This is a genomic window from Tateyamaria sp. ANG-S1 (assembly GCF_000814025.1).
In the GTDB taxonomy this organism is placed as follows: domain Bacteria; phylum Pseudomonadota; class Alphaproteobacteria; order Rhodobacterales; family Rhodobacteraceae; genus Tateyamaria.
On record NZ_JWLL01000006.1, the window covers coordinates 505,067 to 558,463 of the forward strand.

Genomic DNA, 53,397 nt, shown 5'->3' on the forward strand with positions numbered 1-53,397 from the left:
CGGCGGTCTGCGTGCAGCCATGGGCTACACCGGTTGCGCCACAGTGGATGAGATGCGCAGCAATTGCAGTTTTGTGAAGATCACCGGGGCGGGCCTCAAGGAAAGCCATGTGCATGACGTGCAAATCACGCGCGAGTCTCCGAACTATCGAATTATGTGACTTTGCATGAGGTTGCGTGGCATTTTTAAAGTCTTGTTAGTGCCATGAAACCCGGTGCGCGCGTGGCTGCAGCTATTGAAATACTGGATGCAATTGCCGATGGCCAGGCCGCAGAACAAGCCCTGAGCCGGTGGGCGCGGGCCAGTAGGTTTGCCGGATCCAAGGACCGGGCGGCGGTGCGCGATCATGTCTTTGACGTCTTGCGCCACTGGCGGAGCGATGCAGCACGTGGCGGGGCGCAGACAGGTCGTGCGCGCATGATTGGCCGGTTGCGGGCGCAGGAGATTGATCCTGACAAGGTTTTTGACGGTCAAGGCCACGCACCGGCCCCTCTTTCGGACACCGAACGCGCCATGGGGGAGGCACCGAGCACACGCGGCGAGGCATGGGATCTGCCCGATTGGCTGGCTCCCGTTTTTGAAGAGAGCCTGGGCGCTGCGGCAGAGGAAACGGCCCTGGCCTTGACAGGCCGCGCGCCTGTGACACTGCGTATCAATACTGCGACGTCAGCGCCGGATGCCGTGCGTTCCGAGCTGCTGCAAGACGACATCGAGGTCGTTGCCAATCCACGCGCTGACACGGCCCTGACGGTCGTTGAGGGGGCGAGGCGTGTAAGGAACAGCAGTGCGTATCGAGAGGGGCGTATCGAAATCCAGGACGCCGCAAGTCAGGCTGCGGTGTTGGGGCTCGGGCGCGTCGGGCGCGCGCTGGATTTGTGCGCTGGCGGTGGGGGCAAGGCTCTTGCACTGGCCGCGCAGGGTTGGTCTGTGACTGCGAGTGACATTGATGCCAAACGGATGAAAGACCTGCCCGCCCGTGCCGAACGCGGGCAGCACGAGATCGAGATATGCCCGGCAGATCAGGTGGAGACCGTTGCGCCTTTTGATCTAGTATTCGTCGATGCGCCGTGTTCCGGATCGGGCACCTGGCGGCGCACGCCGGAAGCGAAATGGGCGCTGACGTCTGAACGGCTTGCAGAATTGGTCAGGATACAGCGAGAAGTTGTTGCCAAGGCTGCGCGGCTGGTCGCCCCGGGTGGGACGCTGGTTTACGCGACGTGCTCTGTTTTTGATTGCGAAAATAGCGATCAAGTACAGTGGTTTGTCGGACAAAATTCAAGCTTTGATATGTGCTCTGAAACGTCATGGCCTGTGGATGGCTGGGGTGATGGCTTTTACAGGGCGCTCTTGACGCATGCCGGTTGAACGGGCTTAACTCAACCTCAGGTTTATTAATGCGTGGTTTTTGCGCATCTCTGGTAGCATTCGGAGTGCATGCAAGACGCCGATTAAGAGCCGATTAACCGTTATCCGCGCAAATGGGCGGAACGAATCGTTACAGGTGAGGTGTCTGGTGCCGGACAGCGTGCAACCATCCTTCAGCTTGATCCGCCCGAGGCAGAACGGGGCGCACCGGTCTGTCAGCCTTTTGGCTGCGTCCGCCCTTTTGGGTGTCATGGGCGTGTTGGCGCCCGAGCGTCTGATCCAGTTGGGCCTGTTGGCGGCGGCGTTCACTTTCCTTGTCTTTGGTGTGTTCATACTGGTATCGGCACGTCGGAAAGAAACGCAGAAGGGCGCGGCCCTATCGAATATCGGTGCATTTATCGAAAAAGACGCCTCGCCAAGCTTTGTCTGTACCACGGATGGAGAGGTCTTGCGGGCCAATGCAGCGGCGCGGCAGGCCTATGCCACGCGGCGCGGCGAAACGCTGGCGGGCACGCTGCGCAATACGTTTGCGAATCCGGGCGGGATCCTGTTTCGCCTCAAGAACCAGGCGGCCGTTGAGGGCGCCGCGCGCGAAGATATCGTGACCCGCAGGGGACATATGCGCCTTGCGGTGCACCACATGGACGATGACACGCTTTTGTGGCGGCTTGAGGCGGCACCGGATACCGGACAGGGGCGCGGTGCCGATGGCCCGGGCTTGCCGATGCTGATGGTCGGTCGAACAGGTGCAATCCTGTACATGAACGAAGGTGCGCGCAAACTGATTGGCGCACGTGTCAAAACGCTGGAAGCGGTTTTTGACAGGCCGCAGGTGGCGTCAGGTGCTATCAGCGCTGTGTCCACCAGTGAGGGCAGTATAGACGTGCTCGTCACAAAGATCGACGCAGGCGCGGGCCGGCAGGCCTATTACCTGCTGCCACCACCGGAAGAAACGCCGCAAGCGACCGGCAGTTGGGCCTCTTTCGAGGATTTGCCCGTGCCGCTGGTCCGTTTTTCACCGGATGGTGATGTGCGCAGCTTCAACCGCAGTGCGGCTGATCTGATCGGTCCGGCACTGGCGACGGGTGAACATATTTCCGATCTTATGGCCGGTCTGGGACGTCCCATTGCCGATTGGCTTGAGGAAACGGTATCCGACCGAGCGGTGCAACAGTCGGAATTCCTGCGGCTGACACGCGGTGACAAGGAAATGTTCGTGCAGGTGGCGCTGAACCGGATGCAGGACGATGGAGAGACATCTGTCATTGCGGTGTTTGCCGACGCCACCGAACTCAAGACGCTGGAAGCCCAGTTTGTGCAAAGTCAAAAAATGCAGGCAATCGGGCAGCTTGCGGGTGGTGTTGCACATGATTTCAACAACTTGCTCACCGCTATTTCGGGCCATTGTGACCTGCTGTTGTTGCGTCATGACCAAGGTGACCCGGACTACAGCGATCTTGTCCAGATCAACCAGAACGCCAACCGCGCGGCGGCGCTGGTCGGGCAGTTGCTTGCCTTTTCCCGCAAACAGACCCTGCGCCCCGAAGAGCTTGATCTGCGGGATACGATGTCTGACCTGACGCATTTGCTGAACAGGCTTGTGGGCGAAAAGGTGACGTTGACGCTCTCGCACGATCCGATCCTGAAGCCGATCCGGGCCGACAAGCGCCAGCTGGAACAGGTGCTGATGAACCTTGTGGTGAACGCACGGGATGCCATGCCCGATGGCGGCGAAATCCAGATCCAGACCGAAAGCATGACCCTGACCGAACCGCTTGAGCGGGATCGGGTGAACGTGCCTGCGGGCGAATACATCTGCCTGCGTGTCGTGGATCAGGGTGTCGGCATTTCCTCGGATAAGCTGCAAAAAGTGTTTGAGCCGTTTTACACCACCAAGAAGACCGGTGAAGGGACGGGACTGGGCCTCTCCACCGCTTACGGTATCGTCAAGCAGACGGGCGGTTTCATCTTTGTCGACAGTACTTTGGGGCAGGGGACGTGCTTTTCCATCATCTTCCCTGTGCTCGAAGTGCCTGCGCCCAAGGTTCATGCGCCAAAAGTGCCAGAAAAACGTGCCGAACCCAAACATGGCGACGGTGTGATCCTGCTTGTTGAGGATGAGGCACCGGTGCGCGCCTTTGCGAGCCGCGCGTTGCGCCTGCGAGGGTATACGGTTCTTGAGGCGGATTCGGCAGAGGCCGCGCTCAAGACGCTTGAGGATGCGACGCTGAATGTGGACCTGTTCGTGACGGATGTGGTGATGCCGGGCAAGGATGGTCCGTCTTGGGTGCGCGAAGCGCTGCAGGACCGTCCGGATGTCCGTGTGGTTTTCGTGTCAGGCTACGCCGAAGACCGGTTGAGCGATCAGCAGCGCGAAATCCCCAACTCCGTGTTCCTGCCCAAACCGTTCTCCCTGAACGATCTGGCTGAGACTGTGCATCAGCAACTGCACTGAACGCTGCCGTCAGTCGGTCGGAATACTGTCGTACAGAGCGAATTCGTCAGAGAATTTGCGGCGGAAGCGTCGTTCGACATCCGCGGATAACTCGACCGACCGTGTGGGCGAGACGTTTTCCCGACCGAGATTGAATGTCACACCCAGACGTTCGGTCAGGAAAGATTGGAGCCGGTCCTGGTCCTCGTAGCGGAACAGGTGCGTGACGCCGGTGCCATTGGGTTGGCGCTCAAGAAACTTGAGTTGGCTGCCCACATTGGCAAAGCCCGGTCGCTGCCCTTTCATATAAGCCAGTACAAAATCATCGAAACTGATGTCGTGGGTGGCGTTTGGTTTTCCCTCCATGAAGGGCCGCTGACGATACCGCCACCAGCTGCCCAGCCAACTGATCGGCTCACGCATCACGGCCATCACCTCAAGCTCGATATTGCAGACTTTTTCGAACATCGGTCGGATGAAGCGGTTGTAGCGATAGACTGGCGCGTGTTTGAGGTCCGGCGGCTCTGAAATAACGAGATCCGCGTGCGGACGCAGGGCCGTTTCATAGGCCGACGTGCCGGTTTTGGGCACCGACAGGAAGGCCAGCCTGGCCTTGTAGAAAACCATCATATCCTGCCCCGATCATTTTTTTGTCGTGCCATTGGCGCGTAAACTACTCCTTAACCCCTCACGGCAAAAGGTGGGCGTGTAGAAATTTATTGAAATGTTCCCGATTTGATCTCATAAGGAACGTAAGGGGAACATCGACGCAGCTGCGGCAGTGATTGCCGCCCCCCGGCGGGTATGACACAAAGGACCAAAGCAATGGCAACGGCAGACCTTTTGACCATGACAGACAAGAAATCGGCAGACAAACAAAAGGCGCTCGACAGCGCGCTGGCCCAGATCGAACGGCAGTTCGGCAAAGGCTCGATCATGAAGCTGGGCGATGAGAACGCCATTCAGGATATCAAGGCCAGCTCGACCGGGTCGCTGGGTCTGGATATCGCGCTTGGCATTGGCGGGCTGCCGATGGGCCGGATCGTGGAGATCTATGGTCCTGAATCTTCTGGTAAAACCACGCTGACCCTGCATTGCGTGGCTGAACAGCAGAAGGCGGGAGGGGTGTGCGCCTTTGTCGATGCAGAACACGCGCTTGATCCGCAATATGCACGCAAGCTGGGCGTGAACCTGGATGAGTTGCTGATTTCGCAGCCCGACACCGGTGAGCAGGCCCTTGAGATTACGGACACGCTCGTGCGGTCCGGTGCGGTGAACATGGTCATCGTCGACTCGGTTGCGGCGCTCACGCCGAAATCCGAGCTTGAGGGCGACATGGGTGATTCCAGCGTGGGCGTGCAGGCTCGTCTGATGAGCCAGGCGATGCGCAAGCTGACCGGTTCGATCAGCCGTTCGAACTGCATGGTGATCTTCATCAACCAGATCCGGATGAAGATCGGCGTCATGTTTGGCTCGCCCGAGACGACCACCGGTGGCAACGCGCTGAAGTTTTATTCCTCCGTCCGCCTCGACATCCGCCGCATCGGTGCGCTGAAAGACCGTGACGAGGTTGTCGGCAACGCCACGCGCGTGAAGGTCGTGAAGAACAAGGTGGCACCGCCGTTCAAGCAGGTGGAATTCGACATCATGTATGGCGAAGGCATCTCGAAAATGGGCGAGCTGCTGGATCTGGGTGTCAAGGCGGGCGTCGTTGAAAAGTCTGGGTCTTGGTTCAGCTATGGCGATGAACGGATCGGGCAGGGACGTGAGAATGCCAAGACCTTCCTGAAGGAAAACAGCCGCATCGCACTGGATATCGAGGACAAGATCCGCGCCGCGCACGGACTTGATTTCGACATGCCCAAACATGAACAGACCGAAGATGACGATATCCTCGAGGCCTGACCGGTCGGGCACGGGGGACTAGGCCCAAAACGTCCCTGGCGCATCAGACGTGATGCGGACATATCCGGGACGGGGTGTCGCGACGGCGGCGCCCCGTTTCGTTTGTGGACACCGCCGCGGCGCAGCGCTATGTCAGTGCGACCAATCAGACGCCCGGACCCAAGCTCATGCAATCGCTCAACGACATCCGCTCCACCTTTCTGAATTACTTTGAAAAACAAGGGCATGCGGTTGTGCCCTCCAGCCCGCTGGTGCCGCGCAACGACCCGACGCTGATGTTCGTCAACTCAGGGATGGTGCAGTTCAAGAACCTGTTCACAGGCCTTGAGAAACGCGACTACACCCGCGCAACCACGGCGCAGAAATGTGTACGGGCAGGCGGCAAACACAATGACCTCGACAATGTGGGCTACACAGCGCGTCACCACACGTTTTTCGAGATGCTGGGGAATTTCAGCTTTGGCGACTACTTCAAGCATGAGGCGATCCCCTTTGCGTGGAACCTGATCACCGGTGAGTTCGGTATTCCGAAGGATCGGCTGTATGTCACCGTCTACCACACGGATGACGAGGCGTTCGAGATTTGGAAGAAGGTTGGCGTGCCGGAGGATCGGATCATCCGCATCGCGACGTCCGACAACTTCTGGCAGATGGGACCGACAGGGCCCTGCGGTCCGTGCACCGAGATTTTCTATGACCATGGCGATCATATCTGGGGCGGCCCTCCGGGATCGCCCGAAGAGGATGGCGACCGGTTCATCGAGATCTGGAACATCGTTTTCATGCAGAACGAGCAGTTCGAGGACGGCTCGATGGTCGACCTGGATATGCAGTCCATCGACACTGGCATGGGGCTGGAGCGGATCGGCGCGCTGCTACAGGGCAGCCACGACAACTATGACACTGATCTTTTCAAGTCGCTGATCGAGGCGTCAGCAGATGCGACGGGCGTCGATCCTTACGGTGATCAAAATGTGCATCACCGGGTGATTGCGGATCACCTGCGCTCGACCTCGTTTCTAATTGCGGATGGGGTGATGCCGTCGAATGACGGGCGTGGGTATGTGCTGCGCCGGATTATGCGACGGGCCATGCGTCATGCGCATTTGCTGGGGGCGAAGGATCCGGTCATGTACCGGCTGGTTCCTGCGCTGGTGCAGCAGATGGGCGCGGCTTACCCGGAATTGGGGCAGGCACAGGCGCTGATCACGGAGACGCTGCAGGCCGAGGAAACCCGGTTCAAACAAACGCTGGACCGAGGTCTGAAGCTGCTTGATGACGAGGTGGCCGGGCTGGGTGATGGCGCGGATTTGCCCGGTGAGGCGGCGTTCAAGCTTTATGACACTTACGGTTTCCCGCTGGATCTGACGCAGGATGCGTTGCGTGAGAAGGGACTTGGCGTCGATAGGGACGGGTTCGACGCGGCGATGGCCGAGCAGAAGGCGAAGGCGCGCGCGGCGTGGTCAGGCTCCGGCGAAGCGGCGGATGCGACCGTGTGGTTTGATGTGGCTGAGGCCAATGGCACAACCGAGTTTCTGGGCTATAACAGCGAAACGGCTGAAGGCCAGATCGTGGCGCTTATAGTCGAAGGGGCGCAGGCTGACAGCGCGGGTGAAGGCGCGAAGGTTCAGATTGCGCTGAACCAGACGCCCTTCTACGCCGAAAGCGGTGGTCAGGTAGGCGATACCGGCATCATCCGCACCGAGAGTGGTGAAGCGCGGGTGACCGATACGCGCAAGACGGCGGATGTATTTGTACACGTCGCTGAAGTCACAAAGGGAAGTATTTTCAAAGGAGAAGCGGCTGTTCTTGAAGTTGATCACGCGCGCCGCACAAACATCCGGGCGAACCACTCGGCGACGCACTTGTTGCACGAAGCGCTGCGCGAGGCGTTGGGGGATCACGTCGCCCAACGCGGGTCGTTCAATGCACCGGATCGGCTGCGCTTTGACTTCAGCCATGGCAAGGCGTTGAGCCTTGAGGAACTGAATATGATTGAGGCCGAAGTGAACGCCTATATTCGCCAGAACGCGCCGGTGGATACACGGATCATGACCCCGGACGATGCGCGCGCGCTTGGTGCGCAGGCGCTGTTTGGTGAGAAATACGGTGATGAGGTGCGCGTGGTGTCCATGGGCACCCAGGCAGGTTCGGGCAAGGGCACGGGTGGCGATACCTACTCGCTGGAACTGTGCGGTGGCACACATGTGCGGCAGACGGGCGATATTGGAGCCTTTGTCACGCTGGGCGACAGCGCATCGAGCGCCGGTGTGCGCCGGATTGAGGCGCTGACCGGACAGGCGGCAATGGACTATCTGCGCGGACAGGATTACCTGCTGGCCGAGACGGCGACAGAGCTGAAGGCGCAGGCGCAAGACGTACCGGCCCGCGTTAAGGCGCTGATGGATGAACGCAAGGCGTTGGCGGCAGAGGTGGCGCAGCTGCGGCGCGATCTGGCGATGGCGGGCGGCGGTCAGGCCGCGCCCGAGGCTGAGGACGTAAACGGCACGCCCTTCCTTGCCCAAGTGCTGAACGGCGTGACGGGCAAGGACCTGCCCGCGCTTATTGACGAGCACAAGGGGCGCATGGGCTCTGGCGCGATCCTTTTGATCGCCGATGCGGACGGCAAGGTCGCCGTGGCAGCAGGTGTCACGCAAGACAAGACCGACAGCGTCAATGCGGTTGATCTGGTCAAGGCCGCCGTGGTCGAGTTGGGTGGCAAGGGGGGCGGTGGTCGCCCGGACATGGCGCAGGGTGGCGCCAAGGATGCAAGCAACGCGGACGCCGCCATCGCTGCGGCCAAAGCCGCTATGGGAGGATAAGATGCCAGCACTCTGGATTGCGCATGTCACGGTAACGGACGAAGAGGCATACAAAAAATACGCCGCCGGTGCGACAGTCGCCATAGCTGATCATGGCGGCACGTTCATTGCCCGAGGCGGGCGTTACGTCCAGCTTGAGGGCAAGGACCGTCCGCGCAACGTCGTGGCCCGGTTTCCGGACGTAGAAACGGCAGAGCGTTGCTACCATTCGGACGCATATCAGGCCGCACTCGAACACGCCCGCGGCGCATCCGAGCGCGAGCTTCTGATCGTCGAGACCACGGAATAGGTCTTCTTCTGACTGGAAATACCACGGGGTCCGGGGCAGAGCCCCGGTTCGCCTCTACGACGCCCGCGCCATCCGCTTGCGTTCATGCGGATCAAGATACCGCTTGCGCAGCCGCACCGCATTGGGTGTCACTTCAACCAACTCGTCATCGTCGATATAGGCAATCGCCTCTTCCAGCGACATCGTCACTGGTGTGGTCAGGCGTACGGCTTCGTCCGAACCCGACGCACGCACGTTGGTCAGCTTCTTGCCCTTGAGCGGGTTCACTTCCAGATCGTTGTCACGGCTGTGCTCGCCAATGATCATGCCGGTGTAGACGTCGGCCTGCGCGCCGATGAACATCTTGCCCCGTTCCTCGAGGTTCCATAGGGCGTAAGCCACAGATTGGCCGTTCTCCATCGAGATCAGGACACCCGCGCGACGGCCCGGGATTAGGCCCTTATGCGCAGCCCAACCATGGAAGACGCGGTTCAGCACGCCAGTGCCGCGCGTGTCGGTCAGGAATTCGCCATGATAGCCGATTAGGCCACGGGACGGCACATGGGCCACGATGCGGGTCTTGCCTGCGCCTGCGGGCTTCATCTCGACCAGTTCGCCCTTGCGTGCGCCGGTCAGCTTTTCGATGACCGCGCCCGAGTATTCGTCATCGACGTCGATTGTCGCTTCTTCGATGGGCTCCATCCGCTGGCCGTTTTCTTCCTGGAACAGCACCTGCGGGCGGGAGATCGACAGTTCGAACCCTTCGCGGCGCATGTTTTCGATCAGCACGCCCATCTGAAGTTCGCCACGACCGGCCACTTCGAAGGCTTCGCCGCCCGGCGTGTCGCTGATGCGGATGGCGACGTTCGATTCCGCCTCTTTCATCAGACGGTCACGGATGACGCGGGACTGCACCTTCTTGCCGTCACGGCCCGCAAGCGGGGAGTCGTTGATGCCGAAGGTGACGGTGATGGTAGGCGGGTCGATGGGCTGGGCGGGCAGGGCGTCGGACACCGATGTGGCGACGATGCTGTCGGCCACGGTCGCCTTTGACATCCCTGCCAGCGAAACGATGTCGCCCGCCTCGGCCATGTCGATGGGCTGCTGTTGCAGGCCGCGGAAGGCGAGGATCTTGGTGCAGCGGAAGTTTTCGATGAGCGTGCCGTCGCGAGACAGGGCTTTCACTGTTTCGCCCGGTTTCAGCGTCCCGGACTCGACGCGGCCCGTCAGGATGCGTCCGATGAAGGGGTCGGCGCCCAGAGTTGTCGCCAACATGCGGAAGGGCTCGTCCTTGGCTTCCAGTTGCTTGGGCGCGGGGACGTGGTCGACGATCAGATCGAAGAGAGCGGACAGGTCCGCACGCGGCCCGTCCAGTTCCATATCGGCCCAGCCGGAACGGCCCGAGGCATACATGGCCGGGAAGTCCAGTTGGTCGTCGTCAGCGCCGAGATTTGCGAAGAGGTCAAAGCATTCGTCCAGCGCGCGGTCCGGTTCGGCGTCGGGTTTGTCCACCTTGTTCAGCACAACGATGGGGCGCAGGCCGAGGGCGAGCGCCTTGGATGTGACGAACTTTGTCTGCGGCATCGGCCCTTCGGCCGCGTCCACCAGCAGTACAACGCCATCGACCATGGACAGGATGCGCTCCACCTCACCGCCGAAATCGGCGTGGCCGGGTGTGTCCACGATGTTGATGCGGGTACCTTTCCATTCGACCGATGTCGCCTTGGCCAGAATGGTGATCCCACGCTCGCGCTCCAGGTCGTTGCTGTCCATGGCCCGTTCGGTCGTGGCCTGGTTGTCGCGGAAGGTGCCCGACTGTTTCAGCAGCTCGTCCACCAATGTGGTCTTGCCGTGGTCGACGTGGGCGATGATGGCGATGTTGCGCAGATCCATAGAACGGGCCTCATGAGTTGTTGCCCGGCCCATATAGCGCCGCAGTGCAGAATGAAAGGTCTAGTGTGTCGCGGTGTTTGAGAAGAGCTGAATGACCACGATACCCCCGATGATCATGGCAAGGCCCACCACCGCGGGCAGGTCAAGCCGCTGACCAAAGACCGTAAAGCCGATAAGCGCGATCAGAACGATCCCCAGCCCTGACCAAAGCGCGTAGGCGATACCGACGGGGATGTATTTCAGAGCGATGCCCAGAAAGTAGAAGGCAACCCCGTAGGCTGCGACCACCAGCATGGTCGGTGCGACCCGCGTGAACTGGTTGCTGGCCTGCAACGCGGTCGTGCCGATGGTTTCCGCGGCGACGGCCACGATCAGGTAGATGTAGTGCAGAGGCATGAGATCACCGTTGGACAAGGACGCCCGACCATGTCGGTGGGCATCCCCAAGGCTGTCAAGCGGCGAAGACCTTGTGCCGTCAACAATGCACTTGTTCCAGCCAACGGGCTTGGACTGACAGTCTTTCGCGATCATCGTCACATGACGTCAAAGTGGCAGGGCGGTGCTGTCCTTGATCTCTTCCATCACGAAACTGGCCGATACGTCGGCGATGGGCACTTGTTCTATCAGCTGCTGATACAGCGCATCGTACCCATCCATATCCGGCACTCGGGCGCGGATCAGATAGTCGAGATCGCCAGTCATTCTGTATACGCTGAGTATCCCAGGAATGACACAGGTTGCACGGTTGAATTTGGCCTGCCATTCCGGGTCGTGACTATGTGTCCTGACCTGCATGAAAACCATCAGGCCCAGGCCCACGGCCTTGGCATCCACAAGAGCCACACGGGAGGTAATGGCCCCCGACTCCTCGAGCGCCTTCACCCGACGCCAGCACGCATTCCGGCTCAGGCCAACATCGGCCCCGAGCGTTTCAAGCGACTGTCCGGCATCCCGCTGCAGCGCATTCATAATTTTTACGTCGATCGCATCAAACGTCATCTTACTTCTCCGAACGATGGGAGTATTTTACATAAAAACTGCTCAACTCAGAAAGATTTGGGAACATGTACCACGCTTCGCGCCGTACGTTCATGTCAGATAAGCACGAGGTCCCATGATTACACGTATCTTTCTGAACCATCCGCGCAGCGTAGACGAGAGCTACGCGCAACATGCCGTTTTTGCGGGCGGATTCGCGCTAAGGTTGCTGTTGGCTGGGGGCGCTGCTGCGGTCCATGCCGTCATTCCCTGCCTGTTTGAAAAGACGGCAAGCCGAATGATCGCCGACATGTATGCACGCACCCACAACAGGGGTCAGAACTAGGTCGCGATATAGCGGTCGCGGCGGTGGTTGAAGGTGATGATCATATTCAAAATGACTGCGCCGAGGAGGGACCATGCCACCACGCCAAGCGGAAACAGCAGCGCTGCTATCGCAAAGATCACCGCGTCCGACAGAAGCTGAACATACCCGGCCTTGAACCCGGTGGTGTCCTGCACGAGCAGGGCAATCACGCCCAGACCACCCAGCGATCCGTTGTGCCGGAACATGGCCAACAGGCCGGTGCCCACCGCCGCGCCAAAGATCACTGTGCCCATCGCGGGGTGCAGGCTGTCGATCGTGAAGCCCAGCGGCAAAAGGTCGGTCAGCAATGACAGCGCTGTGACCGAGATCAGGGACTTTACAGTGAATTCCAACCCCAGCCGTTTGTAGGCGAGCGCATAGAACGGCAGGTTAATGACAAAGAAGACGGCTCCGAAGGACCAGCCGGACAGGTAGCTGATAGTGACCGCAATGCCTGCCGTCTGACCGGTGATCAGCCCCGCATGGGTCAGGAACTGCATGCCAACACTGCACAAGAATACGCCAAGCCCGAGCCCCTGCGCATCGTCGAGCGGCGTGTGCGACGCCTTGGTTTCGTCAATTGTCACCATAGGCGCGGAGTATGGTGACGCTGCGTGCAACGCCAGCCCGGTATCCGCGAAACGGGCCCGCACTGTGCAGGCCCGCATTCAATGCTTGGATTTTGGGCGTGTCAGCCCGCCAAAGCGGCGTTCAGGTTTTCGTCGATCTTTTCAAGAAAGCCCATGGTCGTGAGCCAGCCCTGATCGGGGCCGACCAGCAGTGCGAGGTCTTTGGTCATGTGACCAGCCTCCACCGTTTCGACGATCACACGCTCCAGCGTTTCGGCAAAGTTCTTGAGCGCTGCGTTGCCATCCAGCTTCGCGCGGTGCTTGAGCCCGCCGGTCCAGGCGTAGATCGACGCGATGGAGTTGGTCGAGGTCTGCTCGCCCGCTTGATGCTGGCGGTAGTGGCGGGTGACGGTTCCGTGGGCGGCCTCGGCCTCCACAATCTTGCCATCGGGCGTCATCAGCTGGCTCGTCATCATGCCCAAGCTGCCGAACCCTTGCGCCACTACATCGGACTGCACATCGCCGTCGTAGTTCTTGCAGGCCCAGACGAAACCGCCATTCCACTTGATCGCGCAGGCGACCATGTCGTCGATCAGGCGATGTTCGTACCAGATCTTCTTGGCTTCGAACCGGTCCTTAAACTCAGCGTCATAGACCTCCTGGAAGATCTCCAGGAACCGCCCGTCATATTGCTTGAGGATCGTGTTCTTGGTCGAGAGATACACTGGCCAGCCCAGGTTCAGGCCATAGTTGAAGGACGCGCGCGCGAAGTCGTAGATCGACTTGTCGATGTTATACATCGACATGAACACGCCCGCGCTGTCGGCCTTGTAGACTTCGTGTTCGATCTCGGTCCCGTCCTCGCCCACGAATTTCATGGTCAGCGTGCCGGCGCCGGGGAATTTCATGTCGGTGGCTTTGTATTGATCACCGAAGGCGTGGCGGCCCACCACGATGGGGCGGGTCCAGCCAGGCACAAGGCGTGGCACGTTGCGGCAAATGATCGGCTGGCGGAAGATCACACCGCCCAGGATGTTGCGGATCGTGCCGTTCGGGCTGCGCCACATCTTCTTGAGGCCAAACTCTTCGACCCGCGCCTCATCCGGTGTGATGGTGGCGCATTTCACAGCAACACCGACCTCTTTGGTCTTTTCAGCGGCGTCGATGGTGATCTGGTCTTCGGTCCGGTCGCGTTCCTCGATCCCCAGATCGTAGTAGAGCAAATCAACGTCCAGATATGGTTCGATCAGCTTCTTTTTGATGAAGTCCCACATAATGCGGGTCATCTCGTCCCCGTCCATTTCGACGATGGGGTTCTCTACCTTGATCTTGCTCATGGGGAGGGTCCTTTGCGCACAGGTGTAGCTTGCGCGTCGCTTAGCGCCTTAGGACCGGTTTGGAAAGAGTGTATGCAATGGTATACAAATAAAAAGTGATCTACGAAACCGACGCAAAGAACGCAGCGATGCGTTCGCGGGCATAGGCCCACAAACCGGGCGCTCCGAGTTCGATCTTTGTGCCGACACGGGCAGTGACCATGTCCTCGGTCACGTTGTAGTCGGTCCAGCTGCCACCGCCCGAGGCGAGGTTCAGCATCGGCGGTTGGAACCGGTCGAGCGCACGCGCGAATTGCGCGGTTGGGGTCAGGGCCGCTTCGAACTCCTCCCAGATCGGCCGCAGGGCCGTTGCGATGTCGGTGGGGAGCAGGCCAAAGATGCGGTCGGCTGCTTTCTGTTCCTTGGCTGCGACATCGGCAGCATCGAAGTTTTCGAATATGGGTGTGTCGCCCGCGTCAATCTCGACCAGATCATGCAGGATCAGCATCTTTATAACGCGATTGATGTCCACGTCTGGTCCGGCCTGATCGGCGAGCACTAGCGCATAGAGGGTGAGGTGCCACGAGTGTTCCGCACTGTTCTCAGGCCGGCTGCCGTCTGCCAGGGTCGTTGCGCGGTTGACCGATTTCAGCTTGTCCGCCTCGTTCAGAAAGGCAATCTGCTGGTCGAGCCGTGTCACTCGGGCGCCTGCGCCGCCCGGTGCGCCTTGATCTTCCGAGCCAAAAACCGGCGGCCCTGGTCGTTGGCCATCCGTGTGCGGATCGCTGTCAGGAACGCCTCTTCCAAAGTTTGCGACGACGCGCCCAGCACGTCGCCGACTTCCATGAACAGCCGGTCGTTCCCGATCTCGTTCTGCACGGCAAGGCATTCTTCGGCCAGTTTGTTGGCCATTTCGATGACGACGGGGTCGGCCATGTCAGCGGGTCGTTTCCGTCAGGCGGCGTTTGACATAGTCGGTCGTGTTGCCAATCAGGGTGTCGAGATGCGGCTCTTCAAAGAAGTGACCAGCGCCTTCAACCTGCGTGTGGGTGATCGTGATGCCCTTCTGATCATGCAGCTTGGACACCAGCGATTCCGTGTCTGCAGGCGGGGCTACACGGTCGTTTGTGCCGTTGATGATCAGGCCCGAAGACGGGCAGGGCGCCAGAAACGAAAAGTCGTACATGTTGGCGGGGGGCGAGACGCTGATAAAACCGGTGATTTCGGGCCGCCGCATCAGAAGCTGCATGCCGATCCATGCGCCAAAGCTGAAGCCCGCGACCCAGCAGTGCTTGGAATTGTTGTTCATCGACTGAAGGTAGTCGAGGGCCGAGGCTGCGTCGCTCAGCTCACCAATGCCCTGATCGTACTCACCCTGGCTGCGCCCCACGCCCCGGAAGTTGAAGCGCAAAACGGTAAAGCCCATGTTGAAAAACGCATAGTGCAGCGCGTGCACCACTTTGTGATTCATCGTCCCGCCGAATTGCGGATGCGGATGCAGCACAATTGCGATGGGGGCGTCACGTTCTTTTTGAGGGTGGTAGCGGCCTTCGAGGCGGCCTTCGGGTCCGGGAAAAATGACCTCGGGCATATGCGGTACTGTCCTTGTCGCGTCTTTTCGGCATCCGATTTCTTGACGAAATTGATCGGTTACCTTAGAACGGTTCTAACTTAAGGCGCAGGCATACATCCTGCAGTGGCCACGGATGTATGGGTTTGGGCGGGTAACGTCAATTGGGGGCTTTGCGATGAAACTGTCTACGAAAGGGCGCTACGCGATGGTGGCACTTGCGGACATTGCCATGCAGCCCGTGGATAAGCTGGTGAGCCTGAGCGACATCTCCGGTCGGCAGGACATTTCACTGCCCTATCTGGAGCAGCTTTTCGTAAAGCTGCGGCGGGCCGATCTGGTTGTGTCCGTGCGGGGGCCGGGTGGCGGGTATCGCCTTGCGCGGTCGGCATCTGAAATTCGCGTGGCCGATGTGTTGGCTGCCGTGGATGAGAAGGTGGATGCGATGCACAAGGGGGCGGGTGCCTCTGGAGCCGCGTCCGGATCCAAGGCGCAGTCACTGACAAACCGCTTGTGGGAGGGACTGAGTGCGCATGTCTATGTGTTCTTGCACCAAACCCGGTTGTCGGACGTGATTTCGAATGATCTTGCCCCTTGTCCGGCGGTGCCGAACTTGTTTGCGGTTGTCGATGATGCTTGATGCCCGAGGGGGCCAGCCCCCGTCGCTGGTGCGACTCCCCCGGGATTTTTTTGAAACAGGGAAGTGATGGACCGGGTCTATCTGGATCATAACGCAACGACACCTCTGAGGCCCGCGGCGCGGGAGGCGATGTTGCGCGCCATGGATGTGGTGGGCAATCCATCTTCCGTACATGCCGAGGGGCGGGCGGCGAAGGCGATTGTTGAGAAGGCGCGGGGGCAGATATCAGAGGCTCTTGGTGCCTCTGGTGCTGATATCGTGTTCACGGCAAGTGCGACGGAGGCCGCAGCGCTCGCGTGCGCAGGTCGGTCATTGCATGGCGCGGCGGTTGAGCATGACGCGGTGGGCGCTTGGGTCGATCCTGTTTTGGGCGCGGATGCGCAGGGTCTGGTTGCCATCGAGACGCCGGGCGCATCCACATTGCAATACGCTAACTCCGAAACCGGTGTGGTGCAGGATGTGCCACGAGGGTTGGCGCTGAGCGATCTGACGCAGTGCTTTGGCAAGCTGCCCTTTGGTTTCGGCTGGCTTGGAATCGAGATGGGGCTGATTTCGGCCCACAAACTGGGCGGGCCAAAGGGTGTCGGTGCGCTGATCCTGCGCCAGGGGCTTGATGTGCAGGCGCAAGTGCGCGGTGGTGGGCAGGAAATGGGGCGTCGGTCCGGCACCGAAAACGTCATTGGCATCGCTGGTTTTGGTGCCGCAGCAGAGGCTGCGCAGCGCGATATCGCGGACGGAAAATGGGACCGGGTCGAGAAACTTAGAAATATTCTAGAAAACGCTCTTGCTGCCGCTTCAAAGACAACTATTTTTGTCGGGAAAGGCGCGCGACGGCTGCCGAACACCTCCTGTTTCATCACGCCCGGGTGGAAGGGCGAGACGCAGGTGATGCAGATGGATTTGGCGGGTTTTGCTATCTCGGCGGGCTCTGCCTGCTCATCTGGCAAGGTCAGGGCAAGCCGGGTATTGAGCGCCATGGGGTATTCAGAGCTTGAGGCATCATCCGCCGTTCGGGTGTCTCTGGGTCTTGAGACGACAGAAGAAGATGTAATGCGCTTTGCCGAGGTTTGGGCGCAAAAACTGAAGAAACACGGGTGCCGGGCGGCGTGAACCGCTCAGATGCGAGAGGAAAGTCTGACATGGACAATGTTGTAGAAGATGTGGTCGTCAAGGACGGCGTCGATCAGGAAACAGTCGATGCCGTGCGGGACGTCAGCACGTATAAATACGGCTGGGAAACCGACATCGAGATGGAATATGCCCCCAAAGGGCTGACCCCTGACATCGTGCGCCTGATTTCGGAAAAGAATGAAGAGCCGGAGTGGATGACCGAATGGCGTCTGCAAGCCTACGAGCGCTGGCTTCAAAAGGAAGAGCCCGATTGGGCGATGGTCGATTATCCGGAGATCGACTTTCAGGATCAGTATTATTACGCCCGTCCCAAGAGCATGGAAGTGAAGCCGAAGTCTTTGGACGAGGTCGATCCCAAGCTGCTGGCCACCTATGAAAAGCTGGGCATCCCGTTGAAGGAACAGATGATTCTTGCTGGTGTCGAAGGGGCCGAAGATGCGCCTGCCGAGGGGCGCAAGGTCGCTGTGGACGCGGTGTTTGATTCCGTGTCCGTCGGCACGACCTTCCAGGCTGAGTTGAAGAAAGCGGGCGTGATCTTCTGTTCGATCTCGGAAGCGATCAAAGAGCATCCGGAGTTGGTGAAGAAGTACCTTGGCTCGGTAGTTCCCGTTTCCGACAACTTCTATGCCACGCTGAACTCTGCCGTCTTTTCGGATGGCTCGTTTGTCTACGTGCCGCCGGGTGTTCGCTGCCCCATGGAACTGTCGACCTATTTCCGTATCAATGCCGAGAATACAGGCCAGTTCGAACGCACGCTGATCATCGCGGACAAGGGTAGCTATGTGTCCTATCTCGAAGGGTGCACGGCACCGCAGCGGGACACATCGCAACTGCACGCTGCGGTCGTCGAGATCATCATCGAAGAAGATGCCGAGGTGAAGTACTCAACCGTTCAGAACTGGTATCCCGGTGACGAGAACGGTAAGGGCGGGATCTACAACTTCGTGACCAAGCGCGCCGATTGCCGGGGCGATCGGGCCAAGGTGATGTGGACGCAGGTGGAAACCGGGTCTGCCGTAACGTGGAAATACCCGTCCTGCATTCTGCGCGGCGACGACAGTCAGGGCGAGTTCTACTCCATCGCTATTGCCAACAACATGCAGCAGGCGGATACCGGCACCAAGATGGTGCACCTGGGCAAGAACACCAAGTCGCGCATCGTGTCCAAGGGGATCAGCGCGGGCAAAGCGCAAAACACCTATCGTGGACTAGTGTCGATGCACCCCAAGGCGAAGGACAGCCGCAACTATACGCAATGTGACAGTCTGCTGATTGGCGACAAGTGCGGCGCCCACACGGTTCCGTATATCGAGGTCAAGAACAACTCGTCCCGCGTTGAGCATGAGGCGACGACATCCAAGGTGGATGACGACCAACTTTTCTATTGCCGGTCACGCGGCATGGATGAGGAAGAGGCTGTGGCCCTTGTCGTCAACGGGTTCTGCAAGGACGTGTTGCAGGCGCTGCCCATGGAGTTTGCGATGGAAGCTCAACAGCTTGTGGCAATCTCGCTCGAAGGGTCGGTGGGTTAAGCAATGGCTGCTGAGCAGAAATCTCGGTCGGCCTTTGCGGTCATGGCCCTTTCGGTACTTAGCGGTGCCGTGCTGGGTGGTGGCCTCGGGGTGATGTTGATGCCGGATTTCGCGGCAGCTCTGGCCATTGGCGGAGCGATGACGACTGGCGCCATCGCCGTCGCATGGATGTTGTTCCGAGATGGATGATAGCGGCTCCAACATTGATCGGCACGCAAGGATAGGCCCTCAAGATCCTTGGGCGCGGTCGAAGGCGCACGCGCTCTACGGTACTGTGTTTTCGGCAGTGCTAGGCGCTTTGCTGTTTGCTTATGTCGGCAGTCTGCTTCTCTCGGACTGGCTTGTTGAGTTCGGTTTCTTGGGTTTTCTTGCTGGCGCTGCGGCGTATGTGGCGATGACCGCCAGATTTACCGGGCGCGTCAGCAAAGATGAATACGCGCAAGGCAACAGCAGAACTGATGAAGAGGTACGACAGGCTCTGGCAGATATGCAGGCGAAGCGGAAATGACGGACCTTACCGAACAACGCAAACCGATCAAGCGTCACACCGTTTCAGACCTTGATGGCACCCAGCAGGGCGGGCTTGCCTTTGTCATTGCGGTGATCGGCGGGATGATCGCTGCCGCATCGCTGGCGCCCGGGGCGCTTACGTCGTTCTGGGTCTGGTGTGTGCTTCTGATGATGTCGATCGCCATCGGAATGGGTGTTCAGCACGTGTTCGCCCGTGAGACGGTCGAGGATGTGGAATGACCTTTGCAACTGACAACCCGAACGGAGCCTGACGCTATGGCCCCCGACACACCCAGAAAATCCAGCGATGTGCGCATCCGCTTCGGCCACCCTTGGCGGCTGATGCAGGAAACGCGGGCCCTGACACTGCTCATCCTGGGGCACGTGATCGTTTTCCTGCTGTCCATCGGGCATGACGAAATCGTGGCTGAGATGGTGGCCGACGGTTGGATCTTTGCCCGTTACGCCGAACAGATCGAACTTCTGTTTGGTCTGGTGCTGTTCGTGTGTTGGGGCGCGCTCACGGTGCGCCTGGTGACCATGCTGCAACGCGCCCGCACGGGCGACTGCATCTGCCCGCGGTGCAATCAACGCTGCGGGGACCCGGAATGATCACAGCCACGACACAGGGGCGGTCGTGACACATGAAATGCTGACAGCCCATGTCTCGGGCACGGCTGTCATTTTGAAATAACGCGCGGTGTCCGCGCAGGATGAGGAACATATCATGCTGAATATCAATGACTTGCACGTACAACTTGAAGAAGAGGACAAGCAGATCCTCAAGGGCGTCAACCTGACGGTCGAGGCGGGCAAGGTGCACGCGATCATGGGCCCCAACGGTTCGGGCAAGTCCACGCTGTCCTATGTCCTGTCGGGCCGTGATGGCTATGAAGTGACGGGTGGCGAAGCGACTCTGGACGGCGAAGACCTGCTGGATATGGAACCCGAAGAGCGCGCGGCGGCAGGCCTGTTCCTGGCGTTCCAATACCCGGTCGAAATTCCCGGTGTGGGCAACATGACCTTCCTGCGGACGGCTGTGAATGCACAGCGTAAGGCGCGCGGCGAAGAAGAGCTGAGCGCGGCCGACTTCCTCAAGATCATCCGCGAGCGGGCCAAGGCGCTGAAAATCGACGCCGACATGCTGAAGCGCCCTGTGAACGTGGGCTTCTCGGGTGGTGAGAAAAAGCGTAACGAGATCTTGCAGATGGCAATGCTTGAGCCCAAGATGTGCATCCTGGACGAGACCGACTCCGGCCTCGACGTCGACGCGATGAAGCTGGTCGCCGAAGGTGTGAACGCCCTGCGCAATGAAGGGCGCGGGTTCCTCGTCATCACGCACTACCAGCGTTTGCTGGACCACATCAAACCCGACGTTGTGCACATCATGGCGGACGGCAAGATCGTCAAAACCGGTGGGCCGGAACTGGCACTTGAGGTCGAGAACAACGGCTATGCCGACATTCTGGCCGAGGTGGCGTAATGGGCGAAGCTGCAACCAAACCAAACCCTACCGAGGACCGCTTGGCGACCCTGACCATGCCGTCGAACGGCTGGGCGGACGAGGCCCGCAAGGCAGCCGCAGCGCGCGTGCGCGAAATGGGTCTGCCCGGCCGCCGTGACGAGTACTGGAAGTTCACGCGACCAGATACGCTTGTGCAGTTGGATGCCCCGCAGGCGGCGCTGTTTCACAACGACGAAGCACCGCTGTTCGGCGAAATGGACCGGCTCAAGATCGTCTTCGTTGATGGCGTGTTCGACGCTGCTCAATCCGACGATCTGACCATGTCAGGTGTGCGTATTGATCGCTTGGCCGATAGCGCTGACATTCACTGGGCTGCGGACCTGTACGGCACTTTGGAAGCGAACGGGCATTATGTGCAGCGTCCGCTTGCCGCCATGAACACGGCCTATGCCACCGATGGCGTGCTGATCCACGTCACAGACAAAGCGGAAAAGCCGATCAATTTCATTTACTTGCATGAAAATGAAACCTCGGACGCGATCCTGCACCATGTTGTGAAACTGGATGCAGGTGCCGAACTGACGCTGCTTGAAACCGGCCCTGCGGCGGCGCGTTTCAACAAGTGCATGGAAGTGGATGTTGCCGACACTGCGACCTTCCATCATGTCCGTGCGCAAGGCCGTGATCACGAGCGCCGCGCCGCCACGCATATCTTTGCGCGACTGGGCACGGAATCCGTGTTCAAGACCTTTACCCTGACCGTTAACGGCCGCCTGACCCGCAATGAATGCGTGGTTGAGCTGACCGGTGACGATGCGGTTGCGCATGTTGCAGGTGCCTGCGTTGGCGACGGTGACTTCCACCATGATGACACCGTGTTTGTCACGCATGACGCCCTGCGCTGCGAGAGCCGTCAGGTGTTCAAGAAGGTGCTGCGTAACGGTGCGGTAGGTGTGTTCCAGGGCAAGATTCTGGTCAAGGAAGGCGCCCAGAAGACGGATGGCTACCAGATCAGCCAATCGCTTCTGCTGGACGATGACAGCCAATTCCTCGCCAAGCCCGAGCTTGAAATCTACGCTGATGACGTGGCCTGTTCGCACGGCTCGACCTCGGGCGCGATTGACGAAGAGGCACTATTCTACCTGCGCTCGCGCGGCGTACCTGCCGACATCGCGACCGATCTGCTGACGCTCGCCTTCCTTGCCGAAGCGGTGGAAGAGATTGAGGACGAGGACCTGCGCACCGCACTGGTCGACCGCCTGCAAGGCTGGCTGGAGCGGCACCGAGGCTAAGCCATGGCGGTTACGCGGAACATTGGGGCCACCTATCGGGGGCCGGGTCGTGTCGTGCGGCACCTCCTGTCGCTGGGCGAACGGGAGGACCGCGCGCTCGCCTACCTTATGGCGTCCTGCGTCCTGATCTTCATCGCGCAGCTGCCGCGGCTTGCACGTGAATCGCATTTAACTGGCGAAGACCTGAACATGCTTATGGGCGCGTCGCTCATGGGGCTGATTTTTATCGCGCCCCTTATGTTCTATGCCATTGCGCTGCTTGCGCGGTTTGTGGGTCGGGTCTTCGGGGGCAAGGGAACCGCATATGGTGCGCGGCTGGCGCTGTTCTGGGCTTTGCTGGCGTCCTCACCGCTGATCCTGTTGCATGGCTTGGTGTCCGGGTTCATCGGCCCTGGATTGGAGAAACAGGCCGTCGGCCTGATCTGGGTCCTGGTTTTCTTGTGGTTCTGGATCGGTGGATCCATCGCGCAGGAGCGTGCAGAATGAGCGCTGTTTCGGACCTTGCCATGGATACGCTGCGTGACCCCAAAGAGGTCGCACGGCAGATCATCAGTTGGCAGCTGGATCGCGGGACGCTGTATATGGCGCTTGTCGCGGTTGCTGCGGTGAATGCCCTGCTGGCATCCGCGCCTGTCGTGCTGCTGGAAGGCGAGGTCGATCCCACAGCGCGCGCTGCGATGCCGATCCTTGCCTTGCTTGAACGCCCGTTTGCGTTGTTCGCGATCATTGCCGGTGGTTTGCTCTTGATGGTGCACGGGTTGGTCTGGGCCGGGCGCGCCTTGGGTGGTCATGGCGAATTCACCGACATGCTGGCCTTGCTTACCTGGCTACAGGCGCTGCGGGCCGCGGCACAGGCGTTGGTTCTGGTGCTGAGCCTTATCGTCCCCGGGATTGCCGGTTTGGTCGCTTTGGGTGTTGCGATTGTGGCCTTTTGGTTGCTTTTGCATTTCATCAGCGCGGCCCTACGATTTGACTCTCTGTTTCGTGCCTTTGGCCTGCTCCTTGTGGTGCTGGCGGGCCTGTTTATTGGAATGATGATGCTTGTGACGCTGACGGGCGTGACGGCTGGAGGATTGTGAGATGTATGACGTGAACGCCATCCGCGGGGACTTTCCGATCCTGTCGCGCGAGGTGAATGGCAAGCCGCTTGTCTATCTCGACAACGGCGCGTCCGCGCAGAAGCCGCAGGTGGTGATTGATGCAATTTCCAAAGCCTATGCCGAAGAATACTCCAATGTTCACAGGGGGCTGCACTATCTGTCGAACCTCGCGACCGAGAACTATGAGGCCGTGCGCGGCAAGCTTGCCCGCTTCCTGAATGCAGGTTCCGAAGACGAGATCGTCATGAACTCGGGCACCACCGAAGGCATCAACATGGTCGCTTACGGCTGGGCGATGCCACGGATGGAGGCGGGGGACGAGATTGTGCTTTCGGTCATGGAACACCACGCCAATATCGTGCCCTGGCACTACCTGCGGGAACGGCAGGGTGTCGTGCTGAAATGGGTCGATGTGGACACCACCGGCGCGCTTGACCCGCAGAAGGTGATCGACGCGATTGGCCCCAAGACGAAGCTGGTGGCCGTGACGCACATGTCCAACGTGCTGGGCACGAAGGTGGACATCAAGACGATATGCAAAGGCGCGCATGCCAAAGGTGTGCCGGTGCTGGTCGATGGCTCGCAAGCGGCCGTTCACATGCCAGTGGATGTGCAGGATCTGGGCGCGGATTTCTACGCGATCACCGGTCACAAGCTGTATGGTCCATCCGGTTCTGGCGCGATCTATTGCAAGGCCGAGCGGATGGCCGAGATGCGCCCGTTCATCGGCGGCGGTGACATGATCAAAGAAGTGTCGAAAGACGGCGTGATCTACAACGATCCGCCCCACAAGTTCGAGGCGGGCACGCCGGGGATCGTGCAGATGATCGGGCTTGGTGTGGCTCTGGATTACATGATGGGCCACGGGATGGATGCCATCGCCGCGCATGAGGACAGCTTGCGCGACTACACGGTGGAGAAGCTTGCCGGGCTCAACTGGTTGCAGGTGCAGGGCACAACGCCGGACAAGGGTGCGATTTTCTCGTTCACTTTGGATGGGGCAGGGCATGCGCATGACATTTCGACCATCCTCGACAAGAAGGGTGTCGCGGTGCGGGCCGGACAGCACTGTGTGGGTCCGTTGATGGAGCATATGGGGCTCAACGCCACCTGCCGCGCGTCGTTCGCGATGTACAACACCAAGGAAGAGGTGGATGTGCTGGTCGATGCTTTGGAGCTGGCGCACGACCTGTTTGCGTGATCTGTCCCCGCGGGGACAAGTCGTTCGCACCCTTTTGGGTATCTTCACCGACCTGTGGAAGCGCACTGAATTCAACAGCTTGATGTGCGTGCGCCTGATTTGCTCAAAATTAACAGGCGGAATGGGACCCTACGCCCCGAAGGCGGGCGGACGGCGCTTGTGCCCTGGGCCGGGCCATTTTCATCTGTCATTGAAGGCTCTATAGGCAGGGCAGACATTCCCATTTTACGTATTTTGGCCGCCGCCCGGTCTGGACTGGATCAATGATAAAAACGGCGCTGACCGACAGGTTCCTGCAAATTGCATTGATCGGGCTGATACTCATGGGTGTTGGCGCGGCAACGGTTGGACCGTTCCAGTCGATCATCGGCATCGAGCAGATTGGCTTCTCCGACGCGGCCTATGCCCTGATCGTCACGGGTGGTGCTTTCTTTAGCGTCGTGGCCTCCATTCTGGTGGGGATCTACACGGACCAGACCGGACGCTTTCGCGAAGCGTTGCTTGCGGCTTTGACCATTGGCGCGATCGCGGGCGTGTTGATGTTTCTGGTGCCGTCAAAAGTCGCCTTTTTGCTGGTGCATGTCGTGTTGTTTCCGGTGGGTGCCACGGCATTCACACAATACTTCGCCATTGCCGTCATGGCAGCCAATGAGAACCCGAGGCTTGATCGCCCCTACACGACCACGCTGGCCCGGGCCACGTTTTCGGGGGCCTTTGCGGTAACGCCAGTGGTGTGGGGCTATGTGCTGGTTCAGGGCGTTGATGTGCTTGGGGCCTATGTCGTGGTGGCCTGTGCCAACATTCTGGCCCTTGCGGCTGTCGTGATGCTTTGGCGGGGCGACCGAACCGTGTCGCAAACCGCGAAGTCCGGAAAAGGGTTGCTGGCGTCGCTCCGTGAGCTGACTGAACCGGGGCTCGTGCTGCGCATGGTTCTGATCTGCGTAATCTCGGCCACGAATGGGCTGTACAACATCCTGCTGGGCCTTTTGATCCTGAACAATCTGGGCGGCGCCGATGCAGATGTTGCGGTCTTTGCGGGCCTTGTCGCCTTTGTCGAGATTCCCATTATGATGCTGACCGTTCGGTTTTTGCGCGTCGTGTCAGCGTCGTTTCTCATTCTTGTCGGTGTCGTGATTTACGGCGGCTTTCTTGCAGCTCTGGGGCTTATGCCCTCTATCGGGTTTGCGTGGTGGCTTGTCCTGCCTGCTGGGATTGGTGCCGGGATCGTTCTGTCGATCCCCATCGGATATGTTCAGAACCTTGTTGCGGACCGGGCCGGGGCGGGGAGTTCGCTGTTGTCCGTCAATCACTTTGGCGGGGCGATCATTGCGTCCGCGATCTTTGCCGCGGGCTCAAGTGTGACTGACTACCAAGGGGTCGCGACAATGGGCGCGGCGATTGCGATTGCAGCGTCTGCGGTGCTGTTCGTGTTGGACTATCGCCGCACGCGGCGGACGGGGTCGTCAAAGGCGCTGGATCATGGGGCCTAAGGACGTTCAGGTGAACGTCGAGATACCGAGAAAGCGCCTTGTTTTTCGCATGATTGAATGTGAGTGGCGGACCGTAGAGGATTCGAACCTCTGGCCTCTGCCTTCGGAGGGCAGCGCTCTATCCAGCTGAGCTAACGGTCCACTGGGGCGCGGTATAGCGGTGCCATCCGCGCCCTGCAATTGCAAAAGTCGGGCAAGGCGCAGGACACCTGCGCCTTGCGTTGATCAGAGCGTGATACGGAAGCGGGCAAACCCATCGGGACCATCGCCCGCTGGTTCGATTGTCATGCCCTGGACATCGTCAATGTAGTCCTTGGCCTTCGGACCCGTTTCAAAAAGGACCGAGGTGTCCGCGAGCGGGGCAAAGGACCAGTTGGCATCCGCGCGGGGGCTGATCGTGCCCTGTTCCACAATGTAGCGTACGATGACGTCGCGGTTCGTGTCGGGGCCCTCGAACACGATGGTATCGCCTTGTGCGCCGGGGAAGTTGCCGCCGCCACCGGCGCGATAGTTGTTCGTGGCGATGATGAACTTCTGTTCAGGGTCAATGGGTTCGCCGTTGAACTTCAGCTCAACGATGCGGTTCGCATCCGCGTTGATCAGCGCACCTTCGGGGTCGAACTTGGACGGCTGGCTGAGGTCGATCTGGTAGGTCACGCCATCGATCACGTCGAAATTGTAGGACGGGAATTCAGGATTCAGCAGCAGTTGATCTGCCTGACCTGCTTCAACCTGATTGAACATACCGGCCGAGCGTTCGAGCCAGTCCTTGACCTGCGCGCCCGTGACCAGCACAGCGCGGGCTGTGTTGGGATACAGGTACAGGTCAGACACATTCTTGATCGCCACGTCGCCTTTTGGCACGTCGGTGAAGTATTCCGGGCCGCCCCGGCCACCGGCCTTGAAGGGGGCAGCAGCAGACAGGATCGGCAGCCCCTCATATTCGGTGCCCTGCATCATCTGCGCGATGTACCAGCTTTGCGCGATGGACACGATCTGGACCGACGGATCATCGGCCACGAGCGCAAAGTAGCTGTGCAGCGGCGCGTCGGTTTTGCCAACCGCACGGCGGACATAGGCGAGCGTGGCGTCGTGGTCCGCCTGCACGCTGTCGAGGAGCGGTTGATAGTCGTCGACAAGGGCGGTGACGGACCGGTCCTCATTCCGTTTGGAGATCGGGCGCGCTTCTGAGCCGTGGCCGGTGATCCGCCAGTTTGCGCCGTCGCGTTCCAGCATCAGGTCGATCACGCCAAGATGCGAGCCCCAGAAGCCGCCCATGGCAGCTGGTTTGCCGTGAATGGTGCCATTAGCCACATCGACGGCGGGCAGGTCGGCATAGGTGGGCGAGGGGAACACCTGGTGATGGTGACCGGTCAGGATCGCATCGATCCCATCCACCGCAGCAAGCGGGACCGAGGCGTTTTCCATCCCGTCGGAATGATCCGCGGCACCGATCCCCGAGTGGCTGAGCGCGATGATGATGTCGGCCCCTTGCTCTTTCATCAGGGGCACCAGGGTCTTGGCTGTCTCCACGATGTCGCGCGCTTGCACGTTCCCGTCGAGATGGCGGCGGTCCCAGGTCATGATCTGGGGCGGGACAAAGCCGATGAGGCCGACCTTGATCGCGTGCGATTCCCCAGCGCCATCCGTGACCGTCCGGTCGAGGATAACGAAGGGTGGTACCAGCGTGGTGTCGGCGGCGGCGTCCGCGCCCATTTCCTTGGCCACGTTGGCACAGACGACGGGGAAGTCGGCACCTGCGAGCGACTTCATCAGGAAGTCGAGGCCGTAGTTGAATTCGTGATTGCCGAGCGTGGCTGCGTCAAAGCCCACGGTGTTCATGGCCGTGATGATCGGGTGGCTGTCGCCTTCTTTCATGCCCCGTTCGTAAGCGATGTAGTCGCCCATGGGGTTGCCCTGCAGGAAGTCCCCATTGTCGATGAGCATGGAATTCGTGGCTTCGGCCCGGATGCTTTCGATGATCGATGCGGTGCGGGACAGGCCGACTGTGTCACGCGGCCTGTCGGCATAGTAGTCGTAGGGAAAGACATGCACGTGCAGGTCTGTGGTTTCCATGATCCGCAAATGCGCCTGATTGGTGCTGGCGCGCAGTGAGAACGGGTGCATCGCCGCAAATGTGGCGGTGGTGGCCAGGAATGTCCGGCGCGAAATCAGCTGTGTCATGTGGGTCCCCCAGTCGTGGCTGTTCCATTTACGGTAGGCACGTATCCATGATGTGTCACAGCTTCATGTCGCGCCAAGCGGAACCTTGCGCAAAAAATCTGCCGGGGCAGGGAACCCGATCATGTTTTGTGCAGTTGGACGGGTGTTGTTCTGAACAACTGTCCCCTCGGGTGGCGCGCCAATCCTCCCCCTCGGAGCGTGCCACCCGACACGAAACAGGGCGCCGAAGCGCCCCAATTGGAGAAGTCGTGCAATGGCGTTTGGTTACCGTCCCCAGGACCGAACGACACCGCAATCCATGTGTACGAAGTTCGAGCCGGAGTATTTGCCGACGCCGCCACCGCGGCAGGCTTGGGCTGCGCGTGCCATTTGACTGACGGACCGTGTGGTCAGGCGCAGATCAGCGGCCTGTCCTTTGATATGCAAAGAGTTTTTCGCGACACCCCGACCGCGCGCCCGCAGCATCGCGTTTGTTCGCGGGCTGCGATAGCCCGACAGCAGCATGTAGGGTTCGTCAACCTCAAGCAGATTGTGCGCTGCTGCCATGATATCGACTGTGCGGAGGTCCATGGATTTCACATCGTCGGTCCGCCAGTCGCGCATGAAGTGGTTCACTTCGCGCACCGCGTCCTTGATGTAGTTCCCTTCGATCCAGTAGATCATGTCGATCCGTTCGCCCGTGCGACCGGAATACATACGGAGGCGTCTGATATCGCCAGCCCCGCGAAGAAATCCTGCTGCGTTTGAGAAAGTTGGTGCCGCCGTTACCGCCGTTGCCGCGAATGCGCCAAGTATGGCTCGGCGGGTCATGCCCGTAGAGGTATTGTTCATATCACTGCGCCGTCCCGTACGCCTGCCTATCCGTGATGTTACACGGGTTTTGTCATCTCATCCCCAGATGCAACACTTCTATGGCATAGCTCGATTCGTTTACCAAGCGCTGAATCCGATCCAAAAAGCCTCGCAAGTGAATTAGGCAGATTTTTGCGCAAAATCTGGCTCATGTGGCGCAAAGGCCGCGGGGCGATGCAGGCGCGCATCAGGCCGATGCTTGTTGCCGGTCTGGCGGCAATGTGAATAGACAGGCTTTGCACGCGCTTGGGATAATACAGGCCAGCGCGAAATTTATAAAAAACAGGTGCGATATGACGGTGAATTTTTTCAGATCTTGGACGGTGGCGTTGGGCCTCGTTCTTGCGGCGGCGCTTTGGTCAGCGCCGCAAAGCGCGTCGGCGCAGGTCACGGCCTTTAAACAGGCGGTTGCCGAGGCGGCCGCACGCGACGCCGATATCGCCGCTTTCTACAAAGCGAATGGCTATGAAAGCCTTTGGACCGGTCGGTCGGGCCGTGAGCGTCAGCGCCGTGTGGCACTGTTCAAGGCGCTTGATCAGGCGGGCAATCATGGCCTGCCTGCTGCGCGCTACGATGCCGATGGCCTGAAAGCCAAGATGAAAGCCGCGACGACCCAGCGCGACCGCGGGCTGGTCGAGGTCGAGATGAGCCGCACCTTCCTGCAGTATTCACGCGATCTGCAAACAGGTGTGCTGGTGCCGTCGCGCGTGGACCGCGCCATTGTCCGTCAGGTGCCCTATCGGGATCGGACGTCCTATCTGGTGAATTTCTCCAAATCGTCGCCGTCGGGCTTTTTCAAGGCGCTGGCGCCCAAGACCATGGAATACAACGCGCTGATGAAGGAAAAGCTGCGGATGGAGCGGCTGCTCGCCCAAGGGGGCTGGGGTCAGCAGGTGCCGGTGAGCTCGCTCAAGCCCGGTCAATCCGGCGATGCGGTCGCCATCATGCGCAACCGTTTGATCGCCATGGGCTTTCTCAAGCGCACCAACACGCAGACATATGACGCGGCGGTGCAGTCTGCGGTCCAGCAATTCCAACTTGCCCACGGGCTGACGGCCGATGGTGTCGCCGGGCAGGCAACAGTGACAGAGATGAACAAGTCGGTGCAGGAGCGTCTGCAATCGATCATCGTCGCAATGGAGCGTGAGCGCTGGGTCAACCAGGAGCGCGGCAAGCGCCATATCCTGGTCAACATCCCGGACTTCACAGCCAACGTCGTCGACAACGGCAAGGTGACGTTCTCCACCCGCTCTGTTGTGGGGGCCAACAAGGATGACCGACCGACGCCCGAGTTTTCCGATGTGATGGAATTCATGGTGATCAACCCGAGCTGGTATGTCCCACGCTCGATCGTCACCAAAGAATACCTGCCCGCGCTGAAGCGGAACCGGAATGCCGTTCGTCATATCGAAATCACCGACAGCCGGGGCCGCAAGGTGAACCGCTCTGCTGTGAACTTCAACCAATACACGGCACGGACCTTCCCCTTTGCCATGCGTCAACCGCCCTCAAAGGGCAACGCGCTGGGTCTGGTGAAGTTCATGTTCCCGAATGTGCACAACATCTACCTGCACGATACACCCGCCAAGAACCTGTTTGGTCGCGAGGTGCGCGCCTACAGCCACGGCTGCGTGCGTCTGGCCGATCCGTTCGACTTTGCCTATGCGCTGTTGGCGAAACAGGAATCAAACCCGGAACAGTATTTCCAATCGGTTCTGGCCACCGGGCGCGAGACCCGCGTGGACCTGAAGGCCCCTGTGCCGGTGCACATCATCTATCGCACGGCCTTTACCACGCCCAAAGGGCATACGCAGTACCGCCGCGACATCTATGGCCGCGATGCGAAGGTGTGGCGGGCGCTGTCCGATGCAGGGGTGGCACTGCGCGCAGTTCAGGGGTAAATCGCACCCCTGAGCTATGTGCGAAGGGGACCTGCCATGCGTTACACCGTTGCCGAGATTGCAACTGCACTTGAGGCGCAGGCTGTTGGCGACACAAGCACCATTGTGACGGGCTTAGCGGAGCCCGCGCAGGCCGGTGCTGACGATCTGGCGTTGGCGAGTAACCCGAAATACGCAGACACACTCTCTGCCGGGGCGGCACAGGCCGCTCTGTTGTGGGAAGACGCGGATTGGCAAGCGCTGGGTTTGCGCGCAGCGATCCTGCCGAAACGCCCACGCTTTGCCATGTCGCGGCTGACGACAATGGCCGATCCCGGACATGAGTTCGGCACGGGCATCCACCCCAGCGCGGTGGTCGATCCGACCGCACAGCTGGGCGATGATGTGGCCATCGGGGCAGGGGCTGTCATCGGGCCCGAGGCGCAGGTTGGCGCGTGCTCGGTCATCGGGCCGATGTCCTTTGTCGGGTGGCAAGCCGTGCTGGGTCCAAACGCCTTTCTGCGGGAACATGTCAGCATCGGTGCGCGGGTGCGGATCGGGGCCAATTTCATTGCCAATCCTGGCGTGCGCATAGGCGGTGACGGGTTCTCCTTTGTCACGCCGGAAAAGAGCGGCGTGGAAAACGTGCGCGAAACGCTGGGTGAGCAGGGCGAAGCCAGTGGGCAGCCCTGGGCGCGGATTGCCAGCCTTGGCGCCGTGGTCATCGGCGACGATGTCGAGATCGGGACCAATACGGCCATCGACAACGGCACTATCCGACCCACGCAGATCGGGAATCGCACGAAAATCGACAACCTTGTCCACATCGGCCACAACTGCGTCATCGGCGAAGACAACCTGATCTGCGGTCAGGTCGGGCTGGCCGGGTCGGTCACGGTCGGCAATTTCGTCGTCATGGCCGGGCAGGTGGGTGTCTCGGACAATCTGAGCATTGGCAACAACGTCGTGTTGGCCGCCGCGTGCAAGGTCATGAGTTCTGTCAAGGACGGCAAGGTCATGCTGGGCTATCCTGCCAACGAGATGAAAACAAATCTCGACATGTATAAGAACACCAAGCGCCTGCCGCGCATCCTGCGCGACGTTGCGGAGTTGAAGAAAGCTGTTTTCAAGTCGGAAGGCAGTGACTAAATCAACGCCAAGTCAGGCACGGGCAAGGGGGCAGCCGTCGTGAGCATCAAGGACAAGGTCATCGAGATTGTTGCGGAACAGGCGGTGTTGGAGCCGTCGGATGTGGGGCTGACCAACACGCTTGAGGATCTGGGGATCGACAGCCTCGGGCTTGTCGAAAGCATCTTTGCCATCGAGGAAGAGTTCGACATTCAGGTGCCGTTCAATGCGAATGCGCCGAAGGAGAGCGATTTTGACATCTCCAACGTGCAGTCGATCATTTCCGGCATCGAGCGGCTGATCTCAGAACAGAAAACCTGATGCACCGCGTTGTCATTACCGGGGCGGGCACCGTCAATGCCCTGGGCCATGATGTGCCCGAAACCCTTGAAGCCATGCGCGAAGGGCGCTGCGGCATTGGCGAGTTGGACTTTCGGGACGTGGACCGGCTGGCCATCAAGATCGGCGGCCAGGTGCACGGGTTCGAGGCCGAAGGGCGCTACAACCGTCAGCAGATGAGCCTTTATGACCGGTTCACGCAGTTTACGTTGGCTGCGGCCAAGGAAGCCATTGAACAATCGGGCCTGAGCTTTGCCGGTGAGCAAGCCGCGAAGTCGGGTGTGATCCTTGGCACGGCGGCAGGTGGCGTCAGCACTTGGGATCAGAACTACCGACTTGTCTACGAAGAGGGCAAGAACCGGGTTCACCCCTTTGTCGTACCCAAGCTGATGAACAACGCGGCGGCCAGCCATGTGTCGATGGAATGGAACCTGAAGGGGCCGTCGTTTACCGTGGCGACGGCTTGCGCGTCGTCCAACCATGCCATGGCGCAAGCCTTCCAGATGGTGCGCAGCGGCATGGCCCCGGTGATGATCACGGGCGGGTCGGAATCGATGCTGTGCTTTGGCGGGGTCAAGGCATGGGAAGGCTTGCGCGTGATGTCGAAGGATGCCTGCCGCCCGTTTTCCGCCAACCGCAACGGTATGGTGCAGGGCGAAGGTGCGGGGGTTTTCGTGTTCGAGGAATACGAGCACGCGCGCGCCAGGGGCGCTGACATTCTGTGCGAGGTCGCGGGCTTTGCCATGTCCTCGGATGCGGCCGATATCGTGATGCCCTCCAAGAACGGTGCCGCGCGGGCCATGGCCGGCGCGCTGGCCGATGCCGGAGTGAACGCGGACGAGGTTGGCTACATCAACGCCCATGGCACCGGCACTGCGGCCAATGACAAGACGGAATGCGCTGCGGTCGCTGACGTCTTCGGCCCCCACGCGGACAAGCTGATGATCTCGTCGACAAAGTCGATGCACGGTCACTTGATTGGTGGAACGGGGGCAGTCGAACTGCTGGCCTGCATCATGGCGCTGCGCGATGGCATCGTCGCGCCGACCATCGGGTATGAAGAGCCGGATCCCGAATGCGCCCTGGACGTTGTGCCGAACGACGCGCGCGACGCGCAGGTCAGTGTTGCCCTGTCGAACGCCTTTGCCTTCGGCGGCATGAACGCCGTGCTGGCATTGCGTAAGATGTAAAAAAGCCGCCCGAGGGCGGCTTTCCTTTGGGCCGGTTGATCGCCTTAGAACTGTGCAACCGACGTCTTGTCGAAGGCGGCAGTAAAGCCGCTGAGCGACATGTTCAGCTCAACCTGCTGATCAGGCGCGAGGGCCGGAACGATGGTCAACTTGGCGTTGGCCCCGCGCCGAAATTGCGCAACCTCATCGGCCACGAGACCCACGCGCGAATAGCACCCGATCGGGTTGCAGAAGGCATAGGGGTAGCGCCGCGCCTGACCACCATCGACTTCCATCGTCAACTGCTGCGGCAGGGAGGTTTCGAGCGGCACGATGATTGTGGCACCTGCCACCGCGCGCCCACCTTCAGGCAGACGGAAGATCGAGATTTCGGCAACCGGTGTGCCCTCGTCATCTTTCATGAGCTGATACATCTGGCAGGGCTCTTCCTGACCCTCTTCCGCCTTGATGCAGCGCAGTTCCCAATCGCCAATGGTTTCGGCGGTATAGGTCTGGCCGACCTGCGGGGCCGAAGCGTCTTCGCCAAGGCTCAACTGGTCCTCAATGGTGCTGCCAACGTTGGGCGCATCGGTCGGTTCTTCGGGTGTTGTATCCGCATCTTGAGCCATGACGCTAATTGGCATCAGGCAGGCCATGGAAAGGGCAATCAGTGACGTGCGCATATCGGTTCCGCTCTTGTTTCGTTTTGCGAAGTGCTAGCACGGACTGAAACCAGTGTCAGGGCCAAAGCGCAAAGTTTTCGTGACCAGCGGCAAACAGCAAAAAAGGGAGCCCCAAAGCCCCCTTTTCCACATGTCGTTTTTCTCTCCCCGTCGGACTGGCCGACTTATGGCGGGGAAGGTACGAAAGCGCTTGGCAGTGGTCAACAGGGAATATGTAAAAAAGAAAACATTGTGAAATCAGTGGCTAAACCGGATCGTTCATTTAACCAAAAAAAGGCCGCGCACGAAGCGCGGCCCAGTCTGACAGGGAGGAAGTGTTCCGCGCCGGGAGGACTCTCGACGGGAACAAAAACACTATGGCACCCAATGGTTAACTTTGTATGGTCCCCCCGAAGGCCCCCATGGACAAAAGGTTAACGGCATGAACGATCATATTTTCATCGGGGGCGGCGGGGTTGACTATGCCGACAGACAGGGCCTGACACTGAAGTACGCTAACCGACACGGCTTGGTGGCAGGCGCGACCGGGACGGGCAAGACGGTGACGCTGCAAATCCTGGCCGAAGGATTTTCAAACGCGGGCGTTCCGGTGTTTCTGTCGGACGTTAAGGGGGACCTGTCGGGGCTGGCGAAGTCGGGCACGGCCGAGCACAAATTGCATGGTCCCTTTATGGAACGTGCGGAAAAGATTGGGTTTTCCGACTATACCTACCATGCCTGTCCGGTGACCTTTTGGGACATGTTTGGGGAACAGGGCCATCCTGTGCGCACCACGGTGTCCGAGATGGGGCCGCTGCTGCTGGCACAGTTGCTGGAACTGACCGAGGCGCAGGAGGGCATCCTGAACATTGCCTTCCGTCTGGCAGACGAAGAGGGCATGCCGCTGCTGGATCTCAAGGACTTGCAAGCTTTGCTGGTCTGGGTCGGGGAGAACGCCAAGGAGCTTTCGCTGCGCTATGGCAACGTGTCGGCCCAGTCGATCGGGGCGATCCAGCGGCGGCTGCTTGTGCTGGAAAATCAAGGGGCTAGCCAGCTTTTTGGAGAGCCTGCGCTGGAGCTTTCCGACCTGATGCGAACGGATGCGGCGGGCAAGGGGATGGTCAACATCCTCGCCTCTGACAAGCTGATGGGCGCGCCGAAGCTTTATGCCACGTTCCTGTTGTGGCTGCTGAGCGAGCTCTTTGAAGAACTGCCCGAGGTGGGCGATCCGGACAAGCCGAAGCTGGTCTTCTTCTTTGACGAGGCGCATTTGCTGTTCGAGGACGCGCCCAAGGCGCTGGTCGACAAGGTCGAGCAGGTGGCGCGGTTGATCCGGTCGAAGGGCGTAGGTGTTTATTTTATAACGCAAAATCCGGCTGACGTGCCCGAGGGTATTCTGGGACAATTGGGCAATCGGTTCCAGCATGCGCTGCGCGCCTTCACCGCCAAGGACCGTAAGGAATTGCGGTTGGCGGCGGAGACCTATCGTGAAAATCCGCGCTTTGAGACCGAAGAGGCCATTCGCGAGGTCGGCGTGGGTGAGGCGGTGACATCGATGCTGCAAAAGAAGGGCGTGCCGGGGATTGTGGAGCGGACATTGATCCGGCCGCCGTCGTCGCAACTTGGCCCGATCACCAAGGCAGAGCGCAAGGCGCATCTGCAAGCCTCTGATATGGCTGGGAAATATGATCAGCCTTTGGACCGTAAATCAGCCTTTGAAATCCTGAAAGAGCGGGCAGACAAGGCCGCGGCAGAGGCGGCGGAAGCCGAAGAAAAGGCCGAGGAAATGGAGCCGGTCCTGCGCGAGTTCAATGCCGGGCGGCGGTATTCCGGCGCGCGAGTGACCCGGTCATCGTCGCGGTCAACACGGCGCGGCGCGAGCTTTGGTGAGGCGATGACCAAGATGGTGGTCAAGGAGCTGACCGGGACGACGGGCCGTCGGATGGTGCGCGGGATTTTGGGCGGGTTGTTCAAGGGACGCTAGACCATCCGTTAACGCACCGTTCGGTGGGGTGGCCGGAGCGTCTGCTTTGGAAACTACATGTTTTGGCGGTGAAACTGCGTGTTTTGGGCCGCTTAAGATGCGCGGTTTTTTCGGGGTTTTGGGCGAACTGCACATTTTGGGGCAGAAACTGCGCGTTTTGGCATGCTGGCTTGCGTAAACCTGCTGTTCAGATTTGGGCCGCGTTAAGGTTTGGCGGCGCGCGTTTACGATTGGTTAGGGTTGGGCGTGCGGTGCGCAGTGAATGCGCACCCTACGGGCGGGCGTAGGGCGTGCGGTCTGCGTCCCCCTGCCGTTCGCGGCGCAGCCACCATTCCAACACCAGAAGGTAGGGCAGGTAAAAAGCGAAGAGATTGATCTGGTCGAAGAGGCCGGAGAAATCCGGCTCTGCCGCCAGGCCGCACAGGGTGTCGCTGAGGCTGCAGGTGGTTCCGTACCAAAGACCGTAATGCAGCCGGTAGAGCCACGAACCCAAGCCTAGCACGATCAGGCGCAGACCCCAGCGGCGATGGCGTTCGTAATCGCCTGCCATGGCAAGGCGTGGTGTCTGAATCGCGGCGATGATCATCAGCACGCCGTAGAGGGCGAAGGCGATGGACATCGGTATACCGCCGACCGTGCCGCTGAGCGCGATGTAGACCAACCCGCCGATGCCGGTGATCAGGGCGGTCACGGCCAGCACCCGACCTGAGACGCGATGAGCGCGCGGCCAGCGGCGGCGGATGGGTCCGGCGAGTTGGACGACCGACAGGACCGTGACAAACGCACCCGTCACCATATGCGCGAAAAGCGCCATGAGGCTGGGCTGCGGCCCGGTCAGCCGCTCGATCACGGATGTGTCGCCCGACAGCCCAAGTGTGCCCCGTTGCAGGGAATGCCAGGTGAAGCCCAGCACGAGGATGAAGAGCAACACAAGGCCCGCAATGCTCCATCGCGTGCGGGCGCTGCTGCGTGTCATCCTATTTCTCCGGTATCAACCCTCGGGGGCTGAAACGTAGCACCAGAAGCAGGACAATCCCCATGGTCAAAAGTCGCATGTGGGCCGCACTGTCGAGCAGGTGTTCGCGCAGCCAGAAGCCGTCGGCCATGCCGGAGGTGACGACCTGCATCAGCCATAGGCCAATGGGCTCTACCATGACCCAGAGCCACCAGATCAGGAACCCACCGAGTACCGCGCCGAGATTGTTGCCCGACCCACCCACGATGACCATGACCCAGACAAGGAAGGTGAAGCGCAGGGGCTGGTAGGTGCCGGGCGTGAGCTGGCCGTCGAGCGTAGTCATCATCGCCCCTGCGATGCCGCAGATGGCGGAGCCGAGGACGAAGATTTGGAGGTGGCGGGCTGTGACGTCCTTGCCCATGGCTTCGGCGGCCACCTCGTTGTCGCGGATGGCGCGCATCATGCGGCCCCAGGGCGAGTGCAGGGCGCGTTGGGCGAGGATGAAGAGGATCAGGAGGACCACGGTGAAGAGGCCCGCGTAGATCGCCTTGACCCAGAGGGTGGAGGCGGTGACCGGGTCGATGCCGAGGCTGGTGGCGCGTTCCACGAAGGTGTCACTGTTTTGCAGGTCAATCTCGTAGGGCGCGGGGCGCGGCAGGCCGACCACGTTTTTGACGCCGCGGGCGAGCCAGTCCTCGTTTTTGAGGATGGCGATGATGATTTCCGCGATGCCGAGCGTGGCGATAGCGAGGTAGTCGGAGCGCAGGCCGAGGGCCGTTTTGCCGATGATCCACGCGGCCCCTGCGGCGAGCAGGCCGCCCACGGGCCAGGCCAGCAGCACCGGCAGGCCGAGGCCGCCGAGATAGCCTGTCGTGGCCGGGTTTATCGCCTCGACCGCTTGGACACCGCCGTCAAAGACGGCGCGGTAGATGAAGAAGCCGACGATGAGGATGGCGAGCAGGCCGAGGGTGCGCATGCGCCCTTTGGGCAGGGCGTTGTAGGCGAGGATTGCGCCGACGATGGTGGCAGCACCCAGGACAAGGGCGGTGATGACGCGCAGGCCGCCTGCGGCCCAGGCTTCACCCACCGGGGGCATGGCGACAAGGACGGTGGCGAGGCCGCCGAGCGCCACGAAGCCCATGATGCCGACGTTGAACAGGCCCGCAAACCCCCATTGCAGGTTCACCCCCAGCGCCATGATGGCCGAGATGAGCCCGAAGTTCAGGATCGTGATGGCGAGGTTCCAGGACGTCATGATCCCGGTGCCGATCAGCAGCGCGGCGATGCAGCCGAAATAGAAGAGGTTGCGTGTGGTGTCGGTCATACCGCTTTCCCCGCAAAGAGGCCGGTGGGCTTGAACAGAAGCACGATCAGCAGGATCACGAAGCTGACGGCGAATTTGTAGTCGGTCGACAGAAGCTGGGCGAGGCCATCGGGCGCGAGGCTGTCGGGCAGGGCGTAGCCTGCGACCTTCTTCCAGGCGTAGGTGATCATCACTTCGGAGAAGGCGATGGTGAAGCCGCCCGCAATGGCCCCCAGCGGGTTGCCGAGGCCGCCCACGATGGCGGAGGCGAAGATGGGCAGCAGAAGCTGGAAATAGACGAAGGGTTTGAAAGATTTGTCGAGGCCGTAGAGGACCCCTGCGACCGTTGCGAGCGCCGCGACGATCAGCCATGTGACCATGACCACCCGTTCGGGGTTGATGCCCGACAGGAGCGCGAGGTCTTCGTTGTCCGAGTAGGCCCGCATGGACTTGCCCGTGCGCGTGCGGTTCAGGAAGTAGAACAGGAGTGCGACCACGATGATGGCGGTGACGACCGTTATCCCTTGGGTCGTCTTGATCGCCAACCCTTCGTCGAGGCCGGTGAGCGCTTTGAACTGGCGGACCGAGATGATGAAGCGTTCTCCGTCGGAGAAGCGTTGGTCATCGGGGCCGATGATGAAGCGGACGAGGCCGTTCATGATGAACATGACGCCAAGCGAGACCATGACGAAGATGATCGGTTTGGCCTTTTGCCCGCGGTAGAAGCGATAGACGCCGCGGTCGGTGGCGAGGACGAGCAGGGCGCAGACGCCGATGCCGAAGGGCAGGGCGAGCAGCGCCGTGGGCAGGGGACCGGCGGAGATGCCCAGCCCTTGGAAGGCCCAGGTGATGAGGATGGTCGCCATGGTGCCAAACGCCATCGTGTCGCCGTGTGCGAAGTTGGAGAACCTGAGGATGCCGTAGATGAGCGTGACCCCGAGTGCGCCGAGAGCAAGTTGGGAGCCGTAGGCGATGGCGGGGATCAGGACGAAGTTCGACAGGGTGATGAAGGCGTTGAGGAGATCCATTAGAATAGTCCTTCGCACGCGCCGGAGAACACTCGACGCTGATCTATCGTTTCGGCGTAATCAACGTAACGACGCGTTCTGACCGGCATCAGGGTGGCAGTGACGGTCGAGCTTTGGTCTTTGCGTGCAATGCCCACGGTGAGATTGCCATCGGACGCCCAGATCACGTCATTGGTGTTTACGATGGTCCAAGTTGTGTCGGTTAATCGGACTTCGTCCTTGGCTTCGCCAGCTTTGATCCAAGAGGCTTCCAGTTCTTCACCGTTCACCCATATTTTGCTGGCACTATCTGTCCTCCAAGCCAGCGTCATTTCACCAGCCTCACAGGGCTGGTCGTCGGAACAGATCCGCTGCAATATGCAAGTTCCCTCAGCAAACGCCGGGGCTGTAAAGAGCGAAAGCGGCAGAAGCGGTATTGCTTTATGCAAACCCATCCTCATCCCCCCAAAAAGCTTTTGCGCACTTCAGGATCGGCCAGCAATTCCTTGCCCGTTCCCGTATACGCATTCCGGCCTTGCACCAGCACATAACCTTTGTCTGCAATCTCAAGCGCTTGGCGGGCGTTCTGTTCGACCATCAGGATCGGGATGCCGGTGCGGGCGACCTCGATGATACGGTCAAAGAGCTCGTCCATGACGATGGGGCTGACCCCGGCGGTGGGCTCGTCCAGCATCAGCACCTTGGGCTGGGTCATCAGCGCGCGGCCCACGGCGACCTGTTGGCGCTGACCGCCTGATAGCTCGCCCGCAGGCTGGCGCCGCTTTTCCTTGAGGATCGGGAACAGGTCATAGACCTGCGCCATCGTGTCCGAGAAATCGTCGCGCCGGATGAACGCACCCATTTCGAGGTTTTCCTCGACCGTCATGGAGGTGAAGATGTTCGACGTCTGTGGCACAAACCCCATGCCCTTGCCGACACGGTCCTGCGGGGTGAGGGCGGTGATATCCTCGCCATCCAGCCGCACCGATCCTTGGCGTACGTCGAGCATGCCGAACACAGCCTTCATCGCGGTGGATTTGCCCGCACCATTGGGGCCAACGATCACTGCAATCTCGCCCGGCTCGACGGCCACAGTGCAATCGTGCAGGATGTCGGGCCCGGCGCCATAGCCGCCCGTCATCGTGTCGCCGATCAGGAAGGGATCGCTCATGTCAGTTGAATTCCAGGTTAGCCAGTGATGTTTCGTGCACCGCCTCAAGCTCGCCAAAGGTCATGTTTTCCTTGGCCCGGCGCCCCTGCAATTCGGTAAAGACCATCATCAGGGCCTCAGGCCTCTGGACGACCTCGACCACATAGATGGCAAAGGTGCCGCCATTGCCGTTCAGCCCCTCGAAATAGGCGCGTTCGGCAGTTTGGCCTGCAAGGGTCGAGGGGCCGACGCGCACCTCCTCGATCGACGCTGCCCCGGCGCCGCCGATGTCCATGAATTGTCGCAGCATCATGCGCATGGCGTCGTCGGGGCTTTTGATCTCGCGGTCATAGGGCATCACGACCACGTTCGAGACCACGAGGTTTCCGTCGATGCGGAAGCGGTATCCGCCAATGAGATCGGGAAAGGCGTATGTGGCGGACCAGCTTTGCCATTGCTCGATCTCTGAGCAGTAGGTGACGTTGGGCATGATCGGATCACAGGTGTCTGCCGCTAGCGGGGTCGCCAAGGCTATCCCAAGAACCGCAGCGCTTGCCAAACTTGCCGTGCGTTTCATCTTCCCTGTTTTAGAAAAATCCCGGGGGTGTGGGGGCTGGCCCCCACGGACATGTGCCGTCATGCGCCCACCTTGTCCTTGTTCTTGAGGCCGGTGCCCAGATACGCCTCGATCACCTGTTCGTTCGCCTTTATCTCGTCCAGCGTGCCCTCGGCCAGCACCTTGCCCTCGGCCATGCAGATGACGGGGTCGCAGATCTTGCCGATGAAATCCATGTCGTGTTCGATCACGACAAAGGTGTAGTTGCGTTCCTTGTTCAGCCGCAGGATAGCGTCGCCGATGGTGTTGAGAAGCGTGCGGTTCACGCCTGCGCCGACCTCGTCCAGAAACACGATCTTGGCGTCGACCATCATGGTGCGGCCCAGTTCCAGCAGTTTCTTCTGACCGCCCGACACCTGGCCCGCCTTGTGGTCGGACAGGTGTTCGATGGTCAGGAATTCGAGCACCTCGTCGGCTTTCGCGGCCAGCGCGCGTTCCTCGTCTGCGATGCGTTTGCGTCCGAACCACGTGTTCCACAGCGTCTCGCCCGTTTGGTCGCCGGGCACCATCATCAGGTTCTCGCGGCAGGACATGGACGAAAACTCATGCGCGATCTGGAAGGTGCGCAGGAGCCCCTTGTGGAAGAGGGTGTGCGGCGGCAGGCCGGTGATGTCCTCGCCATCCATGGTCACGCGACCGGAGGTTGGTTGAAGAACGCCCGCGATCACGTTGAAAAGGGTGGTTTTTCCAGCGCCGTTCGGGCCGATGAGGCCGGTGATGGAGCCCGGTTCGATGGACAGCGACGCGCCGTCCACGGCGTGAAAGCCCCCGAAATGCTTGTGGATGTCGTCAACGACGATCATGTGCTTCCCCGTGCTGTCTTGGGACAGTCTTGGCAAATTGAAACAGCCCGAGGATTGCGCCACGGGCTGTCTGGTCAAGTCAAATGGCGTTTAGCGGAACTTGGCCGTGGTGATTTCACCGCCTTCGATGACGATCTGGCGGTAGTTGCCCGCAGATTCACCGCCGCCGATCAGTTCGACAGCCGTTGCGCCCACATAGTCGATGTCGCCACCGTCCTTGAGGATTTGCAGCGCCTTGGCTAGCTCACCGGGGAAGATCTGTTCGCCGGGCGCGTTGGCCACGTCCATCACATGCTCTTTGAAGACATTGCTGTCTTTGGAGCCTGCGGCTTCCATCGCCAGCATGATCAGGGCTGCGGCGTCGTAGCTTTCGGGTGTGAAGGGCGATGTGGCGTCGAATGCGTCGCCGACCATTTCGGCAAACATCGCAGCGCCTTCGCTGTCCGTGCCGGGGTGCTGACCGGTGGAGCCTTCGATCTCGTCCCCGAAGTTTTCGGCCAGTTGTGCGCCGATCATGCCGTCGGGGAAGTGAAACGTGTCGAATGCGCCGGAATCGAGGGCCGCGCGTACGATGCCGGAGCCGCCCTGGTCCACGTAACCGGCAACCACCAGACGCTCACCGCCTGCAGCCGCAAGTGCACCAACCTCGGCGGAGTAGTCCGCCTTGCCGTCTTCGTGTGCTGCGCTGATCGTCACTGTGCCCCCTGCGGCCTCGAATGCCGCCTGGAAGCTGTCGGCGAGACCCTTGCCGTAGTCGTTGTTGGTGTAGGTGACCGCGACTTCCTTGATCCCTTCTTCCATCAGCACTTCGGTCATCACGACGCCCTGGCGTGCGTCAGAGGGGGCTGTGCGGAAGAACAGGCCGTTGTCTTCGTTGTCGTTGTGCGACAGGCCGGGCGAGGTGGCCGAGGGCGAGATCATCACGACGCCATTGGCCACGGCCACGTTGTTCAGGATCGCGCCGGTCACACCGGAGCAGTCGGCGCCCATGATCGCGTTCACCTGATCGGACGTCACCAGACGCTCGGCTGCGGCTGTGGCTGCACCGGCGTCTACGCAAGTAGAATCCGCGCGCACCGACGACACAGAGGCGCCGTCCAGAAGCAGGCCACTGTCGGTCACTTCCTTCATCGCCAGTTCCGCGCCATCCGCCATGGACGGTGTCAGCGATTCAATGGGGCCGGTGAAGCCCAGAATGACGCCGATCTTGACGTCGTCCGCAAAGGCCGTTCCCGCCATCAGCGCCGTTGCAGCCGTAGCCGTAAGCAGTTTTTTCATGTATTTACTCCCTGTGGATCTGCTGTCCTGCAGCGGAGCCTATGCGCGGCTTTCGAAAAAGAAAAGACGAATAGTCTGCCCGCACCTGCGGGCCTGGACCCACGAGAATGTGGGTGGCATAGGCCGTTGTCGTGCCTACGTATCGTGCAACCCATCAAGGAGGATGCCCGATGTACCGTTTCGCCGCCCTGAGCCTTGCCCTTTTGCCTGCGACAGCGCTTGCGCTGGACACCGAACAGGGGGCCGTGACCGTGACCCCTGTTGTGACCGGCCTAGATGCGCCGTGGGGTGTGGCCGAGCTGCCCGATGGGTCGTTTCTGGTGACCGAGCGGGATGGGGCGCTTGTGCTTTCCAGGGGCGGAGAAAACCGGGAGGTGTCTGGTGTGCCAGACGTTGTGGCGGAGGGGCAGGGCGGTCTGTTGGACATCACCCTGGCCCGCGATTTTGACACCACCCGCACGCTGTTTCTGACCTATTCCAAGCCGCAGCGGGGGGGATCGGGCACTGCGCTGGCCGCAGCGGAGCTGAGCGCGGACGGCACGCAGCTTGAGAACCTGCGGGACCTTTTTGAAAGCGCGCCGGTTGGGCGTACCGGCCGCCACTATGGCAGCCGGGTGATTGAGGCCCCGGATGGCACGCTTTTTGTGACGACGGGCGACCGGGGTGATCGTCCTTCGGCGCAGGACCGCAGCAACCACAACGGGGCGGTGATCCGGGTGACCCGCGATGGCAACGTGCCCGCCGACAACCCGTTTCTGGGGCAGGAGGGTGTGCAGCCGCACATCTGGTCCTATGGCCATCGCAACCCGCAGGGCGCGGGCCTTGATGCGAGCGGTCAGTTGTGGACCGCCGAACATGGTGCGCGCGGCGGGGATGAGGTGAACAAGGTGCAGCGCGGGGCGAACTTTGGTTGGCCGGTGATTTCCTATGGCGTGCATTACTCCGGGCGCAGCATCGGGGAAGGCACCGCGCAGGAGGGGATGGAGCAGCCTGCCTTTTACTGGGATCCGTCCATGGCGCCGTCGGGCCTGATGATCTACCAGGGCGACATGTTCCCGGAATGGCGCGGGGACATGTTCGTGGGCTCGCTCAAGTTCAGCTATATCTCGCGGCTGGAGATGGACGGCGACACGGTGCGCGAGGTCGAACAGATCGAAGGGGACGAGACGCTGCGCGTGCGCGACATTGTCGAGGCCCCCGACGGCAGCATCCTGTTCATTTCGGTGGGCAATGGCACGGTCTACCGGATGACGCGGTAAAAAGGGCGCGTTAGGGTGCGGGCTGGAAGAGGAGACACCCATGACCATTGCCCGACTGGACCATGTAAATCTGCGGACAACCCGGCTGGCCGAAATGAGCCAGTGGTATGATGAGGTCCTTGGCCTCAGGGCCGGGGATCGGCCCAATTTCGCGATGGACGGTGCGTGGCTTTATGCCGGTGATGTGGCGGCCGTGCATCTGGTCGCGGTTGAGGCGGAAGACGCGGTTGGGTCGGAAGCGGCGTTGAAGCTGGAGCATTTTGCCTTTCGCGGGCAGGGGGATGCGGAGGCGTTCCAACGCAGGTTGCAAGAGCGCGGTGTGTCGTTCCGCCGATCGAGGCGATGAACCTTGTGGCCTTCAACATCTGGGACCCGGATGGCAACCACATCCACGTGGATTTTATCGCCGACTAGGTGTCGTCTTCGTCATCCCGCGCCATGCACGTCAGCTCGTGGGTCAGCTGTTTTGCATAACGGCGTTGCCTGCGCCGTGCCTTGGCCGCCGTGGCACGCCAGCCTTCGCGCTTGTCGGTGACGATTTCGTCGAGATCATCGGCCACTTCAACGCGCCGGGCGTCTTTCGGTGAGGTGCGTTTGGGCATCGCTCAGGCCCTGTCCCGCAGCTTGCCGCGCCATGCGAGCGACTGGCGGTTCAGCGCGTGCAGATCGGCGCGGCCTGAGATGATGTCGTTGCAAAGAGCCACGGCGGCTTGGGCCTTGGCCGGGGTCAGGTGCTTGTAGGCCGGGCGGTCGATATGGTCGTACCAGACCCCGCCACAGATGTTGTCCAGCACGATGCGTTGAAAGCAGTGGTCGTTGCGCACGGGCCACGTCCGTCCCTGATCTGCCGCCATCTGCGGCAGAACCTCGCGTGTGAGTGTGAGGTAGCGGTTGACCGGATCCTTCATGTGGCCGGGCCGTGCGGGAGGGTGGCGATGCCCATGTAGATGATCGCCTTGCTGGGCAGCGGGCCAAAGGTGAAGTCGAACTGCCGGTTGATGCCCCGCGGGCCCAAGCCGGTCTGCGGTCCGATGTCGAATCCGGCCTGCCGCAGCGCCGCCGTCAACTCCGCCGGTTTGATGAACATGTCCGGGTCGTGCGTGCCCTTGGGCAACAGGCCAATGATATCTTCGGCGATTGTGATGGTCGCCAGCTTTGCCAGCGGATTGCGGTTGATCGTGTCAAAGAGAAACATGCCGCCGGGGCGCAGGACGCGGGCCACTTCAGACAGCACCTGCGCAAGATCGGCCACATGTTCTAGCACATCGACGCAAACCACCGCATCGAAGCTGGCATCGGGATAGGGCAAATCCTCGCCCACGCCGACATCATAACGGATGGTCTTGCCCAGCGCCTTGGCATGGATGCGCGCGGCCTCGACCGCTTGCGCTGCTGGGTCGATCCCGGTGACCTGCGCGCCGCGATCTGCGATGGCCTCTGCCATGAAGCCACCCGCGCAACCCAGGTCCAGCACGTCCTTGCCGGACCAGTCGAAATGGCGGTCAAACCAGCCAAGCCGTCCGGGCACCATGTTTTTCAGCGTGCGCACCCATTTGACATCATCGGACCACCAATGGCCCGCGACGTCGTCATAGATCTGAAGGTTGTTGCGTTTTGACTGTGTCATCGGATCGGGTCCATGGGAGGGGAAGGGCGTAGGGCACGCGCGCCTTGTAGGCGGCAAAGCGGTCGCCGTAGCGGGCGGCAAAGCGGCGTTCCTTGAGGATCGGGGCGAGCAGGCAATAGGCCGTCAGTGTCAGGGCGACGGCCAGTTGATCGGGTGTCCAGACCGGGACGGTCCATGTGGTCAGTGCGAAGGAGACGTAGATGGGTTGGCGGATCAGGCGGAACAGCCCGCCCGTGGGCATGTCAGGGAATTCCGGTGTCTTGTTCTGTGCCAGAGACATCCAGCCCAGCGCGCCCGACTGCACCTCGGCCCCTGCGTCATAGCTGGCCTTGATCAGCAGGGCCCAGCTTGCGGCGTAGCCGGCGCATAGAGCGGTGAAGGCAGCGCCGTCGGCCCGCCACCAGATCGTACCCGTGGGCGTCCAGAGGGCAAAGAGCGCCAGAAGCTGGATCGAGGCGATGATGGCATAGCTGGTGGTGGCCAGCGTGCCGCCATGGGGTTTCGGCGCAATATGTGCCAGCTTGCGCCCGCCGCGCTGGGTGAGAAGCAGCGAGTGCACCAGCGGGAATTGTAGGAGAAGCAGCGCGTTGGCGATATAGGACCAAGGCGCAGGAAGGGTGCCGAGGCTGACGCTCATGCCGAAGAACATCGCGACGATCATGGCGATGACGGCGGCGGCGAAAATCGTGTGGCACACGATCCCGTATGCCCATGCCACGGCGATACGCCTGCGTCCAGGGGGTGGGCGCAATGTGCCTATGGCGAGGCTCCAAAGGCGTCTGAAAGGGGATGGCGCGTCGTTTTGCATGACGGCCCAACTAGCCACAGCGCGCCGGGTTTCCATTCGTTCCGTCAAAAGGTCGCGGATATGGCGCGCGCTTCAGTGGTCGGGGCCGTGGATTTTCGGGAATAGGGCGCTGATCGCTGTCATCAGGAATGCCGTGCTGATGCCGAAGGTCAGAAACCCGGTCACGGCCGCGAATGTGGCAAAGATGCGGGTGCCGGGATCAAGGACGATGTCGCCATAGCCGACGGTCGTGTAGGTCGCCATCGCGAAATAGAACGCCTCTGCAAACCCGTCGAAGGCGTCGACGAACAGAAAGGCAAACGCCCATGACCAGACCTGAATCGTGTGCGCGAATAGGATCACGATGACGCCGAAGCTGAGCAGCATCAGGACACTGACCGCCGTGCGCGCGCCGTCAAGCGCCGAGGCGACCCGGATAATCACAGGAATGGCACCCGTGACGATACCGACGTGAACGATGGCGCATATGACCAGAAACAGGCTTCCAAACGCGATCTCTGCGGCGGTTGTCATGCCAAGGGCTCCTTTGGGTGGCTTGCGGGCATGCGACCCGTTTTGGTGCGCAAAGGCAAGGGCACCGTATGTGCCGTTTGGGCCATTCGTGCTGAGGGAATTGCGGTGGATAGTGGCGGAGAGACAGGGATTCGAACCCTGGGTGGGCTTGCACCCACAACGGTTTTCGAGACCGCCCCGTTCGACCACTCCGGCACCTCTCCGCGGGGGTCTGGTGCGCCCAATTAGAGGGAAGCGTGCGCGCGTGCAAGGCAGTTTTTGCGCAAAGCAGCGCACACGGGGATTTTGAGGGAATTTGATGGACGCGCTGTGAAAAACGCATAACTTTGTCCGCAATAAGCAAAACCGAGCAGAACCTGAAAGTGAGGACCACCATGCAAGCACTCAGAGCAGGATGCGCCGCCCTTGTGCTGAGCCTGGCCATGCCCGTGATGGCCTGGGCCGCCGACCGCGCCAAGTTGCAGGATTTTCTAGAAGTCACGGGATTTGACGTGGCGTTGGAGAGCATTCGTTTGTCTGCCGAATCCGCGCCCCAGATGCTGGGCTTGCAGGCCGAGGATTTCGGAACCGAATGGACGCGCCTGACCACGGATGTGTTCAAGACCGAAACGATGCACAATCTGGCCCTCGATATTCTGGAAAAGACGCTGGATGACGACATGCTAACCCATGCGGCAGATTTCTATGCCACGGATCTGGGGCAGAGGTTGGTTGTGGCCGAGAATGCCAGTCATATGAAAGAGGATGACACCCTCAAGCACGAAAGTGGCGAGGCTATCGTGGCCGGGCTTGAGCGGTTGGAGAGCCCGCGCCTTGAGTATCTCAAGCGCATGAATGAGGCGTCGGATACGGCTGGCGTGAGCGTGCGTGCGATCCAGGAGATCCAGGTGCGCTTTCTCATGGCCGCTGCCGGGGCTGGTGTGATCGAACTGCAGTTGGATGAGCCTGACCTGCGCGAGTTGCTGGCCAGCGACGAGGATGTGCTGAAGGAAGAGCTTGCGGCCAGCGCCCTGTCCGGTGCGGCTTATACTTACCAATCCTTCTCGGACCAGGAGGTGCTGGACTATGCCAAGGCGCTGGAAGATCCGAAGATGCGCAATGTCTACGACCTGATGAACGCCGTGCAGTATGAGATCATGGCGAACCGGTTCGAGGCGCTGGCGCGGGCCATGCAGTCGCTGCAGCCGAGTCAGGAGCTGTAGATGCGCCTTGCGACCCTGTCCCTATGCCTGAGCGTGATGGCGCAATCGGTTTGGGCGGACGTCGACCGTCTGATTGACGCCATGGGCATTCCGCCGCTGATCGATGCTTTTGTCACCGAGGGTCGCGATGCAGGGCAATCCATTAACGAGGCATTTCTGAACGGGCAGGGTGGTGCCGTCTGGGCCGAGACGGTCCAGCGCATCTATGACCCGCAGCGGATGGAGAGCGAGTTGCGGTCCGTGATGGCCGAAGAGCTGGATGCCGCCACGGCAGAGCAGGCGCTGTTGTTCTTTGAAAGCGAACTGGGCGCGCGGATCATCACGCTGGAGGTTCAGGCGCGCCAGGCCTTTATGGACGAACAGGTGGAGGCGGCAGCCAAGGCGGCCCCATCGACGTCGGGCGAGGCGGTCACCGCGTATCTGAGTGCGCGTGGCCTGATCGACCGGAATGCGGATGTGGCGGTGGCGGCGCAGGCCGCGTTTCTCGATGGGCTGGCCGAGGCGTCAGGGCAGGCAGGCGACGTGCCGGATATGGACGGGCTGCGTGCGCGCATCTTGGTCGACACCGAAAGCTGGCTGCGCGGCTACAACGCGCTGGTCCAGTCCGCGCTGAGTGCCGATGACATCGCGATCTATACGTCCTTCTGGGAAACGGAGGTGGGCAACGCCGTCGATGACGCGCTGTTTTTGGCCTTTGGTCAAAGCTATACCACGCTGTCTTTCGCGCTGGGGCAGGCGGCAGGTCGTTTGGTGCCGCAGAACGAGCTATGATCCATTCCCGCCTCAGGCTGGTACTTCAGATATAGGTAGCAAGCACACGCCCCTCGTGCGAGGTGGCGACGGGATAGGCCATGTCGGCGTTCCAGCCCGTATCTGGCGCAAGTTCCGGAAACAGTGCCAGAAGTTCCCGCGCCTGATCCGTATCCAATGTGCGTTGTGCGTATTCGCCCAGATAGAAGCTTTCTGACGCGCATCCGTTTGCCCAAATGACCTGATGGGCGTCAAACATGATGTGGACATAGGTGACAAAGCCGCGCGGCGTCGTGCGGATTGTTTGGCCGTTCACGAGATGCTTGGCCGCCACCAGAAGGCTTGGTTCTCCGGTCATGAGTTCGGTGGCCGGGTCGTCTATCAGAATTCTGTGGTTGGGCGAGACGGTCAGATCCCGGCGCGCGCCAAGCGTGCCTGCCGCAATTGTCACCGGCGCGCGCGCGCCGATACCCGGCACCGTCCGGCTGCCGACCCAGCGTATGGGCTGTGGTCCGAAATCCATCGTCGTCACAAGATCGCCCGGCTTCAGATCTTCGACAAAGGACGTGCCGCCCGGCACCCTGATGCGTGTTCCCGCAGTGAAGCAAACGAATTCGGAATACGGCCGCGGGTTTCGGCCGATATTGTCCTCTTGGGTGAAGATGTATTGCTGACCCGGCACCATGGGCTGGTTGGAAATGAACGCCGTCGTCGTGTTGTTGCCGTTGTTGTTCTGACCGATCGTGATGGAGAACCCTTCGAACCCGTTGTCGTCTGTCAGCACGTAATTGATCGTGACGAGTGAGCCCGCTGGGTACGTCACCCCGTCAATGGTCACATCGTTTGCGAGAACCTGATTAGTGTCTGTCGGCGCCTCGTTAAAGTCGGCATCGTCGTCATCAATCACGATCTGGATTGGCTGAGCTGCCGGATCGAGGCGAATGTTGAACGGCGCGGAGCCTGCGGCACGCGCGCCTTGTTCATTTGGGGGCGTGATATTGCCCCCCGTGGTGTCAAAATCATTCAGCTGGTACACCCATCGCAGCGTGTAAAGGGGCATGTGGCCGCCAACTCCTGTGATTACCCAATCGTTAAGGTACAGTATTTCAACCCCTGATAGAAGTTCCGCCGACCTGAAGAGCACTTGGGCGGCGATGCGCTGCCGATAAGTTCATCGGCGGGGTTTTTCGCAGGCGCGCGCGACAGGCTATTGACTTGCTGCGTGAATGCTTCAATAAGCGCGCACTCCGGTCATCTTTATGTGGCCGGGGTTTTATGGATATCGTCCGAAGGGGCGCGCTGTCTGAGGCGGCAACAGCCAAAACACCCGGGTTCGGGGGCCACAAGACGCGGTAGCAAAAGGAAGAACGCAATGTTCGCGGTTATGAAAACCGGCGGCAAGCAGTACAAGGTTCAATCGGGCGACACGCTCCGCGTTGAAAAGCTGGCCGCAAATGCAGGTGACAAGGTTCAATTCAACGAAGTTCTGATGGTCGGTGGTGACAGCCCCGTCGTTGGTTCGCCCGTTGTTGCAGGCGCAGGCGTGCAGGCCGAAGTCATCGAACAGATCAAGGGCCCCAAGACGATCAACTTCGTCAAACGTCGTCGCAAGCACTCGTCGAAGCGCACCAAGGGTCACCGTCAGCAACTGACGCTGGTCAAGATCACCGACATCCTTGCCTCGGGCGCGGACAAGTCGGGCGTGATGGCGGCCGAGAATGGCGCAGGTTTTGGCGTTGCCGCAGCACCTGTTGCCGCAAAGCCCGCCAAGAAAGCCGAGGCACCGAAAGCCGAAGCTAAGGCAGAGCCAAAGAAAGAAGCCAAGAAAGCCGCCCCCAAAGCGGACGCAGCTGGCGACGATCTGAAGCAACTGTCCGGTGTGGGCCCCGCGCTTGAGAAGAAACTGCACGACGCTGGTGTGACCACGTTCGCGCAGATTGCAGCATGGACCGAAGAGGACGTTGCTGCTATGGACGAGAAACTGTCGTTCAAAGGCCGGATCGAGCGCGAAGGCTGGATCGACCAGGCCAAAGAACTGGCCAAAGGCTAAGGAGAGAGACGCATGGCACATAAAAAAGCAGGCGGTTCATCCCGTAACGGTCGCGACTCCGCGGGCCGCCGTCTTGGCGTGAAACTCTATGGTGGCCAGGCGGCCATCCCCGGCAACATCATTGTCCGTCAGCGCGGCACGAAGTTCTGGCCGGGCCAGGGTGTTGGCATGGGCAAGGACCACACGATCTTTGCGACCGAAGAAGGTTCGGTCACATTCCACAAGGGTCTGAAAGGTCGTACATTTATTTCGGTGCTTCCGGTCGCGGAGGCTGCTGAATAAGCCGAACCACACAGGGTTTTTCGAAATTCAGGGGATCGGCGGAAACGCCGGTCCCTTTTTCGTTTCCGCCCGCGCCCCGCAAGCAGCGAGGACAGTCACATGAAAGAGATAATCACAACCGATCGCCTGACCCTGCGCCGCCCCGAGATGGCCGATGCGGCAGCGATTGCGTCGCTTGTGGGGGATCTGGATGTGTCGCGCTGGTTGACCCGGGCCCCGCATCCTTACGGGCTGTCGGATGCGTATGAGTTTATCTCTGCCGTGCAGAACGGGAATGGAAACACATTCGTTGTGTGCGTTGGCAGGCAAGTGGTCGGGTGTATCGGCACGGAGGGGCAGCTTGGCTATTGGCTGGGCAAGAACCACTGGGGCCGCGGCTATGCGTCCGAGGCCTGCCGCGCGATGGTCGCGCGCCATTTCAGCCGCAGCACCGAGGATTTGATCAGCGGTCACTTCACGGAAAACCGGCCGTCGCGGCACGTGTTGGAAAAGCTCGGCTTTGTCAGGACCTCGCAGGAACAGGCGCGGTGCCCGGCGACGGGTGACTGTCATGTTCTGCAGAAGATGGTTCTGACCCACTCCGCATGGGAGGCACAGATATGAACACGATGTCCAAACCCGTCTTGCATGGCCCGCGCGTGACGTTGCGCGATGCGGTGCCGAGTGACGTGGACGCCCGTTTTGCCCTTGGGAACACGCCGGACATCGTCAAGATGTTCGGAGGCGATCCCGGTCAGGTGCGCGATATCACCCGCGACGCGGCAGAGGCTTGGGTGAAGACCGTTGCCGATGACAGCCATGCCTGGATCATCGAGGCCGGTGGCGTGATGCTCGGCTCGCTCCGGCTTCACCCGATCAACTTTGCGGACAAGCGTGCGTTAATCGGTATCGGTATTCTGGATCAGAACGCTTTGGGTCACGGCTATGGCACCGAAGCCATGCAGGTGCTGGCGGCCCATGCCTTTGACACGATGGGCCTGCACCGGCTTGGCTGCCGGGTGCTGACATTTAACGAACGCGCGATTGCCGCCTACAAGAAGGTTGGCTTCGTGGTCGAGGGGCAGGAACGGGAATCGGCCTTTATCGACGCGGAATGGCATGATGATCTGATCATGGGCCTGCTTGATCGCGATCTGGCGCGGTTGACATGAGCGTCGCGGCCACATCCTTTGCCGTGTTCGCGGCCAGCCAGGTCGGCACGCCGGGGCCTGCCAACATGGCGCTTTTGGCAACCGGTGCGCGCTATGGGTTCACTGCGGCGCTGCCATTCGTTGCGGGCGTTGCGCTTGGCAAGCAGTTCATCATCTGGCCCGTGGGCTTTGGTCTGATGGAGCTGGCAGAGCAGGCGCCTTGGGTATTCGAGACGCTCAAATGGATCTCTGCGGCCTATATCATCTGGCTGGCGTGGAAGGTGTCGCAACTGCGGCTTGGCCCGTCCGATCACGCACCCAAGGCGCCGGGCTTTCTGGCGGGGTTGATCGTGCACCCGCTGAACCCCAAGGCGTGGGCGATGATCGTTGCGGGCTTTACGGGCTTTGTCGCCCCGGGCACCGATCCCGTTATCGCAACCGCAACCATTGGCGGGATACTGCTGGCCACACAGATGGTTTTGCATCCGCTTTGGACACTTGCCGGTGATCGCATTGCGCGCACCCTCGCAGGGACGCCGGCGGAACCTTATCTGATGTATAGCCTTGCGGCGCTGACCGTCGCATCGGTCCTGTTTGTTTTGTTCGGAGGAGGGA

The 53,397-nt window shown here is 60.6% G+C and carries 60 protein-coding genes and 2 tRNA genes (2 of these 62 only partly in view); 34 read left to right on the forward strand and 28 right to left on the reverse strand.

Features of this window, described 5'->3' with window-relative positions; all coding sequences use genetic code 11:
- From guaB to RA29_RS13725, 3 genes are all read left to right on the forward strand, one after another.
- Positions 1-160 carry the 3' end of an IMP dehydrogenase gene (guaB, locus tag RA29_RS13715; protein WP_039686824.1) on the forward strand. 1,289 nt of this gene lie to the left of the window's left edge, so only the last 160 of its 1,449 coding nucleotides appear in the window; the start codon falls outside the window, past its left edge; its stop codon occupies positions 158-160.
- A 44-nt stretch (positions 161-204) separates the two neighbouring features.
- Positions 205-1,365: an SAM-dependent methyltransferase gene (locus RA29_RS13720; RefSeq protein WP_039686826.1), complete on the forward strand. Its 1,161-nt coding sequence runs from the start codon at positions 205-207 to the stop codon at positions 1,363-1,365.
- Between the two features lie 250 nt (positions 1,366-1,615).
- A complete protein-coding gene (locus RA29_RS13725) occupies positions 1,616-3,820 on the forward strand; it encodes an ATP-binding protein (protein ID WP_082029540.1) in 2,205 nt (734 codons plus the stop codon).
- A 9-nt stretch (positions 3,821-3,829) separates the two neighbouring features.
- Here the strand turns inward: RA29_RS13725 and RA29_RS13730 are convergent, their stop codons facing one another.
- Positions 3,830-4,429: a hypothetical protein gene (locus RA29_RS13730; RefSeq protein ID WP_039686828.1), complete on the reverse strand. Its 600-nt coding sequence runs from the start codon at positions 4,427-4,429 to the stop codon at positions 3,830-3,832.
- A gap of 195 nt (positions 4,430-4,624) precedes the next feature.
- Here RA29_RS13730 and recA point away from each other — a divergent pair, with 195 nt between their 5' ends.
- The 3 genes from recA (at position 4,625) to RA29_RS13745 (ending at position 8,815) form a co-directional block, all read left to right on the forward strand.
- Positions 4,625-5,704, forward strand: a complete 1,080-nt coding sequence (gene recA / locus RA29_RS13735; protein WP_039687797.1) for a recombinase RecA — start codon at positions 4,625-4,627, stop codon at positions 5,702-5,704.
- 167 nt (positions 5,705-5,871) lie between these two features.
- On the forward strand, positions 5,872-8,526 hold the full coding sequence (alaS, locus tag RA29_RS13740; protein WP_039687798.1) for an alanine--tRNA ligase: 2,655 nt from the start codon (positions 5,872-5,874) through the stop codon (positions 8,524-8,526).
- Position 8,527: 1 nt separating this feature from the next.
- The gene (locus RA29_RS13745; protein WP_039686830.1) at positions 8,528-8,815 is read left to right on the forward strand and encodes a DUF1330 domain-containing protein; all 288 of its coding nucleotides are present in this window, start codon (positions 8,528-8,530) and stop codon (positions 8,813-8,815) included.
- Positions 8,816-8,869: 54 nt separating this feature from the next.
- On the opposite strand, the gene typA is transcribed toward RA29_RS13745, so the two are convergent.
- The 3 genes from typA to RA29_RS13760 form a co-directional block, all read right to left on the reverse strand.
- Positions 8,870-10,687, reverse strand: coding sequence for a translational GTPase TypA (gene typA, locus RA29_RS13750; protein ID WP_039686832.1), 1,818 nt, complete (start codon positions 10,685-10,687; stop codon positions 8,870-8,872).
- Between the two features lie 60 nt (positions 10,688-10,747).
- A complete protein-coding gene (locus tag RA29_RS13755) occupies positions 10,748-11,083 on the reverse strand; it encodes an SMR family transporter (RefSeq protein WP_039687799.1) in 336 nt (111 codons plus the stop codon).
- Positions 11,084-11,230: 147 nt separating this feature from the next.
- Positions 11,231-11,686, reverse strand: coding sequence for an Lrp/AsnC family transcriptional regulator (locus RA29_RS13760; protein WP_039686834.1), 456 nt, complete (start codon positions 11,684-11,686; stop codon positions 11,231-11,233).
- 115 nt (positions 11,687-11,801) lie between these two features.
- Here RA29_RS13760 and RA29_RS13765 point away from each other — a divergent pair, with 115 nt between their 5' ends.
- Positions 11,802-12,011, forward strand: a complete 210-nt coding sequence (locus tag RA29_RS13765) for a DUF6356 family protein (protein ID WP_039686836.1) — start codon at positions 11,802-11,804, stop codon at positions 12,009-12,011.
- Here RA29_RS13765 and RA29_RS13770 read toward each other — a convergent pair.
- The 5 genes from RA29_RS13770 to RA29_RS13790 all read right to left on the reverse strand — a co-directional run bounded on the left by RA29_RS13770 (position 12,008) and on the right by RA29_RS13790 (position 15,508).
- Positions 12,008-12,622, reverse strand: a complete 615-nt coding sequence (locus RA29_RS13770) for a YitT family protein (RefSeq protein WP_039687800.1) — start codon at positions 12,620-12,622, stop codon at positions 12,008-12,010. The two genes, RA29_RS13765 and RA29_RS13770, sit on opposite strands and share 4 nt — an antisense overlap.
- A 101-nt stretch (positions 12,623-12,723) precedes the next feature.
- Positions 12,724-13,938 (reverse strand): NADP-dependent isocitrate dehydrogenase, encoded by a 1,215-nt coding sequence (locus RA29_RS13775; RefSeq protein ID WP_039686838.1) that lies wholly within the window; start codon positions 13,936-13,938, stop codon positions 12,724-12,726.
- Between the two features lie 100 nt (positions 13,939-14,038).
- Positions 14,039-14,617: an HD domain-containing protein gene (locus tag RA29_RS13780; protein WP_039686840.1), complete on the reverse strand. Its 579-nt coding sequence runs from the start codon at positions 14,615-14,617 to the stop codon at positions 14,039-14,041.
- The gene (locus RA29_RS13785) at positions 14,614-14,853 is read right to left on the reverse strand and encodes a hypothetical protein (RefSeq protein WP_039686842.1); all 240 of its coding nucleotides are present in this window, start codon (positions 14,851-14,853) and stop codon (positions 14,614-14,616) included. The genes RA29_RS13780 and RA29_RS13785 overlap by 4 nt, the downstream gene beginning before the upstream one ends.
- 1 nt (position 14,854) lies before the next feature.
- The gene (locus RA29_RS13790; protein ID WP_039686844.1) at positions 14,855-15,508 is read right to left on the reverse strand and encodes an alpha/beta hydrolase; all 654 of its coding nucleotides are present in this window, start codon (positions 15,506-15,508) and stop codon (positions 14,855-14,857) included.
- A gap of 157 nt (positions 15,509-15,665) precedes the next feature.
- Between RA29_RS13790 and RA29_RS13795 the strand changes: the two genes are divergently transcribed.
- The 13 genes from RA29_RS13795 (at position 15,666) to RA29_RS13855 (ending at position 25,848) form a co-directional block, all read left to right on the forward strand.
- Positions 15,666-16,127, forward strand: a complete 462-nt coding sequence (locus RA29_RS13795) for an Rrf2 family transcriptional regulator (protein WP_039686846.1) — start codon at positions 15,666-15,668, stop codon at positions 16,125-16,127.
- Between the two features lie 66 nt (positions 16,128-16,193).
- Positions 16,194-17,237 (forward strand): aminotransferase class V-fold PLP-dependent enzyme, encoded by a 1,044-nt coding sequence (locus RA29_RS13800; protein ID WP_039686848.1) that lies wholly within the window; start codon positions 16,194-16,196, stop codon positions 17,235-17,237.
- 29 nt (positions 17,238-17,266) lie between these two features.
- Complete coding sequence (gene sufB, locus RA29_RS13805) at positions 17,267-18,790, forward strand: Fe-S cluster assembly protein SufB (RefSeq protein WP_039687801.1); 1,524 nt, start codon at positions 17,267-17,269, stop codon at positions 18,788-18,790.
- A 3-nt stretch (positions 18,791-18,793) separates the two neighbouring features.
- Entirely contained in the window at positions 18,794-18,979 is a 186-nt protein-coding gene (locus RA29_RS13810; RefSeq protein ID WP_039686850.1) for a hypothetical protein, read from the forward strand.
- Positions 18,972-19,298 carry a hypothetical protein gene (locus RA29_RS13815; protein ID WP_039686852.1) on the forward strand — a complete coding sequence of 109 codons (327 nt, stop codon included), beginning with the start codon at positions 18,972-18,974 and terminating at the stop codon, positions 19,296-19,298. The genes RA29_RS13810 and RA29_RS13815 overlap by 8 nt, the downstream gene beginning before the upstream one ends.
- The gene (locus RA29_RS13820) at positions 19,295-19,540 is read left to right on the forward strand and encodes a hypothetical protein (protein ID WP_039686854.1); all 246 of its coding nucleotides are present in this window, start codon (positions 19,295-19,297) and stop codon (positions 19,538-19,540) included. Before RA29_RS13815 ends, RA29_RS13820 begins: the two co-directional genes overlap by 4 nt.
- A 36-nt stretch (positions 19,541-19,576) precedes the next feature.
- Positions 19,577-19,912 carry a hypothetical protein gene (locus RA29_RS13825; protein ID WP_039686856.1) on the forward strand — a complete coding sequence of 112 codons (336 nt, stop codon included), beginning with the start codon at positions 19,577-19,579 and terminating at the stop codon, positions 19,910-19,912.
- Between the two features lie 115 nt (positions 19,913-20,027).
- The gene (gene sufC, locus RA29_RS13830) at positions 20,028-20,783 is read left to right on the forward strand and encodes a Fe-S cluster assembly ATPase SufC (RefSeq protein WP_039687802.1); all 756 of its coding nucleotides are present in this window, start codon (positions 20,028-20,030) and stop codon (positions 20,781-20,783) included.
- Complete coding sequence (locus RA29_RS13835; RefSeq protein WP_039686858.1) at positions 20,783-22,057, forward strand: SufD family Fe-S cluster assembly protein; 1,275 nt, start codon at positions 20,783-20,785, stop codon at positions 22,055-22,057. The genes sufC and RA29_RS13835 overlap by 1 nt, the downstream gene beginning before the upstream one ends.
- 3 nt (positions 22,058-22,060) lie before the next feature.
- Positions 22,061-22,543 (forward strand): hypothetical protein, encoded by a 483-nt coding sequence (locus RA29_RS13840; RefSeq protein WP_039686860.1) that lies wholly within the window; start codon positions 22,061-22,063, stop codon positions 22,541-22,543.
- A complete protein-coding gene (locus RA29_RS13845; RefSeq protein WP_039686862.1) occupies positions 22,540-23,136 on the forward strand; it encodes a YIP1 family protein in 597 nt (198 codons plus the stop codon). The genes RA29_RS13840 and RA29_RS13845 overlap by 4 nt, the downstream gene beginning before the upstream one ends.
- Before the next feature lies 1 nt (position 23,137).
- A complete protein-coding gene (locus RA29_RS13850) occupies positions 23,138-24,358 on the forward strand; it encodes a cysteine desulfurase (RefSeq protein WP_039686864.1) in 1,221 nt (406 codons plus the stop codon).
- A gap of 263 nt (positions 24,359-24,621) precedes the next feature.
- Positions 24,622-25,848, forward strand: a complete 1,227-nt coding sequence (locus RA29_RS13855; protein WP_039686865.1) for an MFS transporter — start codon at positions 24,622-24,624, stop codon at positions 25,846-25,848.
- 64 nt (positions 25,849-25,912) lie between these two features.
- On the opposite strand, the gene RA29_RS13860 is transcribed toward RA29_RS13855, so the two are convergent.
- The 3 genes from RA29_RS13860 to RA29_RS13870 form a co-directional block, all read right to left on the reverse strand.
- Positions 25,913-25,989: transfer RNA gene (locus tag RA29_RS13860), tRNA-Arg, on the reverse strand.
- A gap of 84 nt (positions 25,990-26,073) precedes the next feature.
- Positions 26,074-28,032, reverse strand: coding sequence for a bifunctional 2',3'-cyclic-nucleotide 2'-phosphodiesterase/3'-nucleotidase (locus tag RA29_RS13865; protein ID WP_039686867.1), 1,959 nt, complete (start codon positions 28,030-28,032; stop codon positions 26,074-26,076).
- Between the two features lie 264 nt (positions 28,033-28,296).
- On the reverse strand, positions 28,297-28,863 hold the full coding sequence (locus tag RA29_RS13870; protein WP_039686869.1) for a DUF882 domain-containing protein: 567 nt from the start codon (positions 28,861-28,863) through the stop codon (positions 28,297-28,299).
- Positions 28,864-29,177: 314 nt separating this feature from the next.
- On the opposite strand from RA29_RS13870, the gene RA29_RS13875 reads away from it, so the two are divergent.
- The 4 genes from RA29_RS13875 to RA29_RS13890 are packed head-to-tail and all read left to right on the forward strand — an operon-like array spanning position 29,178 to position 33,421.
- The gene (locus tag RA29_RS13875) at positions 29,178-30,785 is read left to right on the forward strand and encodes a L,D-transpeptidase family protein (RefSeq protein WP_039686871.1); all 1,608 of its coding nucleotides are present in this window, start codon (positions 29,178-29,180) and stop codon (positions 30,783-30,785) included.
- 36 nt (positions 30,786-30,821) lie between these two features.
- A complete protein-coding gene (gene lpxD, locus RA29_RS13880; protein WP_039686873.1) occupies positions 30,822-31,913 on the forward strand; it encodes a UDP-3-O-(3-hydroxymyristoyl)glucosamine N-acyltransferase in 1,092 nt (363 codons plus the stop codon).
- Between the two features lie 39 nt (positions 31,914-31,952).
- Complete coding sequence (locus RA29_RS13885) at positions 31,953-32,213, forward strand: phosphopantetheine-binding protein (protein ID WP_039686875.1); 261 nt, start codon at positions 31,953-31,955, stop codon at positions 32,211-32,213.
- A complete protein-coding gene (locus tag RA29_RS13890) occupies positions 32,213-33,421 on the forward strand; it encodes a beta-ketoacyl-[acyl-carrier-protein] synthase family protein (RefSeq protein WP_039686877.1) in 1,209 nt (402 codons plus the stop codon). The genes RA29_RS13885 and RA29_RS13890 overlap by 1 nt, the downstream gene beginning before the upstream one ends.
- Positions 33,422-33,465: 44 nt before the next feature.
- Here the strand turns inward: RA29_RS13890 and RA29_RS13895 are convergent, their stop codons facing one another.
- Positions 33,466-34,083, reverse strand: coding sequence for an invasion associated locus B family protein (locus RA29_RS13895; protein WP_039686878.1), 618 nt, complete (start codon positions 34,081-34,083; stop codon positions 33,466-33,468).
- 421 nt (positions 34,084-34,504) lie between these two features.
- Between RA29_RS13895 and RA29_RS13900 the strand changes: the two genes are divergently transcribed.
- Positions 34,505-36,046 (forward strand): helicase HerA-like domain-containing protein, encoded by a 1,542-nt coding sequence (locus RA29_RS13900; RefSeq protein ID WP_039686880.1) that lies wholly within the window; start codon positions 34,505-34,507, stop codon positions 36,044-36,046.
- A 271-nt stretch (positions 36,047-36,317) separates the two neighbouring features.
- Here the strand turns inward: RA29_RS13900 and RA29_RS13905 are convergent, their stop codons facing one another.
- From RA29_RS13905 to RA29_RS13940, 8 genes are all read right to left on the reverse strand, one after another.
- A complete protein-coding gene (locus tag RA29_RS13905; protein WP_052249660.1) occupies positions 36,318-37,022 on the reverse strand; it encodes a DUF2306 domain-containing protein in 705 nt (234 codons plus the stop codon).
- Position 37,023: 1 nt separating this feature from the next.
- Complete coding sequence (locus RA29_RS13910; protein ID WP_039686882.1) at positions 37,024-38,328, reverse strand: branched-chain amino acid ABC transporter permease; 1,305 nt, start codon at positions 38,326-38,328, stop codon at positions 37,024-37,026.
- Complete coding sequence (locus RA29_RS13915; RefSeq protein WP_039686884.1) at positions 38,325-39,335, reverse strand: branched-chain amino acid ABC transporter permease; 1,011 nt, start codon at positions 39,333-39,335, stop codon at positions 38,325-38,327. Before RA29_RS13915 ends, RA29_RS13910 begins: the two co-directional genes overlap by 4 nt.
- The gene (locus RA29_RS13920; RefSeq protein ID WP_039686886.1) at positions 39,335-39,769 is read right to left on the reverse strand and encodes a hypothetical protein; all 435 of its coding nucleotides are present in this window, start codon (positions 39,767-39,769) and stop codon (positions 39,335-39,337) included. Before RA29_RS13920 ends, RA29_RS13915 begins: the two co-directional genes overlap by 1 nt.
- A 2-nt stretch (positions 39,770-39,771) precedes the next feature.
- Positions 39,772-40,485 (reverse strand): ABC transporter ATP-binding protein, encoded by a 714-nt coding sequence (locus RA29_RS13925; RefSeq protein ID WP_039686888.1) that lies wholly within the window; start codon positions 40,483-40,485, stop codon positions 39,772-39,774.
- A 1-nt stretch (position 40,486) separates the two neighbouring features.
- Positions 40,487-41,041: a hypothetical protein gene (locus RA29_RS13930; protein ID WP_039686889.1), complete on the reverse strand. Its 555-nt coding sequence runs from the start codon at positions 41,039-41,041 to the stop codon at positions 40,487-40,489.
- Between the two features lie 59 nt (positions 41,042-41,100).
- The gene (locus RA29_RS13935) at positions 41,101-41,883 is read right to left on the reverse strand and encodes an ABC transporter ATP-binding protein (protein WP_039686891.1); all 783 of its coding nucleotides are present in this window, start codon (positions 41,881-41,883) and stop codon (positions 41,101-41,103) included.
- Between the two features lie 90 nt (positions 41,884-41,973).
- On the reverse strand, positions 41,974-43,161 hold the full coding sequence (locus RA29_RS13940; RefSeq protein ID WP_039686893.1) for an ABC transporter substrate-binding protein: 1,188 nt from the start codon (positions 43,159-43,161) through the stop codon (positions 41,974-41,976).
- Between the two features lie 170 nt (positions 43,162-43,331).
- On the opposite strand from RA29_RS13940, the gene RA29_RS13945 reads away from it, so the two are divergent.
- Both RA29_RS13945 and RA29_RS13950 read left to right on the forward strand, forming a co-directional pair.
- Complete coding sequence (locus RA29_RS13945) at positions 43,332-44,420, forward strand: PQQ-dependent sugar dehydrogenase (RefSeq protein WP_039686895.1); 1,089 nt, start codon at positions 43,332-43,334, stop codon at positions 44,418-44,420.
- Positions 44,421-44,460: 40 nt separating this feature from the next.
- Positions 44,461-44,766, forward strand: a complete 306-nt coding sequence (locus RA29_RS13950) for a VOC family protein (RefSeq protein ID WP_241462612.1) — start codon at positions 44,461-44,463, stop codon at positions 44,764-44,766.
- A gap of 64 nt (positions 44,767-44,830) precedes the next feature.
- Here RA29_RS13950 and RA29_RS13955 read toward each other — a convergent pair whose 3' ends face one another.
- The 6 genes from RA29_RS13955 to RA29_RS13980 form a co-directional block, all read right to left on the reverse strand.
- Positions 44,831-45,022, reverse strand: a complete 192-nt coding sequence (locus RA29_RS13955) for a hypothetical protein (protein ID WP_039686897.1) — start codon at positions 45,020-45,022, stop codon at positions 44,831-44,833.
- Between the two features lie 3 nt (positions 45,023-45,025).
- Positions 45,026-45,328 carry a hypothetical protein gene (locus RA29_RS13960; protein WP_039686899.1) on the reverse strand — a complete coding sequence of 101 codons (303 nt, stop codon included), beginning with the start codon at positions 45,326-45,328 and terminating at the stop codon, positions 45,026-45,028.
- On the reverse strand, positions 45,325-46,047 hold the full coding sequence (gene ubiG, locus RA29_RS13965; protein ID WP_039686901.1) for a bifunctional 2-polyprenyl-6-hydroxyphenol methylase/3-demethylubiquinol 3-O-methyltransferase UbiG: 723 nt from the start codon (positions 46,045-46,047) through the stop codon (positions 45,325-45,327). The genes RA29_RS13960 and ubiG overlap by 4 nt, the downstream gene beginning before the upstream one ends.
- On the reverse strand, positions 46,010-46,855 hold the full coding sequence (locus RA29_RS13970; RefSeq protein WP_039687804.1) for a hypothetical protein: 846 nt from the start codon (positions 46,853-46,855) through the stop codon (positions 46,010-46,012). Before RA29_RS13970 ends, ubiG begins: the two co-directional genes overlap by 38 nt.
- A gap of 72 nt (positions 46,856-46,927) precedes the next feature.
- On the reverse strand, positions 46,928-47,368 hold the full coding sequence (locus tag RA29_RS22455) for an ion channel (protein WP_039687805.1): 441 nt from the start codon (positions 47,366-47,368) through the stop codon (positions 46,928-46,930).
- Positions 47,369-47,481: 113 nt separating this feature from the next.
- A tRNA-Ser gene (locus tag RA29_RS13980) sits at positions 47,482-47,571 on the reverse strand.
- A gap of 171 nt (positions 47,572-47,742) precedes the next feature.
- On the opposite strand from RA29_RS13980, the gene RA29_RS13985 reads away from it, so the two are divergent.
- Positions 47,743-48,570, forward strand: a complete 828-nt coding sequence (locus RA29_RS13985; RefSeq protein ID WP_039687806.1) for a DUF2059 domain-containing protein — start codon at positions 47,743-47,745, stop codon at positions 48,568-48,570.
- The gene (locus RA29_RS13990; protein ID WP_082029541.1) at positions 48,571-49,341 is read left to right on the forward strand and encodes a DUF2059 domain-containing protein; all 771 of its coding nucleotides are present in this window, start codon (positions 48,571-48,573) and stop codon (positions 49,339-49,341) included. It abuts the gene before it with no gap.
- Between the two features lie 25 nt (positions 49,342-49,366).
- On the opposite strand, the gene RA29_RS21985 is transcribed toward RA29_RS13990, so the two are convergent.
- Positions 49,367-50,380, reverse strand: a complete 1,014-nt coding sequence (locus RA29_RS21985) for a Hint domain-containing protein (protein ID WP_052249661.1) — start codon at positions 50,378-50,380, stop codon at positions 49,367-49,369.
- A gap of 312 nt (positions 50,381-50,692) precedes the next feature.
- On the opposite strand from RA29_RS21985, the gene RA29_RS14000 reads away from it, so the two are divergent.
- The 5 genes from RA29_RS14000 to RA29_RS14020 all read left to right on the forward strand — a co-directional run.
- A complete protein-coding gene (locus RA29_RS14000) occupies positions 50,693-51,370 on the forward strand; it encodes a 50S ribosomal protein L21 (protein ID WP_039686905.1) in 678 nt (225 codons plus the stop codon).
- 12 nt (positions 51,371-51,382) lie between these two features.
- Positions 51,383-51,652, forward strand: coding sequence for a 50S ribosomal protein L27 (gene rpmA / locus RA29_RS14005; RefSeq protein WP_039686907.1), 270 nt, complete (start codon positions 51,383-51,385; stop codon positions 51,650-51,652).
- A 99-nt stretch (positions 51,653-51,751) separates the two neighbouring features.
- Positions 51,752-52,255: a GNAT family N-acetyltransferase gene (locus RA29_RS14010; RefSeq protein ID WP_052249662.1), complete on the forward strand. Its 504-nt coding sequence runs from the start codon at positions 51,752-51,754 to the stop codon at positions 52,253-52,255.
- On the forward strand, positions 52,252-52,803 hold the full coding sequence (locus RA29_RS14015; protein WP_039687809.1) for a GNAT family protein: 552 nt from the start codon (positions 52,252-52,254) through the stop codon (positions 52,801-52,803). Before RA29_RS14010 ends, RA29_RS14015 begins: the two co-directional genes overlap by 4 nt.
- A protein-coding gene (locus tag RA29_RS14020) for a LysE family translocator (protein ID WP_039686909.1) crosses the window boundary here: on the forward strand, positions 52,800-53,397 show its 5' portion. It continues 5 nt past the right edge of the window; 598 of the gene's 603 nt are visible here — the first part of the coding sequence; the start codon lies at positions 52,800-52,802; its stop codon lies beyond the right edge, outside the window. The genes RA29_RS14015 and RA29_RS14020 overlap by 4 nt, the downstream gene beginning before the upstream one ends.

What these genes read in the sequence shown, in the direction of transcription:
- RA29_RS13720 (WP_039686826.1), top strand. Translation starts at nt 205, where the DNA reads ATGAAACCCGGTGCGCGCGTGGCTGCAGCTATTGAAATACTGGATGCA.
- RA29_RS13725 (WP_082029540.1), top strand. Translation starts at nt 1,616, where the DNA reads ATGGGCGTGTTGGCGCCCGAGCGTCTGATCCAGTTGGGCCTGTTGGCG.
- RA29_RS13730 (WP_039686828.1), bottom strand. Translation starts at nt 4,429, where the DNA reads ATGATGGTTTTCTACAAGGCCAGGCTGGCCTTCCTGTCGGTGCCCAAA.
- recA (WP_039687797.1), top strand. Translation starts at nt 4,625, where the DNA reads ATGGCAACGGCAGACCTTTTGACCATGACAGACAAGAAATCGGCAGAC.
- alaS (WP_039687798.1), top strand. Translation starts at nt 5,872, where the DNA reads ATGCAATCGCTCAACGACATCCGCTCCACCTTTCTGAATTACTTTGAA.
- RA29_RS13745 (WP_039686830.1), top strand. Translation starts at nt 8,528, where the DNA reads ATGCCAGCACTCTGGATTGCGCATGTCACGGTAACGGACGAAGAGGCA.
- typA (WP_039686832.1), bottom strand. Translation starts at nt 10,687, where the DNA reads ATGGATCTGCGCAACATCGCCATCATCGCCCACGTCGACCACGGCAAG.
- RA29_RS13755 (WP_039687799.1), bottom strand. Translation starts at nt 11,083, where the DNA reads ATGCCTCTGCACTACATCTACCTGATCGTGGCCGTCGCCGCGGAAACC.
- RA29_RS13760 (WP_039686834.1), bottom strand. Translation starts at nt 11,686, where the DNA reads ATGACGTTTGATGCGATCGACGTAAAAATTATGAATGCGCTGCAGCGG.
- RA29_RS13765 (WP_039686836.1), top strand. Translation starts at nt 11,802, where the DNA reads ATGATTACACGTATCTTTCTGAACCATCCGCGCAGCGTAGACGAGAGC.
- RA29_RS13770 (WP_039687800.1), bottom strand. Translation starts at nt 12,622, where the DNA reads ATGGTGACAATTGACGAAACCAAGGCGTCGCACACGCCGCTCGACGAT.
- RA29_RS13775 (WP_039686838.1), bottom strand. Translation starts at nt 13,938, where the DNA reads ATGAGCAAGATCAAGGTAGAGAACCCCATCGTCGAAATGGACGGGGAC.
- RA29_RS13785 (WP_039686842.1), bottom strand. Translation starts at nt 14,853, where the DNA reads ATGGCCGACCCCGTCGTCATCGAAATGGCCAACAAACTGGCCGAAGAA.
- RA29_RS13790 (WP_039686844.1), bottom strand. Translation starts at nt 15,508, where the DNA reads ATGCCCGAGGTCATTTTTCCCGGACCCGAAGGCCGCCTCGAAGGCCGC.
- RA29_RS13795 (WP_039686846.1), top strand. Translation starts at nt 15,666, where the DNA reads ATGAAACTGTCTACGAAAGGGCGCTACGCGATGGTGGCACTTGCGGAC.
- RA29_RS13800 (WP_039686848.1), top strand. Translation starts at nt 16,194, where the DNA reads ATGGACCGGGTCTATCTGGATCATAACGCAACGACACCTCTGAGGCCC.
- sufB (WP_039687801.1), top strand. Translation starts at nt 17,267, where the DNA reads ATGGACAATGTTGTAGAAGATGTGGTCGTCAAGGACGGCGTCGATCAG.
- RA29_RS13810 (WP_039686850.1), top strand. Translation starts at nt 18,794, where the DNA reads ATGGCTGCTGAGCAGAAATCTCGGTCGGCCTTTGCGGTCATGGCCCTT.
- RA29_RS13815 (WP_039686852.1), top strand. Translation starts at nt 18,972, where the DNA reads ATGGATGATAGCGGCTCCAACATTGATCGGCACGCAAGGATAGGCCCT.
- RA29_RS13820 (WP_039686854.1), top strand. Translation starts at nt 19,295, where the DNA reads ATGACGGACCTTACCGAACAACGCAAACCGATCAAGCGTCACACCGTT.
- RA29_RS13825 (WP_039686856.1), top strand. Translation starts at nt 19,577, where the DNA reads ATGGCCCCCGACACACCCAGAAAATCCAGCGATGTGCGCATCCGCTTC.
- sufC (WP_039687802.1), top strand. Translation starts at nt 20,028, where the DNA reads ATGCTGAATATCAATGACTTGCACGTACAACTTGAAGAAGAGGACAAG.
- RA29_RS13835 (WP_039686858.1), top strand. Translation starts at nt 20,783, where the DNA reads ATGGGCGAAGCTGCAACCAAACCAAACCCTACCGAGGACCGCTTGGCG.
- RA29_RS13840 (WP_039686860.1), top strand. Translation starts at nt 22,061, where the DNA reads ATGGCGGTTACGCGGAACATTGGGGCCACCTATCGGGGGCCGGGTCGT.
- RA29_RS13845 (WP_039686862.1), top strand. Translation starts at nt 22,540, where the DNA reads ATGAGCGCTGTTTCGGACCTTGCCATGGATACGCTGCGTGACCCCAAA.
- RA29_RS13850 (WP_039686864.1), top strand. Translation starts at nt 23,138, where the DNA reads ATGTATGACGTGAACGCCATCCGCGGGGACTTTCCGATCCTGTCGCGC.
- RA29_RS13855 (WP_039686865.1), top strand. Translation starts at nt 24,622, where the DNA reads ATGATAAAAACGGCGCTGACCGACAGGTTCCTGCAAATTGCATTGATC.
- RA29_RS13865 (WP_039686867.1), bottom strand. Translation starts at nt 28,032, where the DNA reads ATGACACAGCTGATTTCGCGCCGGACATTCCTGGCCACCACCGCCACA.
- RA29_RS13870 (WP_039686869.1), bottom strand. Translation starts at nt 28,863, where the DNA reads ATGAACAATACCTCTACGGGCATGACCCGCCGAGCCATACTTGGCGCA.
- RA29_RS13875 (WP_039686871.1), top strand. Translation starts at nt 29,178, where the DNA reads ATGACGGTGAATTTTTTCAGATCTTGGACGGTGGCGTTGGGCCTCGTT.
- lpxD (WP_039686873.1), top strand. Translation starts at nt 30,822, where the DNA reads ATGCGTTACACCGTTGCCGAGATTGCAACTGCACTTGAGGCGCAGGCT.
- RA29_RS13890 (WP_039686877.1), top strand. Translation starts at nt 32,213, where the DNA reads ATGCACCGCGTTGTCATTACCGGGGCGGGCACCGTCAATGCCCTGGGC.
- RA29_RS13895 (WP_039686878.1), bottom strand. Translation starts at nt 34,083, where the DNA reads ATGCGCACGTCACTGATTGCCCTTTCCATGGCCTGCCTGATGCCAATT.
- RA29_RS13900 (WP_039686880.1), top strand. Translation starts at nt 34,505, where the DNA reads ATGAACGATCATATTTTCATCGGGGGCGGCGGGGTTGACTATGCCGAC.
- RA29_RS13905 (WP_052249660.1), bottom strand. Translation starts at nt 37,022, where the DNA reads ATGACACGCAGCAGCGCCCGCACGCGATGGAGCATTGCGGGCCTTGTG.
- RA29_RS13910 (WP_039686882.1), bottom strand. Translation starts at nt 38,328, where the DNA reads ATGACCGACACCACACGCAACCTCTTCTATTTCGGCTGCATCGCCGCG.
- RA29_RS13915 (WP_039686884.1), bottom strand. Translation starts at nt 39,335, where the DNA reads ATGGATCTCCTCAACGCCTTCATCACCCTGTCGAACTTCGTCCTGATC.
- RA29_RS13920 (WP_039686886.1), bottom strand. Translation starts at nt 39,769, where the DNA reads ATGGGTTTGCATAAAGCAATACCGCTTCTGCCGCTTTCGCTCTTTACA.
- RA29_RS13925 (WP_039686888.1), bottom strand. Translation starts at nt 40,485, where the DNA reads ATGAGCGATCCCTTCCTGATCGGCGACACGATGACGGGCGGCTATGGC.
- RA29_RS13930 (WP_039686889.1), bottom strand. Translation starts at nt 41,041, where the DNA reads ATGAAACGCACGGCAAGTTTGGCAAGCGCTGCGGTTCTTGGGATAGCC.
- RA29_RS13935 (WP_039686891.1), bottom strand. Translation starts at nt 41,883, where the DNA reads ATGATCGTCGTTGACGACATCCACAAGCATTTCGGGGGCTTTCACGCC.
- RA29_RS13940 (WP_039686893.1), bottom strand. Translation starts at nt 43,161, where the DNA reads ATGAAAAAACTGCTTACGGCTACGGCTGCAACGGCGCTGATGGCGGGA.
- RA29_RS13945 (WP_039686895.1), top strand. Translation starts at nt 43,332, where the DNA reads ATGTACCGTTTCGCCGCCCTGAGCCTTGCCCTTTTGCCTGCGACAGCG.
- RA29_RS13950 (WP_241462612.1), top strand. Translation starts at nt 44,461, where the DNA reads ATGACCATTGCCCGACTGGACCATGTAAATCTGCGGACAACCCGGCTG.
- RA29_RS13955 (WP_039686897.1), bottom strand. Translation starts at nt 45,022, where the DNA reads ATGCCCAAACGCACCTCACCGAAAGACGCCCGGCGCGTTGAAGTGGCC.
- RA29_RS13960 (WP_039686899.1), bottom strand. Translation starts at nt 45,328, where the DNA reads ATGAAGGATCCGGTCAACCGCTACCTCACACTCACACGCGAGGTTCTG.
- ubiG (WP_039686901.1), bottom strand. Translation starts at nt 46,047, where the DNA reads ATGACACAGTCAAAACGCAACAACCTTCAGATCTATGACGACGTCGCG.
- RA29_RS13970 (WP_039687804.1), bottom strand. Translation starts at nt 46,855, where the DNA reads ATGCAAAACGACGCGCCATCCCCTTTCAGACGCCTTTGGAGCCTCGCC.
- RA29_RS22455 (WP_039687805.1), bottom strand. Translation starts at nt 47,368, where the DNA reads ATGACAACCGCCGCAGAGATCGCGTTTGGAAGCCTGTTTCTGGTCATA.
- RA29_RS13985 (WP_039687806.1), top strand. Translation starts at nt 47,743, where the DNA reads ATGCAAGCACTCAGAGCAGGATGCGCCGCCCTTGTGCTGAGCCTGGCC.
- RA29_RS13990 (WP_082029541.1), top strand. Translation starts at nt 48,571, where the DNA reads ATGCGCCTTGCGACCCTGTCCCTATGCCTGAGCGTGATGGCGCAATCG.
- RA29_RS21985 (WP_052249661.1), bottom strand. Translation starts at nt 50,380, where the DNA reads ATGCCCCTTTACACGCTGCGATGGGTGTACCAGCTGAATGATTTTGAC.
- RA29_RS14000 (WP_039686905.1), top strand. Translation starts at nt 50,693, where the DNA reads ATGTTCGCGGTTATGAAAACCGGCGGCAAGCAGTACAAGGTTCAATCG.
- rpmA (WP_039686907.1), top strand. Translation starts at nt 51,383, where the DNA reads ATGGCACATAAAAAAGCAGGCGGTTCATCCCGTAACGGTCGCGACTCC.
- RA29_RS14010 (WP_052249662.1), top strand. Translation starts at nt 51,752, where the DNA reads ATGAAAGAGATAATCACAACCGATCGCCTGACCCTGCGCCGCCCCGAG.
- RA29_RS14015 (WP_039687809.1), top strand. Translation starts at nt 52,252, where the DNA reads ATGAACACGATGTCCAAACCCGTCTTGCATGGCCCGCGCGTGACGTTG.